Raw genomic sequence first — 55,617 nt, forward strand, 5'->3', positions numbered from 1 at the left:
CGCCACCCTCCGCCGCGCCGCCGCCAAGAACCACGACTACAGCGCCGCCACCGACGCCAACGTCCTCCTCCGCCGCCACCACACCGAGGCCCACCGCCCGTGATCCGACCCCAGCCCCACCAGATCACCGAGGCCCTCCCGACCTACGTGACCCCACCCCCACGACTCCCCCAACCCCCGGCCCCCACCCCCAAGTTCACCCTGTGGACCGTCCTCCTCACCACCACGAGCGTCCTCAGCCTCGCCGCAGCGGTCGTCCACACCCTCCCCCTGTAAGCACAGCAAAAACAGCAAGGCCGCCGAAGAACCCCTCGGCGGCCAACTGCCCTACCCAATACCTCAGTCGGAGATCAGACCGTCCCGCAACTGCGCCAACGTCCGCGTGAGCAGACGAGAGACGTGCATCTGCGAGATCCCGACCTCTTCCCCGATCTGCGACTGCGTCATGTTCGCGAAGAAGCGAAGCATGATGATCCGCCGCTCACGAGGCGGCAGCTTCGCGAGAAGCGGCTTCAGGGACTCCCGGTACTCGACGCCCTCAAGGGCCGTGTCCTCGTACCCGAGCCGATCCGCCAACGACCCTTCGCCGCCGTCGTCCTCGGGCGCCGGGGAGTCCAGCGAGGACGCCGTGTACGCGTTGCCGACGGCGAGCCCGTCGACGACGTCCTCCTCGGACACCCCGAGGACGGCGGCGAGTTCGGGAACCGTGGGCGAGCGGTCGAGCCGCTGGGAGAGTTCGTCGCTGGCCTTGGTGAGGGCGAGACGCAGCTCCTGGAGGCGCCGGGGCACCCGGACGGACCAGGACGTGTCGCGGAAGAACCGCTTGATCTCACCGACGACGGTCGGCATGGCGAACGTTGGGAACTCGACCCCGCGCTCGCAGTCGAAGCGGTCGATCGCCTTGATCAGCCCGATCGTGCCGACCTGGACGATGTCCTCCATCGGCTCGTTGCGCGAGCGGAAGCGCGCCGCCGCGTACCGCACGAGCGGGAGGTTGAGCTCGATGAGCGTGTCCCGGACGTACGGACGCTCGGGGCTGTCCTCGTCGAGTGCGGCGAGCCGCAGGAACAGGGAGCGGGACAGGGTGCGGGTGTCGATGGCCTCCGTGGGGGCGGGAAGCGCCGGTGACGGCCCGGTGTTGAGCGCTGCCGGGACGTCGGCCGTGACGTCGTCGAGCGGGTCCGGCTCGGCGGGCACGACAGGCGCGGACTCGCTCTTCGTGAGCGTGAGCACCTTCGAGCTGCCCTGGTCTACGGACATGCCACCCCCTTTGGGTCGCGGGACGGTCGCGGCGGACGCTCCGGACGGAACGCCAGCCTTCACCTGAATACCGGAGCCTGAGCCCCGGCAAACGCGCTTCCGGCAGAATGTCACATGTCGGCAACACGCTGTAGTGACATGTCGACATGTGACTAACGAAACAGCCCTGCACAGAAGGGGTATGACGAGGTCTCAGCCCGAAACGGCCCCAAAAGAGCCGTTGAGCCGATTCGCCCGCGCCGGTGACGTATCGATCCTGCTTACGATTCCCGCCGGACCCGGCGAAAAAACACCACTGGCCTACGCCGCCGGCCTACGCCTCGATGCGGTTCGCGGAGCGCAGCCGCTGGAACGAACGCGCCAGCAGCCGCGACACGTGCATCTGCGAGACCCCCAGCTCCGCGCTGATCTGCGACTGGGTCAGGTTGCTGTAGTACCGCAGCAGCAAGATGCGCTGCTCGCGCTCCGGCAGCTGCACAAGCAGGTGGCGGACCAGGTCGCGGTGCTCGACGCCGTCCAGCGCGGGGTCCTCGTACCCGATCCTGTCCAGCAGCCCCGGCAGCCCGTCGCCCTCCTGGGCGGCCTCCAGGGACGTCGCGTGGTACGAGCGGCCCGCCTCGATGCAGGACAGCACCTCGTCCTCGCCGATCCGCAGCCGCTCGGCGATCTCGGCGGTCGTGGGGGTCCGGCCGAACGCCGTCGTCAGATCCTCCGTCGCGCCGTTGACCTGCACCCACAGCTCGTGCAGCCGGCGCGGGACGTGGACCGTGCGGACGTTGTCGCGGAAGTAGCGCTTGATCTCGCCGACGACGGTCGGCATCGCGAACGTCGGGAACTGGACGCCCCGGTCGGGGTCGAAGCGGTCGATCGCGTTGATCAGACCGATCGTCCCGACCTGGACGACGTCCTCCATCGGTTCGTTGCGGGAGCGAAACCGCGCGGCGGCGTAGCGCACGAGCGGGAGGTTCGCCTCGATGAGCGCCGTACGCACCCGGCGGTGCTCCGGCGTACCCGGCATGAGGCCCTTGAGCTGACCGAAGAGGACGGTCGTCAGGGCCCGGGTGTCCGCGCCCCGGCGCTGCCTCTCCGAGAGCTCCGGAACCGTTTCCTCAACCTGTTGGGGTGGCGCAGTACTGGCCGACACGGTCAACGCCACCTCTTCATCCGTCGTTCATCCGTCAAAAGCGGTCATAGCATCACAAGACATCACCACTGTGTGCAAGCACCGCATTACGCCGTGTTGAGGGATGATCAGGGAGAGTTGGCGTTCAGAACGCGTAGTCCGCCACGATCCAGGTCGCGAACTCACGCCACAGCGCCGCCGCCGCTTGGTGCTCGGGGTGCTCGACGTACCGCTTCAGCGCCTCCGCGTCCTCGAACGCCGAGTTGATCGCGAAGTCGTACGCGATGGGCCGGTCGGAGACGTTCCAGCCCTGCTCCCAGAACTTCACGTCGTCGATCCGGCCGGCGAGCGCGGCGAACGCGGCCTCCCCGGCCTCGACCCGGGCGTCGTCCGGCTTGACGCCTTCGTTGAGCTTGAAGAGGACCAGGTGGCGGAACATCGGGCGCTCCTACGGGTGCGGGGCGGCTACTTGGCCCCGTCGGCGAGCCAGGTGAAGAAGTCGCCGACCGCCTTCGCCGCGTTGGATATGCCCTCGAACCCTAGCTGGACGTAGTCGGCCGCCCGGGCCGGGTCCGTGATGATCACGTACAGCACGAACACGACGAGCACGTAGACGGCGATCTTCTTGGCGTTCACCGCCACCGCGCCTCCCCTGCGACTTGAGCCCCCTGTTGCCGGGCGTGAGTGTAGCTTTCGCGCCGAGCATTTCATCGTATTGACTGCCCACGAGTTGGCTGCCTACGAGTTGACCGCGTGTGCACAAACTCGAAGGGCCCCGCCGCAATCGGCGAGGCCCTTCATTCGTGAGCGGTAGCGGAGGGATTTGAACCCTCGGTGACTTGCGCCACACTCGCTTTCGAGGCGAGCTCCTTCGGCCGCTCGGACACGCTACCGAGAGAGACCTTACAGCACAGGTCCGGCTGCCCGGAAATCCGTATCCGCACCCGCCTCAGGAACCACGGAAGAAGCTGGTCAGGAGGGTCGCGCAGGCATCGGAGAGCACCTCACCGATGACCTCGGGACGGTGGTTGAGGCGCCGGTCGCGGACGAGGTCCCAGACCGAACCGACGGCCCCCGCCTTCTCGTCCCGCGCGCCGTACACCACCCGGTCGACCCGGGACTGCACGAGCGCGCCGGCGCACATCACGCACGGTTCGAGGGTGACGACGAGCGTGCAGTCGACGAGCCGCCACTCGCCCAGCGCGGCGGCGGCCCGGCGCAGCGCCAGCACCTCCGCGTGGGCGGTCGGATCGCCCGACGCCTCCCGCTCGTTGTGCGCCGCCGCCAGCACCGTCGTACCGTCCGGAGCCAGGACGACGGCGCCGACGGGGACGTCCGGACCGGCTCGCTCCGCCTCGGCGAGGGCGAGCCGCATCGCGGGCTGCCAGGGGTCGCGTACGGGGTCGGGGGTCAGCGGACGGCTTCCAGCATCTCCGTCGCGCCGAGGGCCTCCGCGATCTCCGTGAGGGCGTCGCTGTCGAAGGTCTTCAGCTGCTTCTCGGAGATGCCGAGGTCGTCGAGGAGGCGGGGGTCGCCCACGGGGCCGTGCGGGACGGCCTCGGCGGACGGGTCGTCCTCCTCGTCCTCCTCGCCGTCCTCGGTGCCGTCCAGATCGAGGGCGTCCAGGTCGTCGTCGTCGGAATCCTTGGCGAGCAGGTCGGCGAGCAGCAGCTCGCCGTACGAGCTGCGGGAGGCCACCGCGGCGTCCGAGACGTAGACGCGCGGGTCGTCCTCACCGTCGACGCGGACGACGCTGAACCAGGCGTCCTCCTGCTCGATGAGGACGAGGACCGTGTCGTCCTCGACGGACGACTCGCGGGCCAGGTCGGCCAGATCCGACAGTGTTTCCACGTCGTCGAGCTCTGTGTCGCTCGCTTCCCACCCGTCTTCGGTGCGCGCGAGCAGTGCGGCGAAGTACACCGTGACTCTCCCAGATGGTCAAAGGTGTGCCGGTTGGGGGTCCCCCCGGCGGAGGTCTTCGGGTGGGTCGAGAGCGCTGGCTCCGAGCCCCACCCACTCGGAATCGTGGCAGAAACCAGCGCTCCAGGGGACGTCTTCGGCACCCTGTGTCCGGCATTTTGATCGCGGATGTCCGCGACCCACCAGCACACTCGCTCCTGCCACCTGCGGATCGTACGCGGCTTTGCCATCGGCCCACGCACGGGCGGGGCTTGAGGACGGTGAGACAGCGGTGATCTTCACCTCAGGGGGTTGCGGCCGGTCACCAGCGGAACGTCCGCATGCGCATCGCGTGCCGCAGGCGGGCCGCCTTCGCGCGGCGCGGCTGGACGCGGTCGCGCAGCTCACGGGCCTCGGCGAGCTCGCGCAGGAAGCGGGCGCGGCGCCTGCGGCGGTCGGCCGGGCTCTCGGTGGCCGTTTCTTCGCGTTCCGGGTTGTCCGGCACAGTTCACACCACCCCGGTTCAAGTCGGTCATGACCACTGTCCCTCTGTTCGGGGGTCCGACGCCAGAGCGAACGGGGTGTCGCCCCGGTTAATCTGGGGGTATGCGTCTCCACGTCGTCGACCACCCTCTGGTCGCCCACAAGCTCACCACGCTGCGCGACCAGCGCACGGACTCCGCGACCTTCCGCCGCCTCGCCGACGAGCTGGTCACCCTCCTCGCCTACGAGGCGACCCGGGACGTACGCACCGAACAGGTCGACATCGTCACCCCGGTCACCGAGACGACCGGCGTGAAGCTGTCGTACCCGCGGCCCCTCGTCGTCCCGATCCTGCGCGCCGGTCTCGGCATGCTCGACGGCATGGTCCGCCTCCTGCCCACCGCCGAGGTCGGCTTCCTCGGCATGATCCGCAACGAGGAGACCCTGGAGGCGTCCACGTACGCCACCCGCATGCCGGAGGACCTCTCCGGCCGCCAGGTCTACGTCCTCGACCCCATGCTGGCCACCGGCGGCACCCTGGTCGCCGCGATCCGCGAACTGATCCGGCGCGGCGCGGACGACGTCACGGCGGTCGTCCTGCTGGCCGCCCCCGAGGGCGTCGAGGTCATGGAACGCGAGCTGGCGGGGACGCCGGTCACGGTCGTGACGGCGGCGGTGGACGACCACCTGAACGAGCACGGGTACATCGTGCCGGGGCTGGGTGACGCGGGGGACCGTCTGTACGGCGCGGCCGAGTAAGTCCTCTACGACGGACTCCCGGGCCTCAGCAGCCCTTCTTCGTCACCTCTGTCGCCGTCTTCGGCGCACTCAACGCGGCAAGGGCCTTGGTCACGTCAGCCGGCGCGGCCAGGCTCTTGAACGCGTTCCCGATGATCAGGTCCACGGACGCGTCCTTGCGCGCGGCGTCCATCTTGCGCTCGGCGCCGGGCAGTTGGACCCCGACGACCGACAGGGACGTACCGGACGCGGCGGGTACCCCCACCAACACCCCGGCTCCGGGCACCTTCTTGTCGAACTGGGCCGGCGCGTTCCCGACCTGCCCCACCTTGAACCCGCGCTTCTTCAGCTCGTCCGCGGTCGTCTTGGCGAGCCCGCTGCGGGTCGTCGCGTTGAAGACGTTGACGGTGATCTGCGCGGGCTGCGGAAGGACGACCGCCGGCGCGCTGGGACCGGCCTTCTTCGGCGCGCACTCCCCGGCGGACGCGGCGGAAGCCGTCCCGCCCCCGCCCGTGAAGACGTCGACGAGTTGCAGAGTCCCCCACCCGGCGACCCCGAGAACGGCTCCGCAGGCGACGACGACCACAACGAGCCGCCCACGCCGCCGAGATGGCCGCATACGCGGGTACTTGTCGCCTGTGATGCGGTACTTGCCGCCCATGCCGGGGGGAGTCAGCATGCTCATGGGCGCAGCGTAGTGCTCCGACGGGCCCGTGACTAATAAACGATCATCCGACACCGCGCGGTCACGCGGATTGCACCCGAAAGGGGCAACGGCGTCACTGATCGAGTTCGAGGACGCGCGCGTGCAGCACCTGGCGCTGCTGCAACGCCGCCCGTACCGCCCGGTGCAGCCCGTCCTCCAGATACAGATCGCCCTGCCACTTCACGACATGCGCGAAGAGGTCGCCGTAGAACGTCGAGTCCTCGGCGAGCAACGTCTCCAGATCGAGCTGCTGCTTCGTCGTCACGAGCTGATCGAGGCGGACCGGGCGCGGTGCGACGTCCGCCCACTGCCGGGTGCTCTCCCGGCCGTGGTCGGGGTACGGCCGGCCGTTTCCGATGCGCTTGAAGATCACACGGAAAGCCTACCGGCCCAGACCTTCCGGGCGCAGCCACGGCGGCGGAGTGCGACGCTGCAAATAACGTCATGTAACGAGGCAAACCGGGAACGAGGGGCAGTCGATGGGTACGAGCGAACCGACCCCGGACGCGGTCACGGAGATCGCGGCCGGTTACGCCTTCTCGGGCCAGGCGCTCGACCTGGGCGCCCTTCTCTGGGACGGCACGGCCCACCCGGACGCGGCCGTCCGCATCCCGCTGCCCGTGCTCAACCGCCATGGCCTGGTCGCCGGCGCGACCGGGACGGGCAAGACGAAGACGCTCCAGCTGATCGCCGAGCAGCTCTCGGCGCAGGGCGTCCCGGTCTTCCTCGCGGATGTGAAGGGCGACCTCTCCGGTATTTCGGCGCCGGGTGAGGCGGGGGAGAAAGTACAGGCCAGGGCCGCGGAAGTAGGCCAGAAATGGACCCCCGCCGGATTCCCCGCGGAGTTCTACGCCCTCGGCGGCATCGGCCACGGCATCCCCGTCCGCGCGACGGTCACCAGCTTCGGCCCGGTCCTGCTCGCCAAGGTGCTCCAGCTGAACCCCACCCAGGAGCAGTCCCTCGGCCTGATCTTCCACTACGCCGACACGAAGGGCCTCGAACTCCTCGACCTCAAGGACCTCCGCGCGGTCGTCGCCTTCCTCACCTCGGAGGAGGGAAAGGCGGAACTCACGGGCATCGGCGGCCTCTCCACGGCCACCGCGGGCGTGATCCTGCGTTCCCTGACGGCTTTCGAGGCGCAGGGCATGTCGGACTTCTTCGGCGAACCCGAATTCGACACGGCCGATTTCCTCCGGGCCTCCCCGGACGGCCGGGGGATCGTCTCCGTCCTCGAACTCCCGGCGGTCCAGGACAAACCCCAACTTTTCTCCACATTCCTGATGTGGCTGCTGGCCGATCTCTTCCACGACCTCCCCGAGATCGGTGACGCCGAGAAACCGAAACTCGTCTTCTTCTTCGACGAGGCGCACCTCCTCTTCAACGGCGCCTCGAAAGCGTTCCTCGACTCCATCACCCAGACCGTCCGCCTCATCCGCTCCAAGGGCGTCGGCGTCTTCTTCGTCACCCAGACCCCGAAGGACGTCCCCTCCGACGTCCTCGCCCAGCTCGGCAACCGCGTCCAGCACGCACTGCGCGCCTTCACGCCGGACGACCAGAAAGCGCTGAAGGCGACGGTCAAGACGTTCCCGAATTCCGCGTACGACCTTGAGGAACTCCTCACGTCACTGGGAACGGGAGAGGCGGTCGTCACCGTCCTCAGCGAGAAAGGGGCGCCGACTCCGGTCGCGGCGACGCGGCTGCGGGCGCCGGAGTCGTTGATGGGGCCGATCGACGCGGGCGTTCTCGACCGGGCGGTCGCCGCTTCTCCGCTCCACGAACGTTATGCACAGGCTGTGGACAGAGAATCGGCGTACGAGAAACTCCAGGGGCGTCCGGAGCCGAAGTCCGAGTCGGTGCCGGAGGGGGGTCGGCGCCGGGAGGAGAAGGAAGCTCCGTCGATGGTGGAGCAGGTCGTCGGGAGCGGCATGTTCAAATCGCTGGCCCGCTCGATCGGTACGCAACTGGGCCGGGAGATCACGCGTTCGCTCTTCGGCACGGCGAAAAGGCGGCGCTGAAAAGGCGGCGCTTAAAAGGGGCGGGCCGGCCCGGGATTCCCGAGCGGCCCGCCCCTCGAATTCAGCGGCTCTGCTCAGCCTGCGACTGGGCCCGCTTCTCGCTCTCCGTCCGCTTCTCCCGGATCACCGACTCCGTGGCCTCCGGCGCCGTACGCCGGGCCTCCGCGCGCAGCAAAGCGCGCAGTACCGCATAAGGGTCTGTGGGCATGAAGGTGTTTCCTCGCTCTGCGTGAATTCTGCGGATGGGGCCGTTTCACGACGCCCTCGTCAGCACCGCAGAACCACACATCGCAGAGCGGAAAGGCCATGGGGGACGCGAATCTCCGGGGCCTTCGCGGGCACCCACTCCGGCACCTCCGCCGGGCCGCCCGGGAGCGCCGCCGGCCGCAGCACCGTCACGGCGCGCTCGACCGGCGCCGCCGACGGCCTGAGTCCGCTGTCGACGACGTCGTACTCGACGCTCTCGACGGCCATCGCCACGCACGGGACCGTGCACGCCTCTCCCGGCACCAGCAACGCGAGCACCACAACCAGAGCCCGCAGCCAGACCCGGCCGCGCGAAAGAAGTCGTGTACTACTCACACAACGGACATGCCCACGGCGCGCGGGGGAAAAGTCATCGGGGGAACGGAATCAACCCGTTCGGAGCAGCGCACAAGAAGCAGGGCGGAGCGCTTTTCTCTTTGCGTGAACGCTACCCCTTGGCGGCTTTCTTCTTCTCCTGTTTATATGCCCGAACCTTGGCCAAGGAGTCCTCCCCCGTGATATCCGCCACCGACCGGTAAACCTTGGCCTCTCCATAACTCCCCGCAGCCTCCCGCCACCCCTTCGGCCGGACCCCCAACTGCTTACCCAGCAGCGCCAGGAAAATCTGCGCCTTCTGCTTTCCGAACCCGGGGAGGGCCTCAAGGCGCTTCAGCAGTTCGGCCCCGCTGCCGACCCCGGCCCACACCTTCTCCGCGTCGCCGTCGTGGTGTTCGACGAGGTACTGGCAGAGCTGCTGGACGCGCTTGGCCATGGACCCGGGGTAGCGATGCACCGCAGGCTTCTCGGAGAGGAGGGCGGCGAACCGCTCGGGGTCCGCCTCGGCGATCTCCCGCGCGTCGAGGTCCTCGGTCCCGAGGCGGTCCGCGATCGTCCGGGGGCCTTTGAAGGCCCACTCCATCGGCACCTGCTGGTCCAGCAGCATGCCGATCAGCGCGGCGAGGGCGGAGCGTCCGAGGAGTTCGTCGGCCTCGGGGTCCTGGGCGAGGTGCAGGGTGACGTCCATGCCCCGATGATCCCGCCGAAGGGGTCAGCCCGCGCGCCAGTACCCCAGCGCGTGCAGCCGGTCCCGGGCGACGCCGAGGTCCTTGCGGACGTACGACGCCAGCGTCCGGGTCGTCTTCGTGTCGCAGGCGATCCAGACGTACGGGGCGGGCGTCGCCGCGAGGACGTCGGGGAGTTCGGCCCGGACACGGTCGACCAACTCGCCGCGCGGGACGTGCCGTACGCCGTGGCGGAACGGCAACTCCGGGGCGCCGCCCTCGAACCACACCGTCGAGGGGAGCGGACCGAGCGCGTCCAGCAGGGAGTTGATGGCGGGCAGCGACGCGGGGTCGCCGATCGCGAGGACGTGCGTGGGGGCGGGGACGGGGCTCTCGAAGCCGGTGCCCTGGACGGTCGCCTCGATGGTGTCCCCCGGCGCCGCGCCGCGCGCCCAGTCGCTGGCGGCGCCTTCGTGGAGCGCGAACTCCAGGGCGAACGTCCCGTTCTCGGGGTCGGGATCGACCAGCGTGTAGGCGCGCTGGTGGGGGCGGCCGGCGTTCTGGAACCAGAGCCGTACCCACATGGTCGGGTGCACGGGGTTCGCCGCGAGGAGTCCGCCGTCCGTCAGCCGGAGTCGGAGGTACCCCTCGCTGACCTGCTCCTTCGCCGTGACGGTGAGCGTGAAGTCCTTGGCTCGCATGAGTTTGAGGACCGCGCCCTCCCATCCTCGCCCCTGCGCCATGACCTCTCCACCCCTCACGTACGCTTCCTTCACGACCAAGTTAGGCAAGGCTAACCTAAAAACCGGGGAGTGCCCAGAATGACCACCGAGATCTACCGCGACGCCTGGGGCGTCCCCCACCTCCGCGCCACCACCCCGCTCGCCCTCGCCCACGCCCAGGGCCTTGTCACGGCCCGCGACCGGGCGTGGCAGCTGGAGGTCGAACGCCATCGCGCGCAGGGGACGTCGGCGGGGTTCCTGGGGGCGGACGCGCTGTCGTGGGACGTGTTCGCGCGGCGGGTACGGCTGGTGGACACGGCGCGAAGATGCTTCGAGCGGTTGGAGGAGGGGGAGCCGGAGGCGGCGGGGTGGGTGCGGGCTTATGTGGCGGGGGTGAACGAGGGGTTGGGGGTGGGGACTTCGGGGGGCGCCGGGGGCGGAGGGGGTGCCAGGGGCGGGGCGGATGTTCGGGGCGGGGTGGGGGTTTCGGGCGAGGCCGAGGGTGGAGCGGATGCCGGAGGCGGGGTGGGGCTGTCCGGTGAACCCCCTTGCCTCGCCCCCGAGTTCGCCCGCACCGGTCTCGTCCCCGGCGCCTGGTCGCCCTGGACCCCCCTCGCGGTCTGGCTCTCCGTGCACATCCTGTTCGCCGGGTTCCCCGCCAAGCTCTGGAGGGAGGAGGCGGTGCGGCAACTCGGGCCGGAGGCGGTCGGGTTGTTCGCGACGGACGGTCCGGGGAGCTCGGGGAGCAACGGGTGGCTGCTGGACGGGGATCGGAGCGTCGACGGGGGCGCGCTGATCGCGGGCGATCCGCACCGGTTCATCGAGGACCCCGGTATCTATCAGCAGATCCGGCTCGCGTGCGAGGAGTACGACGTCGTCGGGCTCGCCGTCCCCGGTGTCCCCGGGATCGCGCACTTCGGGCACACGGGGACGGTCGCGTGGGCGATCACCAACGCGATGGCCGACTACCAGGACCTGTACCGGGAGAAGCTGCGACGGACCGGCGCCGGGGTGGAGGCGCTGGACCCGGACGGGGTGTGGCGGCGGATCTCCCGGCACACGGAGCTGATCGAGGTCGCGGGCGAACTCCCCGTCGAGGTCGAGGTGTTGGAGACACCCCGGGGGCCGGTCGTCGCCGGGGGACCCGAAGGGCTGGACGACGGGACGCCGTTGGCGGTGAGCCTGCGGTATCCGCCGCGTGTCACCGGCGAGTTGGGGTTCGGCGCGCTGCTCAAGCTGCTCCGGGCGCGCGAAGTGGGGGACGTGGACGCCGCGTTGGACGACTGGTGCGAGCCGGTGAACGTCGTCCAGGCGGCCGACACCGCCGGAGGCACCCTGCACCGGGTCGCCGGCCGCGTCCCGGTCCGCGCGGAGGCCAACCGCACCCGGCTGGTCCCGGCCTGGGAACCCGGCCACGACTGGACCGGCTGGCACGACATGCCCCGCGCCGGACTGACCGACGGCATCGCGGTGATGGCCAACCAGCGCGGCCCCGCAGCCGAGTTGGGCGTGGAGTTCGCGCCCCCGCACCGGGCGGACCGTATCCGCCACCTCCTCCAGGAACGCCCCCGCTGGACCCCGGAGGACCTCGGGACGATCCACACGGACACCCAACTGGCCTCGGCCACACCCCTGTTGGACCTGGTCTCGGCGCTGACGGACCTCACCCCGGCCGCCGAGAGGCTGCGGGACCGTCTCCTGAGCTGGGACCGGCGGATGGACGCCGCGAGCACGGAGGCGGCGGCGTACGCGGCCCTGCGCGGCGAGGTCGTCCGGCGGCTCGCCGCCCACCCGGAGTTCGCCGCCCTCGCCACGCCGCCCGCCTACCCGGACGTCCTCCTCCCCTGGCTCGCCCTCACACCCCGGATCGGCTTCGCCCTCGAACACCTGCTGCGCGCCGAGAAGTTGTACGGGATCGACCGGGAGTCCGTCGTCCGCGAAGCCCTGGAGGACGTCGCCGGACGGCCCGTCGCGAGGTGGGGGGACACGCACCGGCTGACCCGCTGGCGGGCGCTGCCGGACGACACGGACGAGCCGCCGGAGCTGTCCGGGGACCACGACTGCGTGCTGTGCACCTCGGCGGTCCCCGGGGTCACGGACCGCGCGGCGCGGGGACCGGCGGCACGGTACGTGTGGGACGTGGCCGACCGGGAGCGCAGCCGCTGGATCGTCCCTGACGGCGCTCAACTCCCCTTGTGGCTCAGGGGAGATCTGGTCCCCGTGACCACCGACTGGAACCTTCTGCACAAGGAGCGGCAGCACGATGTACGTCCATGAACAGCCCGTCCCCGGCTTCGGCACCGTCCGTATCCGCCCCCTCGACCCCGAGGGCGACGCCCGTACGGTCCACGCCTGGGTCGGGGCCGAACGCGCCGCGTTCTGGGGGATGAACGGCCTCACCGAGTCCCAAGTCACCGAGATCTACGCCCACATGGCGACCCTGGACACCCATCACGCCTTCCTGGCCGAGCTGGAGGGCGTCCCGGTGGCCCTCCTCCAGCTGTACGACCCGGCGGCGGACCGGGTCTCCGAGTGCTACGACGTCGAGGAGGGGGACGCGGGCGTGCACGTCCTGCTGGCGCCGGGCGAGCGGCGGCCGGGGTGGTCGTCGGCGCTGCTGGGGGCGTACGCGGCGTACGTGTTCCTCGGGCTCGGGCACCGGCGGGTCGTCGTCGATCCGGACCCGCGCAACGAGAAGGCGATCGCCCGGTTCCTGCGCCAGGGATTCACGGCGGGGCCGGTCGTCACCCTCCCGGAGATCGACCTCCCGGACGTGCGTCTGCCCGAGAAGAAGGCCCGACTGGCGTTCCTGACCCGGGAGGTAGCCTTCCCCGGGTGACTCCGGAAGACCTCATCTCCCACTACTCTCTGCAACCGATCCCGCGCGAGGGCGGCCTCTTCCACCGGACCTGGACCGGCCCGCCGACCCCGGACGGCCGCCCCTCCGGCACGGCGATCGTCGCCCTCCTGCGGGCCGACGAGTTCTCCGCCCTCCACCGCCTCCCCCACGACGAGACCTGGCACCACTACCTCGGCGCGCCCCTGGAGATGCTCCTCCTCGCCGAGGGCGGCACCTCCCGTACGGCCGTCCTCGGCCCGGACGTCCTCACCGGACAGGCCGTCCAGCTCACCGTCCCCGCCCGCACCTGGATGGGTGCGCGACCGGTCGGCGGGTGGACGCTGTTCGGCTGCACGATGTCCCCGGGATTCACCTATGAGGAGTACGAGCACGGGGAACTCGGCCCGCTCACGGAGCGTTACAAATCACAAGCGGAGCGTATCGAGGAGTTGTGCGGGCGGTAAGGGGAGGTTGCCGGTGGGGCAAGCGGTGAGCGGAGGTGGGACCGGAGCCGTACGTACAGGGAGATATGGACGCAGGGGGCCGTACGGAGGCGGAGTGAACGACGTGGGTGAGATACGCCGGTCGGCGTTGCGACGCGGTGCGGTGCTGGTGGGCGCGCTGCTGGTGCTGCTGCTCTTCGGCGGCGCGGGGACGGCGTCGGCGCACGCGGCGCTGGCGGGCACCGGCCCGGCCGACGGGAGCGTCGTCCCGACCGTCCCTGCCGAGGTCACCCTCAGATTCACCGAGTCGGTGGGCCTCCTGGACGACTCGATCCGCGTCCTGAACCCCGACAACCGACGGGTGAAGACGGGCAAGGCGAGCCATGTGCCCGGCCGTTCGGACGCCGTGCGGGTCTCGATGCCGAAGGACGCGGGGACCGGTACGTTCACCGTCGCCTGGCGCGTCGTCTCCGCCGACAGCCACCCCGTCTCCGGCGCCTTCACGTTCTCCATCGGCAAGCCGTCCCCGACTCTGGCGCCGCTCTCGGCGGGCCCGACGGAGAACCCGACCACCAACAGCGTCTACACGCTGACCCGTTACGCCGCGTACGTCGCCGCCGCGCTCCTCATCGGCACGGCCGTCTTCATCGCCGTCTGCCGTCCGCCGGACACGCGCGCGCTGCGCCGTCCGCTGAAGGTCGGCGGGTGGACGCTGGCGGGGACGTCCGTCTTCCTCCTCCTGCTGCGCGGGCCCTACGAGACCGGCACGGGCCTCTCCGAGATCTTCGATCCGTCCTCGCTGTCGCGGACGATGACCACGCGCCCGGGGCTGGCGCTGGTGGCCCGCCTGCTGCTCCTCGGCGTCCTCGCGCTGCTCATGTGGCAGAAGTGGTGGTCCAAGAAGGTCACGCTCGCGGCGGGGGCCGTCACCATCGTCGGTCTCGCGCTGACCTGGGCCGCCGCCGAGCACGCCTCCGCGGGTATCCAGGTGCCGGTCGCGATGACCTCCACGGTCCTTCATCTCCTGTCCATGGCCGTATGGTTGGGGGGTCTCACCTCCCTGTTCTCCGTGCTGAACCGGAGTTCTGTTCCGGTGCCCGCGCGGGTGATCATTGCCTTCTCCCGTACCGCCGCGACCTGTGTCGTCGTCCTCGTCGTGACGGGTGTGTACCAGTCCTGGCGAGGTCTTGGTTCGCTCTCCGCGCTCACCGGCTCCGCCTACGGCCGCATCCTGCTCGCGAAGCTGGTGGCCGTGGTGATGCTGCTGGCGGTGGGGGCGTGGTCGCGGGGGGTCGTGAGGCGGTTGAAGGTGGCCGAGAGCGAGAGTGACACGAGGGGAAGTGGTGCGGTGAGTTCTGCACTTGAGGTGCGGGAGCGGGTTGTGGAGACGGTGGGGGTCTCCGGGGGGAGTGGGGGGGCCGGGGGGTCTGCCGGGGCTGTGGGGTCTGTCGGGGTCGTGGAGAAGGAGACGGCGGAGGGGGGTTCGAGGGAATCGGACGTGCCGGACGCGGCTGGGCCGGACTCGGCCGGCTCCTCCTCGGACATACCTGAGGTGCCGGACTCCCCCGCGCCGCTCAAGTCCCGTCTTGATCCTGAGGAGTTGACCCCCGCGGAGGACGCGCAGCGGCGGGCGTTGCGGCGGTCCGTCCTGCTTGAGGTCATCGTCTCCGTCGTCGTCCTCGTCATCACGACCGTCCTCACGGGGACCCTGCCGGGGCGGGCCGAGGCGGAGGCGGCGACCTCCTCCAGCTCGGAGGTCGGCATCCTCACGACCTCCGTCTCCCGGGTTCCCTTCAGCGTCGCCGTTCCCGGCACGAAGGCCCAGGGCACCGTCCAGATCACCCTCAATCCCGGGCGGGTTGGGCCCAACTCCCTCGAAGCGGTCGTCTACGCCGCCGACGGGGGTTTCGCCACCGTCCCCGAACTCCGTATCTCCTTCAGCCTCGACAGCCAGGACATCGGGCCGCTGGCGACGAAACTGGTCAATCGCGGCGGGTACTGGGCCGCTGACTCCGTCAGCCTTCCTATCGCCGGGGAGTGGACCATGCGGGTCACTGTTCGGGTGTCCGAGGTGGATCAGGTGTCTGTGGAACAGAAGGTGTGGATTCAGAAGTAGGGGTTGTGGGGGGGATGGCCGACGCCCGGTCCGGGGTGGGGGGTTGCGGGGATCGGGCGGGGTCGGTCTAGGGGCGGTACGGGGGTGGGGTTCGATGCGGAGGTGGGGCGGGTGCGGGTGGTGGGGGGCTGGTCGCGCAGTTCCCCGCGCCCCTGGAAAGACGTGGTGCGGGTTGGGGGCGGGCGGTTCGGGTGGGGGGCTGGTGTGGGATGTTGCCGTCAGCTGTGGAGTAGGGCCGCGCGGTGTCATATGGGCTCGTCCGCTGAGGCCGTGATGATGGGCTCGGGGTCCGTGGGCAGGAGTTCGAGGAGTACGGCGATGGCCGCTTCGGCGGTCTCGACTTCGTCGATCACGGTGAAAAGGGTGCGTCGGTAGACCCTGAACCGTCCGTTGCGCAGGGGCTCGATCGGTCCGGCCCGCACGGTCCAGGGGTAGCTGGTGGAGCTGCTGAAGAGGAGGGCGAAGTGGCTGGTGAACGGGTACAGGCGGCGGAGTCGTGGTTGAGCGGCGGCGGCGTCCAGAAGCGGGACTATGTCCGGGTAGGGGCGTTCGGGCGAGCGGATCTCGTGTACCGCTTGTCGCCACTGCCAGCTGAGTCGTAGGGACTGCCAGTGGGCCTCGACGATGTCGGCCGGCCCGCGACCGCGTGCGGCAAGCATGTCCGGCAGGACCGGCTTCGGCGGCAACTGTTGATCGCGTGTCTCGTCATTCGCGTCCACGGTCATAGTGTCGCGGGCGGTGTCGCGTTGATATCAGGGTGCGGGGTGGCTCGGGGTGATGCGACAGTCGGCGGTGTGACCTTGATGGACGTACTTGTCGGCTTCTCACGGACCGGTCGGCTCGGGCCCCTGGAGTGTGGGATGAGCCTGGATGAGGCTGAGAGCATCATCGGCCCGGGGCATCCACACCCCGCCCACATTTTGAAGGGGTTCGATATCGACGGCTACCCGTATGCCTGGGGCGGGCTGGAGTTGGCGATCACCCGGCGGGCCGTCAGCGGGATCTCCATCCGTCTCCGGCCCGGTTCGACCGTGAGGCTTCCGGCGGTCGTCCTGCCCGATTCCGAGTCGTTCGGCTCCACCGTTCTCCGTGAGGAGCTGATCGCGGCCCTGGACGAGGCGGGGTGTCGGCATGCGGTCAACGACGGCCTGACCTTTGGCGGGCAGTCGAGCATCGTCACCTACCAGCCCGTCGGCGTCTGTTCGGTCTTCTTCCTGCCGGGACAGGGCGATCATGTACCGCACCGTGATCGGCATTACCTCGGGGCGATGTACAAGCACTCGGCTTGACACGGGGCTGCTCTCGCGGGCGGAGAGGGCAGCGCCGTGGTTGGGGGCAGGGCGAATCAGGCCCACCCGCCTCGTCAAGTGATGGGCGGTGTGGGCCTGTTGTGTGGTGGGCGCGGTGTGGTCCCGGCCCGGGCTACTTGAAGGCCAGCCAGGCCACCGCGGCGATGATCGCGGCGACCGCGACGATGCCGATGATCAGGCCGGTGCGGGGGCCGGAGGGGGTGTTGGGGGTGGCGGCCGGGGAGGATGCCTGGGGGGCGCCCTCGTCGACGAACGCGCGGAACATCTGGGTGCTGCCGGCGGGGTCGTAATTGCCCTGCGGGTTCTGGTTGTTAGCCATGCGTCGAGAGATTAGCGAAGAGGGGGGTGGGGACCCAAGCCGGGGCCTCCGGCGGGGGGCCGGGAGGGGGGTGCGGGTGGGGGGTGGGTGCGGGTCGGTGGGGGTTTTGCGCAGTTCCCCGCGCCCCTAAAGAAAGAAGGCCGTGGGGGTATGGGTGGGTTCCATGTGGCGGCCCCTCGGCACTGGGAAGGTCGCGGGGGTGTGGGTTCGTGGGTGGGGATCGGTGGGTGGGGGGATGAGGGGTTTACTTTTGTGATGCTTGTCTTTGCCAAGTTTTGGGGGGCATGGGGGGTCGTTTTGTTTGCCTGTGGCAACCAAGTGGTTTTATGGTTGCTTCAGGCAATTGTTGCGGGAGGTGGAGTGGTGGCTGGGCAGGGGCAGTTCGAGGAGTTGGCTCGTCAGCTCGGTGCCATCGGGTCGGTGAAGAGGGATCTGGAGCGGATTCTGCCGCCGGACTGCCCTGGGGGTTCCGCGACGGTGCTGGGGCTGCTCGGGCGGTACGGGGAGATGCGGATGACGCATCTCGCGGAGCTGCTCGCCGTGGACATGTCGGTCAGCAGCCGGCACGTCGCGCACCTCGTCGAGCACGGGTGGATCGAGCGCGCCGCCGACCCCGCGGACAAGCGGTCCCGGATTCTGCGGCTCACGCCGGCCGGGCGGCAGAAGCTCGCGGAGTTGTCACGCCGGAGCGTGGAGCTGCTCGCCGAACGGCTCGGGGACTGGTCCGAGGCGGACGTCGAACAGCTCACCCTCCTGTTGACGCGGCTGCGGGACGGGTTCGGGGAGTGCAGGCAGGGGAGGCCGCAGCACGCCGTACGCGCCGAACAGGGTGAGCGTGGCTCACGGCCCGACCCCCTCGTACGGCCCCAGAGTCTCGTACCGGTCGACAGCCCCGTGCCGCCCCAGCCGCCGCCACCCCCGCCCCCCTCCGGGGCCCCGCAGTTCACCCGTACACCCACGACGATCACCTAAGAGAAGGAACCCCATGGCTACCATCACACCGGACGGTGTGCGGGCGCGCGGTAAGCACGGGGGCGGGAGCCCCGTCTCTCATGCGCACGCGCCGATGTCGCACCGGCAGATCCTGGAAGCGCTGTCCGGGCTGTTGCTCGGGATGTTCGCGGCGATCCTGTCGTCGACGATCGTGTCGAACGCGCTGCCCGAGATCATCAAGGACCTCGGCGGAGGGCAGTCCGCGTACACGTGGGTCGTCACCGCCTCGCTGCTCGCGATGACCGCGTCCACCCCGATCTGGGGGAAGCTCGCGGACCTGGTCAGCAAGAAGTTGCTGGTCCAGATAGGGCTGGTCATCTACATTCTCGGGTCCGTCGTCGCCGGGCTCGCCCCCAACTCCGGTGTGCTGATCGGCGCGCGCGTCGTGCAGGGGCTCGGTGCGGGCGGGCTGACGGCGCTCGCGCAGATCATCATGGCCGCGATGATCTCGCCGAGGGAGCGGGGCCGGTACTCCGGGTACCTCGGGGCGACGTTCGCGGTAGCGACCGTCGGCGGTCCGCTGATCGGCGGCGTCATCACCGACACGAGCTGGCTCGGCTGGCGCTGGTGCCTCTACGTCGGCGTGCCGTTCGCGCTGATCGCGCTGGTCGTCCTCCAGAAGACCCTGCACCTGCCCGAGACCAAGCGGAAGGTGAAGGTCGACTGGACCGGCGCCTTCTTCATCACCGCCGCCGTCAGCCTGCTGCTCGTCTGGGTCACCTTCGCGGACGACAAGTACGACTGGCTGTCGTGGCAGACGTACACGATGGTCGGCGGGTCCCTGCTGCTGGCCGGGCTGTTCGTGTTCACGGAGACGAAGGCCAGCGAGCCGATCATCCCGCTGCACCTGTTCCGCAACCGGACCATCACCCTCGCCTCGATCGCGTCCCTCTTCGTCGGCATCGCGATGTTCTCCGGCACGGTCTTCTTCAGCCAGTACTTCCAGCTCGCCCGCGACAAGTCCCCGACGATGTCCGGGGTGATGACGATCCCGATGATCGCCGGCCTCTTCGTCGCCTCGACCGTCTCCGGCCAGATCATCACCAAGACCGGCCGGTGGAAGGCGTGGCTCGTCGCGGGCGGCGCGCTGCTGACCGCCGGGCTCGGGCTGCTCGGGACGATGCGGTACGACACCGACTACTGGAAGATCGCCCTGTTCATGGCGGTCATGGGCCTCGGCATCGGCATGATGATGCAGAACCTGGTCCTCTCCACGCAGAACCAGGTCGCCCCGCACGAACTCGGCGCCGCCAGCTCCGTCGTCACCTTCTTCCGCTCCCTCGGCGGCGCGGTCGGCGTCGCGGCGCTCGGCTCGGTCATGTCGACGCGGATCGCGCACTACGCCAAGGACACGGTCTCCTCCCTCGACCCGCAGTCGCAACTCGCCGCCGCCAAGGCGAGCGGGTCCGGCGCGATCCCCGACATGGGCGCGCTGCCGGCCCCCGTCCGCAACTGGCTGGAGAGCGCGTACGGGCACGGCATCGCCGACATCTTCCTGTACGTCGCCCCGATCGCCCTCCTCGCGTTCTTCGTGACGCTGTTCATCAAGGAGGTGCCGCTGCGGACGACCGGGGCGATCGCGCAGGCCGCCGGGCAGACGCAGGCTCCGGTCCTGCCGACTGCCCCCGTGGCGACGGCAGTTGAGGTGCCGGAGACGGTGACGACGCCGTCGTGGGCCGAGGTCGAGGAGAGGGTGCCCGCGCTCGTCGGCGCAACCGCCGTACAGGCGACGCCCGTTGCCTCTCTCGGCAGCGGCTCGGACGACACCCCCAGCGCCCCCGGCACCCCCGTCCACGGGCATGTCCGAGGCGCCGAGAACGCCCCCGTCCCGCACGCCGCCGTCACCCTCATCTCCCTCGCCGGGCGTCAACTCGGCCGCGCGGTGGCCCAGTCGGACGGTTCCTACGGGCTCGACGCGCCCGGCTCCGGGTCGTACGTCCTGATCGCCTCCGCCGACGGGTTCCAGCCGCAGGCGTCCACGGTCGTCGTGAACGGCGAGCCGGTCGCGTACGACATCCTGCTCAGCGGGACCAGCGGGCTCGCCGGCGTCGTCCGCGCCGCCGTGGGCGGGGACGGGGTGAAGGACGCGATGGTCGTCGTCACCGATGTGCGCGGGGAGCTGCTGGCCACCGGGACGACCGGGGAGCAAGGCGAGTTCTCCTTCGGGGAGTTGGTGCCGGGTGCGGTGACCGTCGCCGTCAACGCGAGCGGGTTCCGGCCGCGGGCGCTGCCCGTCGAGATCGGGGGTGCGGGGGTGACCCGTACGGAGGTCGTCCTCGACGCGGGCGCCCACCTCCAGGGCGTCGTCCGCGCCCCGCACGGTCCGCTCGCCGACGCGCGCGTGACGCTGGTGGACGCGGCCGGGAACGTCGTCGGGACCTCGACGACCGGGGTGGACGGGGCGTACGCCTTCTCCGACCTCGACAGCGGGGAGTACACCGTCATCGCGACGGGCTATCCGCCGGTCGCCGCCGGGCTGTCGGTCGCCGGGGGCGGGGTCGACGGGCACGACATCGAGCTCGACCACCCGGGCGAGTGAACGAGCGGTGAGCGAGGGCCCGTGGCGGGGTAGCCATCCCCCGCCGCGGGCCCCCTTATTTCACGAGGAGTTGTGACATGGCGCTGAGCGCGAGGATTCGGACGAAGGACGGGTGGGCGGTGTCCCACGCGGTCGTGACCGTGACCGATATGACGGGTACGCAGGTGCTGCGGGCCGAGGCCGACGACGAGGGGGTCGTCCGGGACGGGACGCCGCTCGCGCCCGGGGCGCACACCGTCATCATCACGGCCGTGGGGTACGCGCCTGTCGCGTCGACGGCGTTGGTGACGGCGAGTGGGCGGGCCGAGGTGGGGAGCGTGACGCTCGCGCGGCAGGGTGGGGCCGAGTTGCCGCCGCCCGGGGTGTGGACGGTCGATCCCGTGCACTCCGGGGTGGGGGCCGTCGCCCAGCATCTCGGGATCTCCAGTGTGCGGGGGCGGTTCACCGAGTTCAGCGCGTCGATCGAGGTCGCGGCCGATGATGTGGCCAAGTCGCGGGTGGAGGCGGTGATTCGGGCCGGGTCCATCGATACGGGGAACGCTCTGCGGGACGAGCATCTGCGGTCGGCGGACTTCCTCGATGTCGAGAACTACCCCGAGATCACCTATCGCTCCAGCGGGTTGAGTGTCGCCGGGGAGGATCGGTGGGTCGTGCACGGGGAGTTGAGCATGCGGGGGGTCGTGCGAGCCGTCGATCTCGACCTCGCCTATCTCGGGACCGGGGCGGACCCCTGGGGTGGGACTCGGGCCGCGTTCCGGGCCGGCGGGGAGTTGCGGCGGGAGGATTTCGCGATGAACTACAACCAGGTCGTGGCCGCGGGGATCGCGGCGATCGGGACGACGTTGCGGGTGGAGCTGGAAGTTCAGGCTGTTCAAGGGGAGTTGGTGGGTGGGGTGTGAGGGGTCTTCGGTGGGGGGCCGGGAGGGGGTGCGGGTGGGGTGGTGACTGCGGGTCGGTGGGTGGTTTTGCGCAGTTCCCCGCGCCCCTAAAGGAAGGCCGTGGGGGGTGCGGGTCCGGCAGTGGCTGCGGGTCGGTGGGGGGATTTGCGCAGTTCCCCGCGCCCCTAAGGGTGCGGGGGCTTCCGGGATCGTGCAGGGGTGGCTTCCGGGGTTGGGGAAGGGTGGCTTCTAAGGTGGGGGTATGGCTTCCAACATCGCTAGCAATACCCAGGTGTCCCTTGAGGAACTGCTGGAGTTCGTCCGGCCACGGCATCGTGCGCTGTTGCTGACGCGGCGGGGCGATGGGGGGCCGCAAGCCTCGCCGTTGACCTGTGGGGTCGATGATTCGGGGCGGATCGTCATGTCCACGTATCCCGAACGGGCCAAGACGCGGAACGCGCGGCGGGACGAGCGGGTGAGTGTCGTGGTGCTGAGCGACGAGTGGAACGGGCCCTGGGTTCAGGTCGACGGGGTCGCCGAGGTGATCGATTCACCCGAGTCCGTCGAGCCGTTGGTGGAGTACTTCCGGAACATCTCCGGGGAGCACCCCGATTGGGACGAGTACCGGGAGGCGATGGTCCGGCAGGGGAAGTCGATCATCCGGGTGACGCCGGAGAGGTGGGGGCCGGTGGCGACGGGGGGATTCCCGGCTCGGCTGGCTTCGCCGGGCGCCTGAAAGACTCGCGGCCCCCTGCGTTCTCAGGCTCGCCCCTGAGGGCGGTTCATCATTTCCCTGATGCCTGCCAGGAGTAGGTTCAGGGCGAAGTCGAAGTCCCTGTTGTGCATTTCGACGATCGTCGCCGCGCCCCTCGCCTCGACCAAGTCCCTTGTTTCCTCGGCCATTTCGGACATGCCGGCGGTCTCGTTGAAGAGTTCGAGGGAGTGGCGGTAGTAGGCGTCAGGGGTGAGGCCGGAGGATTTGGTCTGGGCGAGGAAGTGGGCCTCCATGGTGCCGAAGCCGTAGACGAACTGGAAGACGGCGGCGATGACGCCGGTGATGTCCTCGGCGGGCAAGTCGGTCTTGCGGACGGCTTGTTGGACGGCTCGGGCGAAGGTGAGGGAGTGGGGGCCGATGTTGAGGTAACGGCCGCCGAGGGGGGAGGCCCAGGGGTGGCGGACGAGCAACGTGCGGTACCAGGTGGCGAGTTGACGGAGGTCGGTCTGCCAGTCGTCGGCCTGGGGGAGGGGGACCTCGCCGTAGACGTCGTCCAGGGCCAGCTCCAGGAGCTCGTCCTTGGTCTCGACGTACCAGTAGACGGACATCGCGGTGACGTTCAGCTCCGCCGCCAGCCTCCGCATGGAGAACTTGTCGAGCCCCTCGGCATCGAGAAGGCGGACGGTGGCGGAGGTGATGCGGGGACGGTCGAGGCCGGTGGGTTGAGTGGACCTACGGCGGCGCTCGTCACCGGCCAGCCACACACTTTGCCTGGTCACAGGGCCACCTCCTGAATTTACGCCAACTACGACACCCTAAAGGGGCGCGATCAACCACATACTCGCCGCGCCCGCCCTACACAGAAACCTCCTCCCCCTTGGGCGTCTTGTCACCAGCCGCCCGCCGCAACAGAACCCCCGCCACCACCCCACCGGCCACCACAGCCACCGCCCCCACCAACTGCCCCTCCCGCAACCCCTGTTCAAGACTCCCCGCAGACGTCAGCACCGCCCCCAGCACCGCGACCCCCAACCCCGTCCCGAACTCCGCCAGCATCCCGTTGATCCCCGCCCCCACCCCCGCCTTGGCCGGCGGTATGGAACTCATGATCGCGTGAGCCATCGCAGGGCTGGCGGTGGCCGTCCCCGCCCCGATCAGCACGAGCCCGAGCAGCGTCCCCGCGTACCCCCGCTCCCCCAGCACCCCGATGGACACGAGCCCGCACGCCATGACGGCCATCCCGGAGAGGATCGTCACCGGCCCGCCCAGCCTCGCGGTGATCCGCGCGGCGACCCCCGTGAAGTTGAGCAGCACGACGGTCACAGCGAGCGGCACCGTGCGGAGCCCGGCCTCCAACGGCCCGTACCCGAGGACGAGTTGGAGATGCTGGGTCAGCAGGAACAGCGCCCCGCCCATCCCGAAGGTCACCAGCACCGCCCCGGCGACGGCCCCCGTGAACTGGCGGTTGCGGAAGAAGGACAGGTCGAGCATGGGGTGGGGAATCCGGCTCTCCCACCACCCGAACACCCCGAGGACGACGACGGCGACGAGCCCGCTCCCCAGCACCCGCGCCGACGACCACCCGTGCTCGGGGCCCGAGATGATCGTAAGGACGAGGGTCGACATCCCGACCGTCGAGAGCAGGGCACCGAGGAGGTCGGGCCGGTCCCCCTGGGGGTTCTTGGACTCGGGGACGAGCAGGACGACCGCCACCAGCGCGAGCGCGGCGACGGGGAGGTTGATCAGGAAGATCGCGCCCCACCAGAAGTGCCCCAGCATGAACCCGCCGACCAGCGGGCCCGTCGCGAACCCGAGGGAGTTCACCGCCGCCCAGATCCCGATCGCGCGGGGCTGCTCGGCGGGCGGAAAGATCTGCATCGCCACGGCGAGGGTCGTGGTGACGAGGAGGGCCCCGCCCACGCCCATCCCCGCGCGGGCGGCGATGAGTTGGCCGGTGGAGGAGGCGAGCGTGGCGACGAGGGAGCCGGCGCCGAAGAGGACGAGGCCGGCGATGAGCATCCGCTTGCGCCCGTACCGGTCCGCCGCGCTGCCCGCCGTGAGGAGGAGGCCCGCCTGGACGAGCGAGTACGCGTTGATCATCCACTGGATGTCCGCGGTGCTCGCGCCCAACTCCTCCTTGAGGGAGGGGATCGCGACGTTCAGGACGGTGTTGTCGAGGAGGACGGTGAGCTGGGCTAGGGCGATGACGCCGAGGATCAGCCAGCGCTGGGGGTGACCCTCGACGGGCGGGGCGGGGGGTGTGGGGGGTGCGGGGGACGTCGTCGGCATGTCGTACACCGTATAGGGGTCATCGTACGGTGTACAGGATCGATGTACGTCGTACAAGAAAGGGCCGACGAGAGGGCGGCGACCCGGAGGTCACCGCCCTCACCAGCGAACCGGCGTCTTCGTCGTCTAGCTGCTCGCCTTCTGCGTGAGGTCGTAGAAGGTGGCCGAACCCACCGTCACCTTCTTGAAGTTGGCCTCGACCCAGGAGGTGATCTGGGACGACGTGCCGGTGGAGGAGCCGCCCATCATCCCGCCGCCGCTGGAGCCGCTGGAGATGAAGTAGTGGATCTTCCCGTCCTCGACGTACTGCTTGAACTGGGCCAGCGTCGGCGAGGGGTCGGTGCCGTTGAAGCCGCCGATCGCCATCACCGGGTCACCGGTGGCCAGTTGGTAGCTCGCCGCGTTCTGCGCGCCGATGGCCGCCGCGACCCAGGTGTACTTGGAGCTGTCGGTGTCGAGGAGCTTCTTGGCCTCGGAGGTGACGCTGGCGCCGTTGAGCAGACCGCCCGCACCGCCACCGCCGCCCATGCCGCCGCCCATCCCGCCTTCGCCGGTGGTGGTGCCGCCGGGGAAGCCCTGGCCCTGCTGGCTCTGGCCGTTCTGGCCCTGAGCGTTGCCGCCCTGCGAATTGCCCTGGCCACCCTGCGAGTTGCCACCGCCGAAGCCGTTGCCGCCGGTCCCATTGCCCTGCTGACCGGTCCCGTTGCCCTGCTGCCCCTGCCCCTGGCCGCCCTGCGTCGTGCCGTTGCCGCCCTGCTGGTTCTGGCCGGGCATCCCGCCACCCATGCCGCCCCGCATACCGCCACCGCCACCGCCGGGACCGCCGCCGCGTCCACCCATCATCGACGCCCCCGCGGGACCCGCCGTGACGATCGACCCGGTGTGCCCTTCCTGAAGCGTGCTGATGGTGTACGCCGTCGGCCCGGCCAGCGCCGCGACCAGGCTCACCGAGGCCGCTGCCAGGGCGAGTTGGCGGTTGATGCGGCCCGCGAAGATCAGCCCCAGCGCCCCGGCGAGCCCGCCGACGAGCACGAACCACTTCAGCCAGGGGAGGTAGTCGGACGTCCGGTTGAGGAGGACGTACCCCCAGGCCGCCGCCGAGACGACCGCCGCCGCGAGGGTGATCGACGCCCAGAACTCGGACCGCTTCTCCCACAGGAGACCGGCGCCCATGCCGACCACGGCCGCGATGTACGGCGCGAGGGCGACGGTGTAGTACTGGTGGAAGATGCCCGCCATGTAGCTGAAGACGATCGTGGTCATCACCAGCGAGCCGCCCCAGACGAGGAACGAACTCCGCGTGACGGACGTCCTCTTGAGCTTCCGGGTCGCGACCAGCCCGGCGACGAGCAGGATCAGCGCGGCCGGCAGCAGCCAGGAGATCTGGCCGCCGATCTCGGAGTTGAACATCCGGTCCCAGCCGGTCTCACCCCACTGCCCGGTGCCACCGCCCCCGCCGCCCCCGCCGACGGACCCGGTCTCCTCGCCGTTCAGCCGGCCGAGTCCGTTGTAACCGAAGGTGAGTTCCAGGAAGGAGTTGTTCTGGGAGCCGCCGATGTACGGCCGCGAGGACGCGGGCCACAGTTCGACGATCGCCACCCACCAGCCACCGGAGACGATCAACGCCCCCGTCGCGGCGGCGAGTTGACCCAGCCGCTTCTTCAAAGAGACCGGCGCGCAGACCCCGTACACGGCGGCCAGCGCCGGCAGGATCAGGAACGCCTGGAGGGTCTTCGCGAGGAACGCGAAGCCGATCGCGGCACCCGCCCACAGCAGCCACTTGGTGCGGCCGTCCTCCAGGGCGCGGACGACGAGGTAGCAGGCCACCGCCATGAGCAGGGCGAGCATCGCGTCCGGGTTGTTGAACCGGAACATCAGCGCGGCGACCGGGGTGAGCGCCATGACGGCGCCCGCGATCAGGCCCGCCGCCGGGGAGAACCGGCGCCGTACCGCCGCGTAGACGACGGCGACCGTGCCGACGCCCATCAGGACCTCGGGGATCAGGATCGCCCACGAGTTGAGGCCGAAGATCCGCACGGAGAGGGCCATCGGCCACAGCGCGGCCGGGGGCTTGTCGACGGTGATGGCGTTGGCCGCGTCGAGCGAGCCGAAGAAGAAGGCTTTCCAGGACTGGGAGCCCGCCTGAACCGCCGCCGAGTAGAAGGAGTTGGCGTACCCGGAGGAGTTCAGGTTGTAGAGGTAGAGGAAGAAGGTCGCGACGAGGAGGCCGAAGAAGGCCGGGCGGACCCAGGCCGGATCTTCCGGACGGCCTCGCCAAAGTCTCTTGCCACGCGGGGGGTTGGCCTCGGCTTCGCCGAGCGAGCCGCCGTCGGAGGGGGGCGGGGCCCAGGTGCGTTCGTCCTGAAGAGTCGTCATCGCTGGTTCCCCCGCGGGTCGTTGTCGTAGCCGGACCCGTACGGCGGCTGGCCGGGCTGGTCGTACGGCGGGCGGATCGGCTGGAGGCGCATCGTCGCGTCCTGCCAGTCGGCGTCCGGGGTCTCGCGCTTGTCCGGGAAGACCCAGGCGCGGAAGAGCAGGAACCGGATCACGGTCGCCGCGAGGTTGGCGGCGACGAGCACCGTGAGCTCGGTGAAGTGCGAGGGACTCGACGTCGCCGCGTTCAGCGCGGCCAGCGAGCCGCTGGTCAGCGCGAGGCCGATACCGAAGACGACGAGGCCCTGCGCCTGGTGCTTGACCGCGCTGCCCGAACCGCGCACCCCGAATGTGAGCCGGCGGTTCGCGGCGGTGTTGGCGACCGCCGAGACCAGCAGCGCGAGCGCGTTGGCGATCTGCGAGCCGCTGAACGTCCTAAAGCCGCTGTACAGCAGCAGGTAGAAGAGCGTCGACAGACCGCCGACCACACAGAAGCCGACGAGCTGCCGGGCCAGTCCCTTGGGTACGTCCATGATGTCTCGGTCGCGGGGGTCGTCACCGAACGGCCTGGTCAGCCGGTCCAGGGGCAGCGAACCGGTGGCCAGGGCCTTCCCAACGCGCCATACCCCCTTCAGGTCGTCGGTCGCCGTCTTGACGATGTGCACCGTGGAGTCCGGGTCGTCGACCCAGTCGACCGGCACCTCGTGGATGCGCAGGCCGGCCCGCTCCGCGAGCACCAGCATCTCAGTGTCGAAGAACCAGCCGGTGTCCTCCACCAGCGGCAGCAGCACCTGCGCCACATCGCGCCGGATCGCCTTGAACCCGCACTGCGCGTCCGAGAAGCGCGCCTGGAGCGAGCCCCGCAGGATCATGTTGTACGAGCGGCTGATGAACTCCCGCTTGGCACCCCGTACGACCCGGGAACTACGGGCCAGCCGGGAGCCGATCGCCAGGTCGGAGTGGCCCGAGATCAGCGGGGCCACCAGCGGGAGCAGGGCGTTGAGGTCGGTGGAGAGGTCCACGTCCATGTAGGCGAGGATCGGCGCGTCGGAGGCGGACCAGACGGTCCGCAGCGCGCGCCCCCGGCCCTTCTGCTCAAGGCGGAAGGACTTCACCCCCGGGAGGTTCGCCTCCAGGTTCTTCGCCACCACCGGGGTGGCGTCGATCGAGGCGTTGTCCGCGATGGTGATCCGGAAGGGGTAGGGGAACGTCTTGACGAGGTGCGCGTGCAGTCGCTCGACACACGGGCCGAGGTCCTTCTCCTCGTTGTACACGGGGATCACGACGTCCAGGACAGGCGTTCCGGCAGCGCCGGCCGGGAGGTGCTCCCGCGCCGGCAGCGTGCCGGGAGAAGAGTCGGTTCGCATGACAACGACTCTCGTCAGACGCCCTGTTGCACCCATGTGGTGGCACTGTGCTGACCCTGTGAGTCGAGTTGCCAGTTCGTTTCGGGCGACGGCTGCGGAACGGCCGGGGCAAGTGCCGGCAGATGCACCGTAAAAACGGTCTGCCCGGGGACGCTGTCGACGGTCACCGCGCCGCCGTGGGCGGTCGCGACGGCCTGGACGATCGCCAGCCCGAGGCCGGTGGACCCGGTGGTCCGCGAACGCGCCGTATCGCCGCGCGCGAACCGTTCGAAGACGTGCGGGAGCAGGTCCTCGGGGATGCCCTGGCCGTTGTCCTGGACGTCCACGCAGAGCCAGGGGCCGCGCCGCTGGACGCGCGCGGTGACGGTCGTCCCCGGGGGTGTGTGCGTACGGGCGTTGGCGAGGAGGTTGACCAGCACCTGTTGCAGTCGCGCCGCGTCGGCGCTCACGAGCGCCGGTTCGTCCGGCAGCTCCAGCCGCCAGACGTGGTCCCGCCCGGCCGCGCGCGCGTCGCTCACCGTGTCGATGACGAGGGGTACGAGGTCGGTCTGCTCGAACTGGAGGGGTCGTCCGGCGTCGAGGCGGGCGAGCAGGAGGAGGTCCTCGACGAGGAACGTCATCCGGCCGGCCTCGGACTCGATACGGCCCAGCGCGTGCCGGGTGTCGGGGCCGACCTCCTCCCGCCCGCGCCGGGTCAGCTCCGCGTACCCGCGGATCGAGGCGAGGGGGGTGCGCAGCTCGTGGCTGGCGTCGGCGACGAACTGCCGGACGCGCATCTCGCTCTGCTGGCGCGCGTGCAGGGCTCCGTGGATGTGGTCCAGCATCCGGTTGAGCGCGGCGCCGACCTGGCCGACCTCGGTGTGCGGGTCGGTCTCGGACTCCGGGACGCGCTCGCTCAGGTTCACCTCGCCGGTGTGCAGGGGGAGTTCGGAGACCCGGGTGGCGGTGGCGGCGACCTTGCGGAGGGGGCGGGTGGCGACGCCCACGAGGACGTAGCCGGCGATACCGGCGGCGACCAGGCCGGCGGCGGTGACGCTCAGCTCGACGAGGATGAGGGTGGTGATGGTGTTGTCGGGGTCGCTGGTGGGGATGGCGACGTAGAAGGTGCCGTTGACGCCGTCCGTGTACTTGACGCGGTAGCTGCCGAGGCCCGGGATGTCGACGGTGTGCGGCTTCTCGTCCTGGGCTGTCGCGTTGACTGCCTTGAGCTGTGCCTCCGTGAGCGTCTCCGCCTTCATCTCGAAGGTGCTGCCGGACTTCTCACCGACCGTGCCGGCCGTGACCGAGCCGTTCTCGACCTTCGCGATCAGGGTGGAGCCGCCGGGCTGCGGACCCCGGGTAACGAAGTCCGTCAGGTTGACGACCTTGGACTCCTGCTGGGGGCCCGAGTCGCGGTCGTCCGCACCGGGGGGACGGCCGCCGGGGCCGCCCGAGGCCCGCACCGAGACCTCCATCAGCTGACGGTCCAGCTGGTCGTACAGGTGCTGGCGCAGCGCCAGCGTCGTCACCGTACCGATCACCGCGCAGACCACGGCGATCAGCGCGACCGACGCGACGACGAGCCTGGCCCGCAGTGTGCGCGGCTTCCCCGCTCGTCTCTTCTGCGGACGCGGCCGTCGTCGCCCGCTCATGACTGGGCGGGCTTGATCAGGTATCCGGCGCCGCGCCGGGTGTGGATCATCGGCTCGCGGCCGGCGTCGATCTTGCGGCGCAGGTAGGAGATGTACAGCTCGACGACGTTCGCCTGGCCGCCGAAGTCGTACGACCACACGCGGTCGAGGATCTGCGCCTTGCTGAGCACCCGGCGCGGGTTGCGCATCAGGAACCTGAGCAGCTCGAACTCGGTCGCGGTGAGGTGGATGTTGTCACCGGCGCGGGAGACCTCGTGGCTGTCCTCGTCGAGGGTCAGATCACCGACGACCAGCACGGAGTCCGACCGCCGATCCGCCGCGCCCGAACGCCGGATCAGTCCGCGCAGCCGGGCGACGACCTCTTCGAGGCTGAACGGCTTGGTGACGTAGTCGTCGCCGCCGGCGGTGAGTCCCGCGATCCTGTCCTCGACGGCGTCCTTGGCGGTGAGGAACAGCACCGGCACGTCCGGCAGCTCCCTGCGCAGCCGTCCCAGCACGGTCAGCCCGTCCATGTCCGGCAGCATCATGTCCAGCACGACGGCGTCCGGCCGGAACTCCCGCGCGGTCTGTATGGCGCCGGTGCCGTCCCCGGCGCTCCGGATCTGCCAGCCCTCATACCTGAGAGCCATGGACAGCAGCTCGGTGATCGACAGCTCGTCGTCCACCACAAGCACTCGGACGGGGCTCCCGTCCGGCCTCAGCAGTTCGGTGCGCCCCTGGGGCGAGGTCGTGGTCATGTTGGACACCATGTCGACGTCCTCTGAGAGCACGCTTTCGCTTCCCTGTGATTTCCCTGAGAAACGCACAGGGAGTTCCCAGGGAGTGGGATCTTGGTGAGCGGATTGGCCTGTTCTGACCTTGTATGGGTGGCTGCGGTGAGGGCGGAGTGACAGGTTCCGCTGATGAAAGACCTTGAGAAACCTTTACGGGGGCTGTAGCTGGGGGGAGGTGGGATGGGGGGTTGGGGTGGGGGGGTTGGTGAGGGCGGGTGGGTGTCGATCGGAGCGGAGGGCGGACGCCGGTGGAGGCGGGCGGAGGCCGGTCGAGGCGGTGGGCGGAGGCCGGTCGGGGTGGCGGGCGATCGCAGGTGGGGGCGGGCGGGCGCCGGTCGGGGCGGTGGACGGAGGCCGATGCATGTGGGCGGGCGCCGGTTTCGGGGCAGGTTGGCGGCGATCGGCCCGGCCCGCTCAGAACAGCTCCGCCTGCGCGTCCTCCGGCTCCTTCGGGAACGGCCGTACCGGGAACACCCCGCCACCCCCGCCACCCCCGCCACCCTCGCCGGCCGGCGTCAGCTCCCAGCCGGTCATCAGCCGCGTGTCCAGTACGACGATCCCCTGCGCGGACGTGTCGAGGTGGAGGTCGGGGCCGGCCGCGGCGACCAGTTCCCCGGCGATGCCGGCGCCGGGGACCAGTTCGGTGATCTCGCCGGTCGCGGGAGGGGCGGCGTCCAGGCCGAACGCGGCGAGGTGGTCGACGGGACGGAAGGGCTCGGGGACGAGTGTTTCCGGCCACCCGGCGAGGGCGTGCGCACGCCGGTGCAGTACGCCCAGCTCATCGACCCCGGCGTCGACGGAACGCGCCGCGGTGGCTCGTACCGCCCGCTTCACCCCGTACGGAACCCGGTCCCCCACCCCCAGCGCGACCCGCAACACCTCCTCGGACCGCCGGGCGGCCATCAACGGCCCGCTCCCGAGCCACGTGAAACACAGGGCCCCCTGCTCCAGCAGCCGATCGCTCCCACGCTCGACGGCGGTGATCCCCACCTTGAGCAACCCGCCCCCGAACCAGGCGAGATAGACCCGATAGGCCCGAGGATCATCGGCCCGCCCGTCCGCGGCCACGGACCCCACCCGATCCAGCCGCCCACACTCCTCGCACCGCCCCCCGGTACTCCGCCCGGACACCTCCCGCCGGCCCGCACACGCATTCCCCCGAGCCCCGACACACCCCCTCCCGCCTCCCTCGACCACCCCGAACCCGACCCGCTTCCCCCACCCCAGCCCACTCCCGGCACCCCCCTCCCACCGCAGCACGGGCCCACTCCCCGCACTCCACCTCAGCCCCGCGCACTTCCACGTCCGCCCCATCCCCCGACCCTAGTTCCCCCCACTGACACTCCCCCTCACCCCAACACCTTCCTCCACCTCTCCCGAGCCTCCCCGACCCACCCCTCCCCGAGATCGACCGGCACCCGCACACAGATCCCGGTCCCGGCGGCATCCACCACCTCCACGACCAACGGCTCCTCCGCGACGACGGTCAGATACGCGGAGTCCCCCTCCCGGGGCCAGTTCCCCGCGAACACCTCGCCGTCCTCGTCCTCGTACGCCTCCTCGTCCTCCAGCACATCGAGCAGCGCCCCCCAGTCCTCAAGATCCTCCTCCCCGACCACGACGCGCACACTCCCCTCGACGAACCCGCTCCGCACGACGATCTCCCCGTCGTACCACCCGTCCTCCCGCCTCTCCACCCGCACCACAACCCCGACCCCGCCCTCGACCAGCCTCGCCAGCTCCACGCCCACTCCGATCCCGGTCAACGCGACAGAACCCCCACAGCATCAGATACGGACCTCAGCGGGACGGCAGTCACGGAAGCATCACTACTTCCACCATTCCTCCACATCATCCCGCGTCGGGCACTACGGTCACTCCACCTGAACCGCCCAGGGGGGACGAGATGACCAGCCCGTACACCACACCCATGCCACCCACACCCCGCCCACCGGACATGCGCCCGCTCCGCAGACGCAAGCGCGTGTGGCTCGGCGGCGCGGGACTGCTCCTGGCGGGTGCCCTGATAGCCGCCCCGGCCGACGACGGCCGGCAGTCGGTCGACGCGAAGACGAAAGCCGCGGCGACGGTCACCGCGACGGTGACGACAACCCCGTCCCCCGGCCCCACCATCACCGAAACGGCCACCCCCGAACCGGCCCCCACGGTCACGGTCACGGAGACGACCACCGCCGAGGCCGCCGACACCACCACCGACCTCACCGACAACACCACCGACGACGCCCCCAGCACCTGCTCGATCGTCTCCAGCTCCGGCAACTGCTACTCGGCGGGCCAGTTCTGCCGCAAGTCGGACCACGGCGCGACGACAACGAACGCGAGCGGCACCCCCATCAAGTGCGCGTACCGCTCGAACGCGTGGCGCTGGACGTACAGCTGACGGCACGTCGGACACGTCGACGCCCGGCCGACCGCCGGTCTCAGCCCTCCATCAGATCCGGATAGGGGCAGAGCTCCAACTCGGCGGCAGGCCGGTCGGCCCACTTCCACCAGATGTGCCGGTTCGAACACCCCCAGACCATCCGACAGGTACGCCGGTCGTCGTCCTCACGGCGGCAGAGCACCATCGACCCGGCTTTCAACGGGCCACCGCACTGGGGACAGATCGGTACGGAGTCGGTAGGCATCCCCACAACGTACCGCCCGCGCAAGGCGACAGTGGGGGCGGTCAGCCGCTCTGCGTGCCGTCCGGGACCGGGGCCGTGTCCTCGGCCGGCGGGGCGGTGACGGTCACCGGCCGGTCGATGTCGAGGAAGGTGACGGTGAGGTCGAGCGGACCGGTACCGGCGAACGCGTCATTGTGCTCGGCGCGCAGACGGAACCGCCTGGTGCGGTCGTCGCCGTCGGTCCACAGGTCCGTGGTGAGCGGATCGGCGATCTCCAGTTGCATGAAGCCGGCTGGGCAGCACGCCGTACGACTGGTTGTACGCCCCGCCGCTGCCCCACACGGCCGGCGCGGCACTGAACCAGCCCTTGCCGTTCAGCTTCTCGGCACTGAGCACGCTGCCGCCGACGTACATGACCTTGTCGACGAACCGAACCTCCAGCAGCCGCTCCCCCGGCACGGTCCCGGCGATCCGATAGCGAAGCGACCTCATCGCCCCGGCCTTCTCCGCGGCCTTCGCCACAGCCGCCGCGGGCGTCACCTTCGGCGGGTCCTCCCCCACGGAACCACTCTCGGCACCACCCCCACAGCCGGCCGATCCCCCTCCATGAACACGAAGAAGCCCCCTCCAGAATTCCGGAGGGGGCCTCGACTGCTGTGCACTCGGCAGGATTCGAACCTGCAACCTTCTGATCCGTAGTCAGATGCTCTATCCGTTAAGCTACGAGTGCTTGTTTTGTTGTTTCTCGTGTCTTCCGTTCCTGGCCTTCCGGCCGCTCCTGGCGACAGGAAGAACATTACATGACCGGCGGCGGCATGTGAAATCCGATTGGCGTAGCCCTTGTGACCTGCGGAAACGGGGGTGGAACGGCGAAACCCCGGTCGGGAGGACCGGGGCTTCGGGTGGGGCGGAGGCGGAGGGATTTGAACCCTCGATGGGCTTTAAGGCCCAAACCGCATTAGCAGTGCGGCGCCATAGACCGGACTAGGCGACGCCTCCAGCACAACCGCTCGCGTGGGTGCGAGTGGTGCGTGCAGATGATGACACAGGTGAGTGCCGTGTCACCAATCGATGCCCACCGTACTAGGCGGTCGGGGGCCAGGGCAAAGGGGTTGGGGCGAGAGGCCCGAGGCGGGCGGCGGCGCTCCTCCCGCGTGGACGCCGTGCACCCGCACCCCACCGAAACCCCCAACCCCGTAAAGGTCCCGCGCAGTTCCCGCGAACCCCGTTCGTACCCGCGTTCGCAAGGGCACGTGGTTCGTGCGAGGTGGCTCTCATACGGCGCCGGAGGTGAGGGCCCTGCCCTTAGACTCCCTCGCGTGACACCCCGCGGGCCGGTTGGCAAGATGGCCGGAGCGGGCGGCAGGATGCGCAAGGTGCGGTGACAGGGAGGAAGCGTCTCGTGAGCAGCAGGCCATCCCGAGGCGCTGCTCGCCTCGCGGCGATACTGGACGCCCTGCCGGACGCGTTGGTGCTGGTCAACGCGAACGGGACAGTCGTCAACGCGAACACGATCGCGCTGGAGGCGTTCGAGTCGCCGGGGACCGCGCTGGTCGGGCGGGGGCTGCTCGATCTGCTGCCCGAGTTCGACTCCAAGCTGATCCCCGGGTCCATGCGCAGGCCCGACCACATCGATCCGCGCGGCCGGACCAAGCCCGCCCGCATGATCGCCCGCCGCACCGACGGCCACGAGTTCCCCGTCGAGGTCACCAGCGCGAACCTGGAGAACGGCCAGCAGGCGTACGACGGATACGGCTACGCCCCGGACGAACTGCTGATGCTGGTCGTACGCGATCTGTCCGGCACCGTGGACACCGAGGCGGAACTCGCCCGCTCCCAGCGCCAGACGGAGATGATCCTGCGCGCGGCGTCCGAGGGCGTCGTGGGCACGGACACCGACGGGCGGATCGTCCTCGTCAACCCGGCCGCCGCCCAGATACTGGGGTATCGGGCCAGCGACCTGGGCGGCAAGGAGCTGCACACCCTCGTCCTGCACTCCCGCCCGGACGGCGCCCCCTTCCCGTACGACGAGTCGCCGCTCGCCGACACCCTCCGCTCCGGCCGCAAGCACCGCGTCCGCGGCCAGGTGCTGTTCGCGAAGAACGGCGACAAGGTCTCCGTCGACCTGACGACCGCGCCGGTGCGGGACGGCGACCAGCTCGTCGGCGCCGTCATGACCTTCACCGACCGGCGGCCGTACGACGCGCTCGCCAAGGAGAAGGAGACCTCCGAGGAGGCGCATGCCGAGGAGTTGGAGCGGCTCTCCGAGGAGCACGCCTCCGACCTGACCGCCCTGCGCCAGCGGCACGTCACGGAGATCGAGGAGCTCACCGAACAGCACGCGGAGGAACTCGCGGCCGGCGACGACCGGTACGCGGCCCTCGGCGAACGCGAGAAGGACCGGTACGAGGCCCTCGCCGGCCGGCACGACCAGCTCCTCACCCTCCTCGGCCGCTCCCTGCGCGGCCCCCTCGACGAACTCCGCCGCGAACTCGCGACCCTCGCCGCCGACGACGCCGGCCAGCTCTGGCCCGAGGCCAACCAGGTCCTGCACCACCTCTCCGCCGGGTACTCCCGGATCACCACCCTCATCGACAACGTCCTCGGCTACCAGCTCCTCGACACGGGAGAAGCGCAGGTCAGCCGTACGAAGGTGATGCTGGACGCGGTCGTCGCGGCAGGTGTCGACGGCGCCGTAGAACTGATCGGGCCCGGCCGCGTGCAGTTCGCCGTCCACGCGCCGCCGATCGAGGCCGAGGTCGACGCCCGCCTCCTCGCGACCGCGCTGGCCCACCTCGTCGCGGACGTCGCCGGCGTCGACGCGACCGGGAACGCGCCCGTCTCGGCGGGCGGCTACATGGACAACACGGTCGTCGTGGCCGCCGCCCAGCGCGGCGAGGTCGTCCGGATCGAGGTCCGGGGCCCGTACAGCGGCGGCGACCCGGTGCACGAGCCGATCGTCCGGGGCATCGTCCGCGCGCACGGCGGGGTGCTCCAGACGGTCGAGGTGCCGGGGATGAGCGGCAGCGCGTACGTCCTTGAGGTGCCGCTCGGCGGTGGCGCCGGGGTCGTGCCCGCGCAGGAGATCGCGCTGGTCCAGGAGGCCGCCGCGCCGCAGGAGGACGCGGGGCGCAGGCGGGCCCGGCGCAGCTCCGTGGACGCGTTCCTCGAAGGGGACGACGGTGAGGGCGCCGTTCCGCCCACCGGGCGCCGGCGCCGGCGTGGGCCCGCCGCCGAGGAGGACGAGGTCGTCGTCGAGGCGGGCGGGGGGTCCGGGCGTCGGCGCGGACGGCCCGCGGCGGGCGGGGACGAGCCGGCCGAGGGCGCGGTCGTGACCGCCGCCGAGCACGCGGCGGGGACGGCGGCTGCCGGGGCGGGGCTGGGGGCTGTGCCTCCGCAGGGGGTTCCGGTGCCGCCCGGTGGGGTGCCGGTGCCGGTCGGGGTGGGAAGTGAGCAGCACGCGTTGCCGCCGGCGTTGCCTGCGGCGGGGGCGGCTTCGGGTGCGGGTGCCGGTTCCGGTGAGGGCGGCGATGAGCAGGGGCAGCCGACCGGGCGTCGGCGTCGGGCGTTGGCGGCGGCGGGGGAGCGGGCCGCCGCGCAGGAGGCGGGGCCTCGGGCGGTGTTCGCGTTGCCGCCGGCTGAGGCGGATCGGGATGTGGAGGGGGCCGGGGTGGCGCCGGTTCCCGTGCCGGCGCAGGGGGTTGCTCCCGGGGTGGTGCCCGGGGCGGGGGCGGTTCCGGGGCAGGTCGCCGTTCCGGGGCAAGGGGTTGCTCCTGGGCAAGGGGTCGTCCCGGCTCAGGTCCCCGTGCCCGCTCAAGGTTCGATTCCGGCTCAGGGGCCGGTTCCCGCTCAGGGTGCCGTTCCCGCTCAAGCGCCGGTTCCGGCCCAGGGCGCCGTTCCCGTACAGAGTCCCGTTCCCGTGCAGGGTGCCGTTCCGGTCCAGGGGCAGATTCCCGCGCAGGGTCCAGTTCCCGGGCAAGTTCCGGTCCCCGCTCAGGCGCCGGTCCCCGCTCAGATGCCGGTTCCCGGGCAGGCGCCGGTTCCAGGGCAGGCGCCCGTTCCAGGGGCGCTTCCCGCGCAGGGGGCCGTACCGGTGGCGGGTGCCGTTCCCGTCCAGGGGCCCGCCGGCGTCGTACCGCCTCAAGGCGTCGCCGTACCCCCGCAGGCCGGAGTCGAATCCGGTGGGGTCGATCATTCCGGGCGCAACGACGTGGGCCCGCACGAGCAGGCGGACGATCACACCCCGCCGCAGCCGCATCCGGCGAGCGCGCCCACGGGACGCCGTCGCCGGGCCGTCGCGATGCCGTCCGGGGCGGACGTGGACGAGGCGGGCCCGGAGGCCGCGGGCCACCCGCAGGCCCAGGCCCACCCGCAGGTCCCGGCCCAACTGCCCCCGCAGGCGGTCCAACTACCCGCTCAGGCGCCCGCACCCGGTGCCGTTGCGCCCGACGGGGTCGTACCCGGCGCGCCCGCGCAGGCGCAGCCGCACCCCGTGCTCCCGCAGCCCGGCCACACCGGGCACATCCCGCTGCCCCTGCCGGCGGAGGTCCCGGCGCCGCAGCCGTTGCCGGCCGAGGCCGTGGACCCGAACTCCACGCAGGGCAGGGCGATCAGCGTGCGGACGCTCGGGCAGGGCGTGCCGTTCACGCGGCAGGCCGCGCAGGTGCAGCAGCCGACGGCGACCCCGCCCGGGGGCACGCCGAGCGCCGGGCGGCGCCGCAAGCTCGGGACGCCGCCCGGGCCGGAGGCGCGCCCGCATCCGCCGGCCGAGCAGCCCGTCGTCCCCGCGCAGTCGCTGCCGCACCCGTCGATGGCGGGGCAGACACGGCTCGCGCCCGGGACGGACGGGGCCGGGCGGTCGTACGCCATAGGGGCGCCCGACTCGAACGCGGCCGAGGGGCCTGAGCCGCTGGACGGGCCCGGCGGGGCCGTCGAGGTCGCCGACCCGCCGCGCCCGCAGCCGATGGACGACGAACTGCCCCCCGAGCCGCTCGACAACCCGCGCCGGCTGCTGGTCTGGCCCGCGCCGGACGTCACGACGCAGCAGGCGCTGAGCGACCGCGGCTACCGGCCGGTGATCGTCAACTCCCGCGAGGAGGTCGACGCGCAGATCGCGGCCTTCCCGGCGGCCCTGTTCGTCGACCCGCTGACCGGCCCGATCACCCGTACGGCGCTCCAGTCGCTGCGCACGGCGGCCGTCGCGGCGGACGTCCCGGTGCTGGTCACGGCCGGTCTCGGGCAGGCGACCCGGGAGGCGGCGTACGGCGCCGATCCGGCCGTCCTGCTGAAGGCGCTCGCGCCCCGGGACAGCGAGCAGCATCCGCCGCGCGTCCTGCTGATCGAGGAGCACGCCGAGATCGCGCTCGCGCTGACGTCGACGCTGGAGCGGCGGGGGATGCAGGTCGCGCGGGCGGCGAGCGACGCGGACGCGGTGATGCTGGCGGGGCAGTTCCGGCCGAACCTCGTCGTCATGGACCTCATGCAGGTCGACCGGCGGCAGGCGGGGATTCTGGACTGGCTGCGGGCGAACGGGCAGCTCACGCGGACGCCGCTGGTCGTGTACACGGCCGCTGTGGACCAGCCTGATCTGCCTCGGCTGGCTTCGGGGGAGACGGTGTTGTTCCTGGCGGAGCGGTCGACCAGTGCGGAGGTTCAGTCGCGGATCGTGGATCTGTTGGCGCGGATCGGGACGAACTAGGGGCGGTGGGGGCGGGTTGGGGGCCCGGGCGTGGGGTTGGGCCCGGGCGTGGGGCCCGTCGGCGTTACTTCGCGGCCAGTCTTCTCGCCGCCTCGCGGATCGACGCTCGGAGGCGGTCGCGGTCGGTGTCCTCGGAGCCGGCGAGGATGCGGCTCATCTGGGGGACGACGGTCATCCAGTTGGCGAGGGCGAGCAGGAGGATGAGGAGGTCGGCCGGGGGGATCGCGTCGGTGATGACGCCGCGTTCCTGGCCGTCGCGCATCGCGGTGACCTTGTGGGCGTAGTGCTCGCGGCGGGCCGTCTCGTCGGGGAGTTCGCCGGTGCCGTACTCGATGCCCTCCCAGTAGAGGAGGCGCAGGAGTTCGGGGTGCGCGGCGTGGTAGTCCATGAGGCGGTCCATCCAGCCGTCGATGTCGTCCGGATCGACGGGGACGGCGGCGGCGAGCTCGACCATACGGCGGCTGAGGACCTGCGTGAACAGCTCCGCCTTGTTGCCGTAGTAGACGTAGATGAGCTGTTTGTTGGCCTTCGCCTCGGTGGCGATGCGGTCGATGCGGGCGCCCGCGATGCCGTACCGGGCGAACTCGGTGACGGCGGCGTCGAAGATACGCGCCTTGGTCGCCTCGGGGTCTCTGACTGCCATGGGTTCAGGGTAGCGGGAACCAATTCATAACCAACTGGTTGGTTGACAAGGAATGCGGCGGGGCTTCAGACTGTTGGGAGTCAGGTAAGCAACCAACTGGTTGGTTGTACGTTCGGGGAGGGGTCATGTCTGCTGTGTCACCGGTGTCCGCGCGGGCCGTCCGGGCCGGTTCCGGGGAGCCTTCTCCCGGCGCGCGGTTCCTGCTGCCGCTGATCGCCCTCTGTACGGCCGTCACCGCCGCGAACATCTATCTCGCGGCGCCGCTGCTGCCGCTCATCGCGCGGGACTTCGGGACGACCGCCTCCTCGGTCGCCTGGATCGCGTCGGTCGCCCAATTCGGTTACGCCGCCGGGCTGTTGCTGTTCGCGCCGCTGGGGGACCGGGTCGACCGGCGGCGAATAGTGGCGGTGCTGTCGGTCGTGACGGCCGTGGCGATGGGCGGGGGCGCGCTCGCCGGGGGCGCCGGGGTGCTCGCGATCGCCGTGTTCCTCGCGTCCGCGGCGACCGTCGTACCGCAACTCCTCGTGCCGTTCGTCGCCCAGCGGGCGCCCGCGGATCGCCGGGCCCGGCATGTCGCCGCCGTCATCGCCGGGCTCTTCACCGGGATCGTCGCGGCCCGGGTGCTCGGGGGGCTCGCCGGGCAGGCGTTCGGGTGGCGGTGGGCGTTCGCGGGGGCGGCCGTACTGACGGCCGTGCTGGGGGTGGTGACCGCCTGGGCGCTGCCTCGGGAGCGGGTCGCGCGGGGGGAGGGGTCGCTGTTCGCCGGGTTGTTCGGGATGCCGGGGTTGGTGCGGAGGTCGCCGGAGCTTTGGCGGGCTTGTGTGCGGCAGGCGGGGATGTACGGGGCTTGGTCGGCTTTGTGGACGTCGTTGGCGTTGCTGTTGACGGGGACGGGGACAGGTTCGGGATCGGGATCAGGGTCGGGCTGGGGCTGGATTTCGGGCGGGGCGTCGGGTTACGGCATGTCCACGGCGACTGCGGGGCTGTTCGGGTTGTTCGGGCTCGCGGCGAGCGTGGTCGCTCCGCTGGCGGGGGGCCTGGTCGACCGTTTCGGCGCCGGACATGTGGTGCGGGGCGCGTACGCGGTGGCCGCGGTCTCGGTCCCCTTGTTCTGGTGGGGCGGGTCGGCGTTGCCCGCGCTGTTCGTGGCGGCGGTGCTGATCCACGCGGCGCTGGTCACGTCCCACGTCGCCAACCAGACACTCGCCCTGACGACAACCTCCTCACCTTCCGTGGCGAACAGCGCGTACGTCGTCGCGGGGTTCGCGGGCGGAGCGACGGCGTCCGCTCTGGCGGGGGCGGCGTTCGGGGGGTTCGGGTGGGGCGGGGTGGTTGTGGTGGCGGGGGTTTGGCTGGGGGTGGGGTGGGGGGTGACGGCGGGGGGACGGCGGTGAGGGGCTTGGGGCGCGGAGGGGTGACGCCGGTGAGGCTCTTTAGGGGTGCCTCTGATACGCCGGTCAGGCGCGAGTCTTCAGGGGCGCGGGACCGTGTTCAATTTGCGGCTACCGCCGCGCGGGCGCGACCAGCCCTCCACCACCCGCACCTGCCGACGCAACACAAGCCCCCCCTCCGCCACCGCCCTTAAATCTCCGTGACCTCCAGCTCCCCCTCCGCATACCTCCGCCGCAACACCTTCTTGTCGAACTTGCCCACACTCGTCTTCGGCACAGCCTCGATCACCGTCCACCGCTCAGGCAGCTGCCACTTGGCGATACCCCCCTCACCCGCGAGGAAGGCCCGCAGCTCGGCGAAGTCGGCGGCAGCCCCCTCCTTCAACACGACCGTGGCCAACGGCCGTTCCCCCCACTTCGTGTCGGGGACGGCGACGACGGCGGCCTCGGCGACAGCCGGATGCGCCATCAACGCGTTCTCCAGGTCCACGGACGAGATCCACTCACCCCCGGACTTGATGACGTCCTTGGCCCGGTCGGTGAGCGTCAGGAACCCGTCCGCGGAGATCGTCCCGACATCCCCGGTCTTCAACCACCCGTCCGCACTGAACTTGTCCTCGGGCCGCAGAAGTTCCGCGTCGGCGCCGTTGTAGTACGCCCCGGCGATCCAGGGCCCGCGCACCTCCAGCTCCCCCGCCGACTCCCCGTCCCACGGCAGCCGCTCACCCCCGGGCCCGGTGAGCCGCGCCTCGACGCCGGCCGGGAACCGCCCCTGCGTGAGGCGGTACGCGAACTCCTCGTCCGTACCGACGACATGGGCGGGCGGCCGGGCGATCGTCCCCAGCGGAGACGTCTCGGTCATGCCCCACGCGTGACAGACCCGCATACCGAGCTCGTCGAACGCGGCCATCAGCGAGGGCGGACAGGCGGACCCCCCGATGGTGACCTGCTGAAGGCTGGAGACGTCACGCGGCTTGGCGGTGAGCTCGGCGAGGAGCCCCTGCCAGATCGTCGGGACCGCCGCCGCGTGGCTGGGCCGCTCGGAAGCGATCATCTCGGCGAGCGGGCCGGGCTGGAGGAAGCGGTCCGGCATCAGCATGTTGACGCCGGTCATGAAGGTGGCGTGCGGGAGCCCCCAGGCGTTCACGTGGAACTGGGGGACGACGATCAGCGAGAGGTCCTCGTCCGTGAGGCCCATCGACTGCGCCATGTTGACCTGCATGGAGTGCAGGTAGATGGACCGGTGGCTGTAGACGACCCCCTTGGGGTCACCCGTGGTACCGGAGGTGTAGCACATCGCCGCCGCACTGCGCTCGTCCAGCTCGGGCCAGTCGTACGACGTCGGACGCCCCGCGATCAGCTCCTCGTACTCATGCACCCGGACGGCGGCGTCCGCGAGGCCGGAGCGGTCGCCGGGCCCGGAGACGACGACGTGCTCGACGGTCTTGAGGTGCGGCAGGAGCGGAACCAGCAGCGGCAGGAGCGAGCCGTTGACGATGACGACCTTGTCCTGCGCGTGGTTCGCGACCCAGACCAACTGCTCAGGGGGCAGCCGGAGGTTGAGGGTGTGGAGGACGGCCCCCATGGAGGGGATCGCGAAGTACGCCTCGACGTGCTCGGCGTTGTTCCACATGAGCGTCGCTATCCGCTCGTCCCCGCTCACCCCCAGCTCGTCCCGCAGCGCGTGCGCCAACTGCGCGGCCCGCCCGGCGACCTCCGCATAACTCCGCCGCTGCGGCTCCGCCTCACCCGTCCAGGTCGTGACCTGCGAGGACCCGTGAATCGCGGCTCCGTGGGTCAAGATCCTCGAAATCAGCAGCGGTACGTCCTGCATCGTGCTCTGCACGGCGTCCTCCCGGGCGACATTGCCTGCGGCGGCGGAACTGGTTGAGCCTGATTCTGCGCACATACCATTCGGTATGTCACTAGGAAGGGCCCGATCGATCGGCTCACATTAAAGCGAAGGTCAAATCGGCAGGTGAAGGCGGCACGGGCCGCACCCCCCACACAACCTCACGCACTCTCCCGCATCGCGTTGGCAAACGCTTCCGCGCCGAACGGAGCGCCTTCGTAGGTGTACGGGTAATCCACCCCCGCCGCCGCGTACGCAGCCGCCCGCCGCCGCTCGCGCTGGAGGTGGAGCTCCGCGACCTCGGCCCACAGCCGGGCCTCCTCCTGCCGCCGGAAGATCTCGGCGGCCTCCGCCTTGGAGGGTGACGTCCAGGGACGCGACCAGGGGCTTACGGGGATGACAGGGGTGACGGGCTCAGGGGTGGCCGGGGCTGCGGGGGTTTTCACACAGCACTTCCGACGCCTGCCCGTCGCGGGCAGGAGAAGCGCGATCAGGGTACGCAGGCACGCCGAGATGGCATGCGCGATAGAGTGGCGCATGGCGACAGGTCCTTTAGCGAGAAGTTGTCGTCAGGCCCCTTCAGCAGAGTGTTGATCGCACTCTGAGTCCTGAGGGGGCCACTTTTTGTTGTTGTTGAGGAGCACCGTAGCACCGAGATCAGCGAGTTGAAGCAAATCTCTGCGAACTCGGCAACTTTTTCGGCGGGTTGGATGCGCCCGGGCTCCCGTCTCAGTTGAGGACTTCGGCGGCCTCCTGGAGCGTGGGCCGGTCTTTCGGATCGTGGCTGAGCATGGCGTCGATGAGTTCACCAAGTCTGCCGGGTGCCTTGACGGGACGTCGTCTGCCGTCGGCGACGGCTTCCCTCTGCACGGAGCGCGGAGCGTCGTCGGGGTACTCGACGGCTCGCCACCCGGTGGCCGAGATCAACAGCGAGGCACCGAGGGCGTAGACGTCGGCTTCCGGGGTGGGTTCGGCTCGGCCTGTGGCCAGGACGCTACGGGAGATCTCCGGCGCTTCGTAGTGGACGAGACATCCCCGGTACGGGAAGTCGTACACCTCGGGAACGTCCCCGCCTCGCGCGAGGGCGAGGTCGATGAGGTGAACGTGATCCGGGCCGACGATGAAGTGGGCGGGCTGCACATCACCGTGCGCCCAGCCTCGCGCGTGAACCTCGGCCAGCGCCTCGACGCAGCCCGGTGCGACGCTGACATGCGGTTCGACCGGCGCCTCCCGTCGGCGACGAGGTTCCCACAGCCGGTACAAGTCCGGTCCCGAACGCCAGGGTTGGACGTTCCACGTCCCGTGCTCCCACTCGCCGTACACGACATCCCTTCGGCCGAGGTGATGCAGCACGGCTCCCTCACGGGCGGGGGCGAGCGCGGTCCACGGCTGGGCGTCCCACTCGGCGGTGGCCTCGACCGGGCGGCCGAGCTTCACGGCGTAATGACCCTGTGGGCTCTCCACTTCCCAGACCGTGGAGCCTCGGCGATCTGCGACCAGGCGCCTGCTCGTGGGGGTGAGTGCGTCGAGCACCGGGGTCGGCAGGTCAAGGATCGGGCCGGACAACGTGACTTCTCCATCCTGAGTTTCCAAGCGGGCGCGGCGGGTTGTGAGTTGAGGCCGGCCGCACCCGCTGGGTCCATGCGCTATGCCTGACCGTAAGGCCGTCCGCAGTCCGAGTCGCAGTTCGCGAGGTTCGTGCCGTCCACGGTCCACAGGTCGTCGAGAACCATGAACCCGGCCGCCTTCATGGCGCGTGCCGAGGCGGCGATGTGCTCGGGGTCGCGGGGTCCGCCGCCGGGCTTGGGGTTGTGGTGCAGGAAGCGGCCCGCGTACCGCTCGCAGAGGTCCGTGTACTCCTTGGTGTGCAGGATCAGCGCGTGCAGGCCGAGGTCCACGTCGTCCGACGGGACCATGGGGACGGTGGCGGTGGCCGCCGTGACCACGAAGGCCACGGCCTGGTCCGCGATCCGCTCGGCCCGCTCGGGAGACTGGCCGTCGTGGATCACCACGAAGCGGGCGAGGCTCTCGAACAACTCCTCACCGGCCACCGCTCGTCCGGTCTTCTGGTCGTTCGCCGTCGCTGTCATGGGGAAACTCCTCCTGTGTGGCGGTACGGCACCCGCGCTGACCGTTGACAGGCGTCACAGCCCGACGCGGTTGCTGCCGTTCCTGATGGCCAGGCGCGCGCTCAGTCCCTTCCGGGCGCTCAGCGTCACGAGGTCGTCCGCAGGGCGTCCCACTCCGTGTCGCCGTTGCCGATTGCTCGCCATGGACAGGAGCATCGCGAGCCGGGGAACTCCGCCAAAAGGTCAGGCTGATTACCCAACTTGGGTAACCGCGCCGCGAGTAGAGTCACCATGACGCTGAGTAGTCTTCGTACCGGGAGCCTGCCGATGCCTGACGCCGACCGGCCGCGGGAGCTGCCCACCAGGCTGCTCACAGATCCCGAGATGATCGAGGCATGCCGGGTACGGGACTTCGCCCGGGTCTTCCGGCTGCTGAGGACCCGGGCGGGCATCTACCCGTCGATGATCGCCCGGCGATGCGAGCTGACTCCGAGCCGGGTCGGCGAAGTGATCGCGGGACGGCGGCAGTTGTTGCACATGGACGTCATCGAGCGCATCGCGGACGGCTTACGCATCCCCGGACACATGCTCGGCCTCGCGCGTCGGGAGTGGGAGACGCCCCAGGCTCTTGTGGTCGTACAGCGTGGGACACCCCAGGTACTGGAGCCCGACCAGCCGGAGGCTGCCTCACTGCCGAGTCCCGAGGTGGACGGCATCCTGTCCCTGGCTACACGAACGACCTTCAGCGCAGCCACACTTGACGCCTTCCGCTCCTCCATCGAGGACTACTGGCGGCGCGACGACCAGCACGGCGGCGAGGCGTTGCGGCCGGCGGTCGTCGGCCAACTCCGCCACGTCGTAGGGCTCCTGAAGGAGAACCGGCCCACCTCGATCCGGAACGGTCTGTACGGCATCGCGGCCGAACTGACACGCCTCACCGGCTGGACCCACTTCGACGCCCGCCAGTACAGCCAGGCTCGCGCGTACTTCACGGAGTCGCTGAACCTGGCCAAGGAGATCGACGACCGCCAGTTCATGGCCAACGTCCTGGCCTGCATGAGCTTGCAGGCCACCTACCAGGACAAACCCGCGGACTCACTCGCCCTCGTGAGCGCCGCCCAGGACCAGGCTCGCTCGTCCCTCGGTACGACCCCGCGTGTCCTGTCCATGCTCTCGATGCGTGAAGCCTTCGCCCACGCCACCCTCGGCAACCGGTACGCGACCCACCGGGCGATCGGTGAAGCTCAAGGCCACTTCGAGCGAATTCGGACGGGCGATCCGGACCCGCCATGGGTGGTGTACTTCGACGAACCGAAGCTCATCGTGGACACCGGCATCGCCCACGGCCAACTGGGCGAAGCGGCGACAGCCGAACCCCTGATCGCGGACGCCTTGCGGCGGGAAGCCGAGTCGAACCAACGGAGCCGCGCGTTCCACGCGTTCTGGCTGGCGCGTACGCGACTCGACCAGGGCAAGCTCGATCTGGCGTGCCACACGGCTACGTGGGCCCTGGAATCCGCTTCGGTCGTGTCGTCCGAGCGGGTGACCGGCCATCTCAGGGAGTTCTACGATCGGTTGGCCCCGTACAGGCAGGAGCCCGTGGCGCTCGCCTTCGAGGCGCGGCTGCGGGCGGTCCTTCAGCCGGTCAGCGGATCGCTTCGTCCATGAGCAGGTAGAGGAGCCCGACGAGGGACCCGCTGCTGACGACTTCGCGGCGGTCGATCATCCCGCGCACCTCGCTGAGGGGAATCCACTCGATGCGGTCGGACTCGTTCTTCTCGGTGGGTGGTCCGACGTAGGTGGCGCCGTCGGCGCGGAAGACGTGGTGCTGGGAGTCGGTGATCCCGTTCGCCGGCTCGGCGTAGATCAGGGGCTTGATGGGTCCGGGGCGCCAGCCGGTCTCTTCGAGGACTTCGCGGGCCGCCGCCTCCTCGGGCGTCTCGCCTTCCTCGACCAGGCCCATGGGCAGCTCCCAGGCCCACGAGTCGGTGATGAAACGGTGCCGCCACATCATCAGCACCTCCCGGCGGTCATTCACCACGGCGGCCACAGCCAGGTGGCGCAGCCGGACGACGTGGTACTCCCACCGGCGCCCGTCAGGCTGCTGGACGTCGACCAGACAGAGGTTCACCCACTTGTTCGTGTAGATCTGTCGCTCACCGTGGGTCTTCCACTCCATAACCTGCGGCCCTTCTCCCGATCGATCCCCAGGGTCTCAGACCGCCAGGAGAGCCGAGCCCAGGTCGAGGGTCTTTTTACGTCACTCTGACGAGATACTCCTCTGGAAGGACAAGACCCACACCGGCAGTCCCGGCGGAGCAGGTCGGCCCTCGCCCGCCTCAGTCCCGCGCCAACCCCAGCTCCGGGTCCTCCCGGAGTTTGCCCAGGGCTCGGGAGACCGCTGACTTGACCGTGCCGATCGAGACGCCGAGGACTTCGGCGGTCTGGGACTCGCTGAGGTCCTCGTAGTACCTGAGGACGACCATGGCGCGCTGGCGGGCGGGGAGTTTCAGGATGGCTCGCCACATGGCGTCGTGGAGGGCCTGGTGTTCGGCGGGGTCGCCGAGGCCGGGGGTGGGGTCCGGTTCGGGGAGTTCGTCGCACGTGAACTCGTCGACCTTGCGCTTGCGCCACTGGGACGTGCGCGTGTTGAGCAGGGCGCGGCGGACGTAGCCGTCGAGGGCGCGGTGGTCCTCGATGCGGTCCCAGGCGACGTACGTTTTCGTGAGGGCGGTCTGGAGCAGGTCCTCGGCGTCGCACGGGTTCGCGGTCAGCGAGCGGGCGGTACGCAGGAGCACCGGCTGGCGGTCCCGGACGTAGGACGCGAACGACGGGTATCCGGGGCGGACGGTGGTCCGCGCCGGGCCGATCGAAGCGCTGGTGCAGACGGGTGTGGTCATGGCTCCACGCTAGGAGGGAGGGCGCGTGGTCCGGATCGCCCGCAGGTCCCGAAGAAATGTCCCCCTCAGGTTGTAGGGGTGGGGCGGGCCCCACCTCCTGAAGGTGGAGCGGGAGGACCCAGGTACTACGGGATGACCCCTGGGGGATCATCTGTCCGTCGTAAGGACCAGGCCGGAGGTGGGTACTCCGGTACCGGCCGTCACGAGCGCGGTCCCGGCGCCGGGGACCTGGTTCACCGCTGTTCCGCGCAGCTGTCGTACGGCTTCGGCGATGCCGTTCATGCCGTGCAGGTACGCCTCGCCGAGCTGGCCGCCGTGGGTGTTGAGGGGGAGGGTGTCCGCGGCGACGAACCCTGAGGCGTCTCCGGGTCGGCAGAAGCCGAACGCCTCCAGTTGCATGAGGACGTACGGGGTGAAGTGGTCGTACAGGATCGCCACGTCGATGTCGTCCGGGGTGAGGGACGAAGCCGTCCAGAGGCGGTCCGCGACCGCCGCCATCTCGGGGAGGGCCGTCAGGTCGCCCCGGTAGAAGCCCGTCATCTGCTCCTGGCCCTTCGCCGCGCCCTGCGCCGCCGCCGCGACCAGCACGGGCGGGTTCGGCAGGTCCCGGGCGCGTTCCGGGGTCGTCACGATCAGGGCCTGGCCGCCGTCCGTCTCCTGGCAGCAGTCCAGAAGTCTTAGGGGTTCGACGATCCACCGTGACGCGGCGTGGTCCTCAAGGGTGATGGGGCGACCGTAGAAGTACGCCGCCGGGTTCGTCGCGGCGTATCTCCTGCCGACCACCGCCACCTCCCCGAACGCGTCCGGGGTGAGGCCGTACGTGTGCAGGTACCTCTGCGCCGTCATCGCCACCCACGAGGCGGGGGTCAGCAGTCCGAACGGGAGCGTCCAGCCGAGCGCGACGCCCTCCGCGGACGGCTCGCGCCGCGTCACACCGGCGCCGAACCGCCTTCCCGAGCGCTCATTGAAAGCGCGGTAGCAGACGACGGTCTCGGCGATGCCCGTCGCGACGGCCATCGCGGCTTGGAGCACCGTCCCGCAGGCGGCTCCGCCGCCGTAGTGCACACGGGAGAAATAGGCCAACTCCCCTATTCCGCACGCCTGCGCGACGCTCACCTCGGGGTTGGTGTCCATGGTGAACGTGACCATCCCGTCCACGTCCGTCGGCTTCAGCCCCGCATCCTCGATCGCCGCACGCACCGCCTCCGCAGCCAGCCGCAACTCACTCCGTCCCGAGTCCTTCGAGAACTCGGTGGCACCGATGCCGGTGACGGCGGCGCGGTTGGTGAGGGGGTGGGGGGGTGGCATGGGGGCTCCTTGGGGTGGGTGGGGTTTGGGGAGTGAGGGGTGGAGTGGGAGGGGTGGGTGTGAGGCGGTGAGGGGCTGGGGTTCGGGGGTGGGTGCGGGCCGGTGGGTGGGGTGCGGCCGGTGGTGGGTTGGGGTGGGGTGGGGTGGGTCGCTTGCCCGCGCGGCGGGGTGCCTCCCCCGAGCTCTTCGAGCAGGGGACCCCCAGCCCACCCGTGCCCTGGCGGCACGACTGCCCGCAGCTAGGTGGCGGGAGAAGACGTGGGTGCGGGTGGGTGGGAGGCGGCGCGGCCGGCCGGAGCGTGGGTGCGCGTGGGTGGGGGCGGCGCGGATGGCCGCGGTTGGGTGGCGGCAGGAGCGTGCCGGTGGGTGGTGAGGGGCATGGCGCGGCCAGCCGCGGCTGGGCGGCGGCCGGAGCGTGGGGCGGGTGGGCGCAGACGCATTTGGGGGCGGCAGGAGTTTGGATGCCGGTGGGTGGGGCGGCGCGACTGCCCGCAGCCAGGCGTGGGAGGAGACGTAGGTGCGGGTGGGTGGGAGAGGCGGCGCGGTTGGCCGTGGCTGGGGAGCGGTGGTGAAGCGGCTGCGGGACGGCTGGCCTCGTTGGGGGACGGCAGGAGCGTGAGAGCGGGTAGGGGGCATTCACACGGCGCCGTCCTCGTGGGCGTCCGACTTCGTGGTGGGGCGGTCCTCATCGGCTCCACCTACGTCTGGGCCCGCGCCTACCTCTGGGCCGACGCCCGCCTCTGGGCCGACGCCCACTTTCCCGCCCGGGGCCTCCCCTCCAGCCGCACTCGCGCCTGTGCCCGCGCCCGCGTCCCCGTCCGCGCCTGCTCCTCCAGCCGTGGCCGTTTCTCCGCCCAGGTCCTCCCCTTCGCCCCCGTTCACCACCAGCGTCGCCGTTCCCGTTACGTGGCGGCCCAGGCTGTTGGTGCCGGTTATTCGGACTGTCAGTTCGGGGCCGTCGGTGTGTTGGATGTGGCCGGTCAACTTGAGGGTGTCGCCGGGGTAGTTGGGGGCGCCCAGGCGGATGGTCAGGGTGCGGAGGCGGGAGCTGGGGCCGAAGTGGTCGGTGAGGTAGCGGCTGACGAGGCCGTTGGTGGTGAGGATGTTCATGAAGATGTCGGGGGAGCCTTTGGCGCGGGCGGCGTCGGGGTCGTGGTGGACGTCCTGGAAGTCGCGGGAGGCGATGGCGCCGGCGACGATCAGGATGCGGGTGATGTCGATGTGGAGAGGGGGGAGTTGGGTGGCGGCGGTGGGTTTCGTCATGCCGGTTCCTCTCCGGCCCGGAACACCGGGAGCGTCAACTCCTCGTCGTACTCGTGGAATTCGAGGGTGACCGGGGTTCCGATGCGAACCTTGTCGTAGGGGACGCCGATCACGTTGCTCACCAGCCTCACGCCTTCGGCGAGTTGGATCAGGGCGACGGCGTACGGGGGGTCGAAGGCGGGGAACGGGGGGTGGTGCATGACGACGTACGAGTAGACCGTGCCCTCGCCGTCCGCCTCGACGGTGTCCCAGTCGGGCGAGCCGCATTCGACGCAGCCGGGAATCCAGGGGAGGCGGAGGGTGGTGCAGCGGGTGCAGCGCTGGATGAGGAGGCGGTGGTCTCGAATCCCCTGCCAGAAGGGGGAGTTGTCGCGGTTGACGACGGGACGGGGGCGGCGCGGGGTGTCCACGGCCTGGCTATCCGCGGCCGGGGTGTCCGCGGGCCGGCTCTCCACCGGCGTGTACTTGAGGATGCGAAAGCGATGCGTCCCGGCCAACTCCCCGTCCTCGCCCCGCACATCGGTCCGCGTCGTGACGAAGTACCCCCACCCCAGCTTCGTCGACTTACGCCCCGACACCGACTCGATCACGGAGTCGAAGGCGACCCGCTCACCGAGCCGCAGCGGACGGACGTACTCCTGCTCGGAGTCGGTCGCGACGACGGCCGTACAGCCCAACTCGTCCAGCAGCGAGAGGAGTTGCTCGTACGCATCGGTGCGGGCCGAGTTCCCGGAGAGCCCGCCCATCGTCCAGACCTGGAGCATCGCGGGCGGGACGATCGCGTCGGGCCCGGCGTACGCGGGGTTCGTGTCGCCGAGCGCCTCGCACCAGTGGCGGATCATGGCCGCGTCGACGGGGTCCTTGGCGAGCCCGGCGACGGCGGCGGGCCGGCCCTCGTACGCCTTGAGACGCTGCTCGACGTCCTCCTCCGGCATGGCGCCCTCCCCTCCCGAGACGGTTTCTGACTGTCCGTCAGATGACGTGGACTGTCAAGAACGGCCCGGCAGTTGACCACCCGGCGAGGCACCCGGCAGGACACTCGGCGAGACATCCACGGCCTCAGCCACGCCCCCGCGCTCACGCCCACCCACGCCCCCCTGCACCCGCCCACACACCCGCACCGGCACCCGCACGAACCCGAAAACGCCTGCGCGGCGAAGCCCGAGAGCCTCGCCGCGCAGGCGCTTCACCACCCCGGTGAGCACACCCCACACCCGGTCGGGGGCCGGTACCGGCCCCCTTCGGTCAGCGGATCACCACCACAGCGGCGCGAAGGTGACCTGGACGTTGTGGTTGCCCTGGTTGATGGACGTGAACGCGGACCCGTTCACCTGGGCGGTGTTGCTCTGGTTGCTCGCGCCGGAGCCCACGGCGTTCTGCTGCGTGGTGGACGAGTTGCCGTTGTTGTCGTGCCCGACACCGCTGCCGATGATGCTGGCCACGCCCGCGTTCGATCCGTCGTCCGCGAAGCCGCCGTTGTCCGCCGCCGCGACGCCGGTGAAGAGAGCGGCGGCGAGCGGGAGGGCGGAGACGGCGGCGACGATGCGGGCGGTACGGATGCTTGCCATGTTGTTCCTCCAGAGAACCCGGCTTGTGGCCGGGATTGCATGAACTACGGCTTTTACCGGGCCAGTTGGCCGACCGTCCCGGCGGTTGTGACGACGTCGCGAGATCAGAGTTGCCCACCGGACAGCCGCGGAACCACCCCCTACGGCCCGATTAGCACGCAAGCGTGATGACCAGTCGATAAACCCCTTTCACTACCGTTCTTCGCGAAGGTCCGCGTCCCGGGCGCGTCGGGACCGCCGTATCCCGTACGCCGCATGAGGCGAAGCGTTCCGGCACGGGCCCCGGCGTCCGCCGCCCCGAGGGCCCGTCGGGTCTGCGCCCCCTCCCGTTCTTCGAACAGGTGTGCGAAACTGGACCCATGGCCACCACCGACCGGCAGGCCACCACGCTGGCCCTGGCACACGCGCTCTCGGCCGCCGAGCGCGGCCTGGCCGTCATCCCCCTGTCCCGTACGAAGCTCCCGGCCCTCCGCTCCCCCCACCGCCTCGACCCGCCCGGCACCCCGCAGTGCCACGGCGAATGCGGCCGTCCCGGCCACGGCGTCTACGACGCGACGACCGACCCCGCCCGTATCCGCGCGCTGTTCGCCCTGGCCCCCTGGTCGACGGGGTACGGCATCGCCTGCGGCCTGGCCCCGCACCACCTGATCGGCATCGACCTCGACACGAAGGGCGACACCGACTCCACCGCCGCGCTACGGGAGTTGGCGCTGCGCCACCTCTTCACGATCCCGCCGACGGTCGTCGTCCTCACCCCCTCCGGCGGCCGTCACCTCTGGCTCACCGGCCCGGCGGACGTCGTCGTCCCCAACTCCGCGGGTCGCCTCGCGCCCGGGATCGACATCCGGGGCGCCGGCGGGTACCTGGTCGGTCCGGGTTCCCGTACGGACCACGGCGTCTACGCGACGGCCCCCGGTACGACCCACCTCGCCCCCGCGCCCTGCCCCCGCACCCTCCTCCACCTCCTCGTCCCCCCACCCCGCGCCGCACACCCCCACCACCCCAACTCCCCTTCTCCGCACGGCCAGGGCCTCATCGCGTTCGTCCTCGCGGCGCACGAGGGCCAGCGCAACACCCGTCTCTTCTGGGCGGCTTGTCGCGCGTACGAGAACAACCTGGGCCTGTCATCGGCCCTGTTGGAGGCGGCGATCCGAACGGGTCTGACAGAACGGGAGGCGCGCTCGACGCTGGCATCGGCGGCGCGGCTGACGGGGAGGCGCTAGGGGCAGGTCGGCGGAGGCGGTGCGTGTCAGTGGCCCTGCTTACGCTTCCCGCATGACCGAGAACCTCTCCCCCCTGACCGAAGCCCCCTTCCCGGCCCCGCTCGCCGCGGCGCTGGCCACCCCCTTCGAGTACGACGACGGCGACGGCGTCGACTTCATGCCCTTCGACGCGTTCCTGTCGGCCGAGGAGACGACGGAGTGGTTCCAGGCATGGACCGGGAACCCCGAGGTCGACGGAGACGGGTTCCGGGTCTTCGGGCAGGACGGCACGGGCGGCTACGCGGCGTTCTGGCTGACGCACGCCGATCGCGAACTCGCCGCCCAGCCGGTCGTGTTCCTCGGTTCCGAGGGGGAGACCGGGGTCGTCGCGCGTGATCTCGCCGAGTTCCTCTGGGTGTTGGCGGACGGGCTGGGTCCGCTGGAGGCGGTCGACGCGTACGAAGCGGGCCTCGACCCGCGTCCGAACGCCGAACTGACCGCTGTGGCCGAGCGGTTCGCCCCCGGGCACAGGGAGTCCGCGCCGGCCCTCGTCGCCCTCGCCCGCGAGGCGTTCCCCGGCTTCGAGGAGGAGATCACGGCCCTCTGCCGCTGAACCCGCTCCGCCCCCGAACGCCCTCCGAAACGGCGCGAATCGGAGCGTCCGGTAGCGAAAAGGAGCGCATTCGTGGGCGAATCAGAGGACTTCGGCGTACGACGCGCCTAAGGTTTCCGTCCATGTCCCTGACCCACGTCGTTCTCCTGTCCGGCCGTTCGATCGAGCTCTCCGACATCCGGCTCTCCTCGACGTACGGCGGCATGCTGGAGGGGTACCCCTGCGCCCGCGTCAACGACATGAAGATCAACGGGCTGCTGCGGGGCGCCGAGCACGACTCCCCTCGTACCCCGGTCCACCTGGTCGAACCGCCGCGCGAATACCGCGACGACGGCGTGAAGGGCCCCTTCGGCCCCGTCGAGATCCTCCCTCCGGTCGCCTGCGTGGCCTTCTTCCGCTCCGCCCCCGTCTCCCCCTCCCTCGACCCTCTCCTCCACCACTCCACCCTCACGGTCATCTGGTTCCAGCCGACCCCCCACGTCCCCTCCGGCACCGACGCCGACACCCGCCTCCGCGCCCTGGACTGGGAGAAACTGGCCCGCGACGCCGAACGCTGACCCGCAAAAAAGGGGTGCCCCTCTCCCGAGGAGCACCCCTTCGACCTGCGGTGGGTGTGGGATTTGAACCCACGGTGACATCGCTGCCACGACGGTTTTCAAGACCGTTCCCTTAGGCCGCTCGGGCAACCCACCTCGCCCCGTTCCCACCTGGGGTGGAGCGGGTACAGAGTACCGGCAGTGGGGGTTTCGTGGAGCGGGTGGTCCGGAGTGCGGGGGTCGGGTTCGCGGTGCCGCCTGCCGGGGTGGTCATGGCCGTTGGGGGCGGGTTGAGCGAGTTTCGGCGGAATCTGGTCGTCGGGGTGCTGGGGACGGTCGCGATCGAGCGGGAGATGAGGGTGGCGCGGCGGCCGGAGCTGGAGCAGGACCGCGAACACGTCCCAGCCTTCTTCACACCGACGTTCATGCTGATCGGCGCCGTCCCGCACATCGCCTCCGCCGCGACCACCAACCGCTCACCGAGCCGACGTACGCAGCCACATCCGCGCGGTGTGCGCGACCAGGTACGTGATCCCGACGGTGTACAGCCAGAACATCGGTGAGGAGAGGTCGGCCGTGCGGAGGTTGTCGAGTGACAGGAGGGCCAGCAGGGCGGTGAAGGCGGTCGTCGCGCGGAGCTTGCGGCGGGCCAGGCGGGCGGCGCGGTGGGGGCCGTCGGCGAGGTGGAGGGCGTAGAGGTCGGCGGGGCCGAAGGTGTCCAGGGCGGGGGTGCCGGAGGAGTTCAGGTGCTGGCGGGCCTCCTCGACGTGGGCGCGGGCCTCCCGGCGGGGGAGGGCGTGGCGGGTGCGGAGCAGGGCGCCGAGGTGGGTGAGCCAGCGGTCGTCGTCCGACTGATGGCGGGGGACGAACCAGCGGTCGAAAGCGGAACTCCGTACGGATACGGCGATCAGCGCCACGCCCGCGACGATCAGCGTCGGCGCGGGGAGCGTCAGGGCGCGGTCCTCGGGGAGCAGGCCGGCCGCCGCCCCGCCCGCCACGAAGACGGCCGGCACCGCTCCGGCGAAGGCCCACATCCCCGCCGGCCGGCCCGCGGCACGGTTCACCAGGGCGAGGATCACGAGGACGGAGATGAGGACCACCGCCGTGAACGCCGCGAGGGCGGACCAGCTCGGGCGCAGCCACAGGCCGTCCGTGATCCAGGTCAGCCC

The 55,617-nt window shown here is 70.6% G+C and carries 55 protein-coding genes, 4 tRNA genes and 1 pseudogene (1 of these 60 only partly in view); 19 read left to right on the plus strand and 41 right to left on the minus strand.

What is annotated here, in order from left to right; all coding sequences use genetic code 11:
• Positions 1-99 precede the first annotated feature (99 nt).
• Complete coding sequence (locus ABZX85_RS38485; RefSeq protein WP_355879791.1) at positions 100-276, plus strand: hypothetical protein; 177 nt, start codon at positions 100-102, stop codon at positions 274-276.
• 63 nt (positions 277-339) lie between these two features.
• On the opposite strand, the gene ABZX85_RS38490 is transcribed toward ABZX85_RS38485, so the two are convergent.
• The 8 genes from ABZX85_RS38490 to ABZX85_RS38525 form a co-directional block, all read right to left on the minus strand.
• Positions 340-1,260: an RNA polymerase sigma factor SigF gene (locus ABZX85_RS38490; protein ID WP_355879794.1), complete on the minus strand. Its 921-nt coding sequence runs from the start codon at positions 1,258-1,260 to the stop codon at positions 340-342.
• Between the two features lie 313 nt (positions 1,261-1,573).
• On the minus strand, positions 1,574-2,416 hold the full coding sequence (locus tag ABZX85_RS38495) for an RNA polymerase sigma factor SigF (RefSeq protein ID WP_355879797.1): 843 nt from the start codon (positions 2,414-2,416) through the stop codon (positions 1,574-1,576).
• Positions 2,417-2,528: 112 nt separating this feature from the next.
• The gene (locus ABZX85_RS38500; RefSeq protein ID WP_355879800.1) at positions 2,529-2,822 is read right to left on the minus strand and encodes a Dabb family protein; all 294 of its coding nucleotides are present in this window, start codon (positions 2,820-2,822) and stop codon (positions 2,529-2,531) included.
• A gap of 26 nt (positions 2,823-2,848) precedes the next feature.
• On the minus strand, positions 2,849-3,025 hold the full coding sequence (locus ABZX85_RS38505; protein ID WP_355879802.1) for a hypothetical protein: 177 nt from the start codon (positions 3,023-3,025) through the stop codon (positions 2,849-2,851).
• A gap of 166 nt (positions 3,026-3,191) precedes the next feature.
• Positions 3,192-3,276: transfer RNA gene (locus tag ABZX85_RS38510), tRNA-Ser, on the minus strand.
• A gap of 56 nt (positions 3,277-3,332) precedes the next feature.
• Positions 3,333-3,758, minus strand: coding sequence for a tRNA adenosine(34) deaminase TadA (tadA, locus tag ABZX85_RS38515; RefSeq protein WP_355879805.1), 426 nt, complete (start codon positions 3,756-3,758; stop codon positions 3,333-3,335).
• 35 nt (positions 3,759-3,793) lie between these two features.
• A complete protein-coding gene (locus tag ABZX85_RS38520) occupies positions 3,794-4,303 on the minus strand; it encodes a hypothetical protein (RefSeq protein ID WP_355879808.1) in 510 nt (169 codons plus the stop codon).
• Between the two features lie 301 nt (positions 4,304-4,604).
• Complete coding sequence (locus ABZX85_RS38525; RefSeq protein WP_355879811.1) at positions 4,605-4,787, minus strand: hypothetical protein; 183 nt, start codon at positions 4,785-4,787, stop codon at positions 4,605-4,607.
• A gap of 101 nt (positions 4,788-4,888) precedes the next feature.
• Here ABZX85_RS38525 and upp point away from each other — a divergent pair, with 101 nt between their 5' ends.
• Positions 4,889-5,524, plus strand: coding sequence for a uracil phosphoribosyltransferase (gene upp / locus ABZX85_RS38530; protein WP_355879814.1), 636 nt, complete (start codon positions 4,889-4,891; stop codon positions 5,522-5,524).
• Between the two features lie 25 nt (positions 5,525-5,549).
• On the opposite strand, the gene ABZX85_RS38535 is transcribed toward upp, so the two are convergent.
• Positions 5,550-6,164 (minus strand): LytR C-terminal domain-containing protein, encoded by a 615-nt coding sequence (locus ABZX85_RS38535; protein ID WP_355880164.1) that lies wholly within the window; start codon positions 6,162-6,164, stop codon positions 5,550-5,552.
• A gap of 118 nt (positions 6,165-6,282) precedes the next feature.
• Positions 6,283-6,582, minus strand: a complete 300-nt coding sequence (locus tag ABZX85_RS38540) for a type II toxin-antitoxin system VapB family antitoxin (RefSeq protein ID WP_319734721.1) — start codon at positions 6,580-6,582, stop codon at positions 6,283-6,285.
• Between the two features lie 106 nt (positions 6,583-6,688).
• Between ABZX85_RS38540 and ABZX85_RS38545 the strand changes: the two genes are divergently transcribed.
• Entirely contained in the window at positions 6,689-8,224 is a 1,536-nt protein-coding gene (locus ABZX85_RS38545; RefSeq protein ID WP_355879817.1) for a helicase HerA-like domain-containing protein, read from the plus strand.
• A gap of 61 nt (positions 8,225-8,285) precedes the next feature.
• Here ABZX85_RS38545 and ABZX85_RS38550 read toward each other — a convergent pair whose 3' ends face one another.
• The 4 genes from ABZX85_RS38550 to ABZX85_RS38565 all read right to left on the minus strand — a co-directional run bounded on the left by ABZX85_RS38550 (position 8,286) and on the right by ABZX85_RS38565 (position 10,214).
• Positions 8,286-8,432, minus strand: coding sequence for a hypothetical protein (locus ABZX85_RS38550; protein ID WP_355879820.1), 147 nt, complete (start codon positions 8,430-8,432; stop codon positions 8,286-8,288).
• A gap of 59 nt (positions 8,433-8,491) precedes the next feature.
• Positions 8,492-8,806, minus strand: a complete 315-nt coding sequence (locus ABZX85_RS38555; protein WP_355879822.1) for a hypothetical protein — start codon at positions 8,804-8,806, stop codon at positions 8,492-8,494.
• A 112-nt stretch (positions 8,807-8,918) separates the two neighbouring features.
• Positions 8,919-9,494 carry an HhH-GPD-type base excision DNA repair protein gene (locus tag ABZX85_RS38560; RefSeq protein WP_355879825.1) on the minus strand — a complete coding sequence of 192 codons (576 nt, stop codon included), beginning with the start codon at positions 9,492-9,494 and terminating at the stop codon, positions 8,919-8,921.
• 24 nt (positions 9,495-9,518) lie between these two features.
• A complete protein-coding gene (locus ABZX85_RS38565; protein WP_355879828.1) occupies positions 9,519-10,214 on the minus strand; it encodes a siderophore-interacting protein in 696 nt (231 codons plus the stop codon).
• Between the two features lie 78 nt (positions 10,215-10,292).
• Between ABZX85_RS38565 and ABZX85_RS38570 the strand changes: the two genes are divergently transcribed.
• The 4 genes from ABZX85_RS38570 (at position 10,293) to ABZX85_RS38585 (ending at position 15,591) form a co-directional block, all read left to right on the plus strand.
• A complete protein-coding gene (locus tag ABZX85_RS38570) occupies positions 10,293-12,470 on the plus strand; it encodes a penicillin acylase family protein (RefSeq protein WP_355879831.1) in 2,178 nt (725 codons plus the stop codon).
• Positions 12,457-13,032 (plus strand): GNAT family N-acetyltransferase, encoded by a 576-nt coding sequence (locus tag ABZX85_RS38575; protein WP_355879834.1) that lies wholly within the window; start codon positions 12,457-12,459, stop codon positions 13,030-13,032. The genes ABZX85_RS38570 and ABZX85_RS38575 overlap by 14 nt, the downstream gene beginning before the upstream one ends.
• Positions 13,029-13,496, plus strand: coding sequence for a cupin domain-containing protein (locus ABZX85_RS38580; protein ID WP_355879837.1), 468 nt, complete (start codon positions 13,029-13,031; stop codon positions 13,494-13,496). Before ABZX85_RS38575 ends, ABZX85_RS38580 begins: the two co-directional genes overlap by 4 nt.
• 94 nt (positions 13,497-13,590) lie before the next feature.
• Positions 13,591-15,591: a copper resistance protein CopC gene (locus tag ABZX85_RS38585; protein ID WP_355879840.1), complete on the plus strand. Its 2,001-nt coding sequence runs from the start codon at positions 13,591-13,593 to the stop codon at positions 15,589-15,591.
• Between the two features lie 245 nt (positions 15,592-15,836).
• Here the strand turns inward: ABZX85_RS38585 and ABZX85_RS38590 are convergent, their stop codons facing one another.
• Positions 15,837-16,310 carry a DUF6193 family natural product biosynthesis protein gene (locus ABZX85_RS38590; protein ID WP_355879843.1) on the minus strand — a complete coding sequence of 158 codons (474 nt, stop codon included), beginning with the start codon at positions 16,308-16,310 and terminating at the stop codon, positions 15,837-15,839.
• A gap of 141 nt (positions 16,311-16,451) precedes the next feature.
• On the opposite strand from ABZX85_RS38590, the gene ABZX85_RS38595 reads away from it, so the two are divergent.
• Positions 16,452-16,880 carry a hypothetical protein gene (locus ABZX85_RS38595; RefSeq protein ID WP_355879846.1) on the plus strand — a complete coding sequence of 143 codons (429 nt, stop codon included), beginning with the start codon at positions 16,452-16,454 and terminating at the stop codon, positions 16,878-16,880.
• 133 nt (positions 16,881-17,013) lie between these two features.
• Here the strand turns inward: ABZX85_RS38595 and ABZX85_RS38600 are convergent, their stop codons facing one another.
• Positions 17,014-17,220 carry a hypothetical protein gene (locus ABZX85_RS38600; protein ID WP_355879849.1) on the minus strand — a complete coding sequence of 69 codons (207 nt, stop codon included), beginning with the start codon at positions 17,218-17,220 and terminating at the stop codon, positions 17,014-17,016.
• A 363-nt stretch (positions 17,221-17,583) separates the two neighbouring features.
• Here ABZX85_RS38600 and ABZX85_RS38605 point away from each other — a divergent pair, with 363 nt between their 5' ends.
• From ABZX85_RS38605 to ABZX85_RS38620, 4 genes are all read left to right on the plus strand, one after another.
• Positions 17,584-18,192 (plus strand): MarR family transcriptional regulator, encoded by a 609-nt coding sequence (locus tag ABZX85_RS38605; RefSeq protein WP_355879852.1) that lies wholly within the window; start codon positions 17,584-17,586, stop codon positions 18,190-18,192.
• 13 nt (positions 18,193-18,205) lie between these two features.
• Positions 18,206-20,752 (plus strand): MFS transporter, encoded by a 2,547-nt coding sequence (locus ABZX85_RS38610; protein ID WP_355879854.1) that lies wholly within the window; start codon positions 18,206-18,208, stop codon positions 20,750-20,752.
• A gap of 77 nt (positions 20,753-20,829) precedes the next feature.
• The gene (locus ABZX85_RS38615; RefSeq protein WP_355879857.1) at positions 20,830-21,651 is read left to right on the plus strand and encodes a YceI family protein; all 822 of its coding nucleotides are present in this window, start codon (positions 20,830-20,832) and stop codon (positions 21,649-21,651) included.
• A 241-nt stretch (positions 21,652-21,892) separates the two neighbouring features.
• Complete coding sequence (locus tag ABZX85_RS38620; RefSeq protein ID WP_355879860.1) at positions 21,893-22,366, plus strand: PPOX class F420-dependent oxidoreductase; 474 nt, start codon at positions 21,893-21,895, stop codon at positions 22,364-22,366.
• A gap of 23 nt (positions 22,367-22,389) precedes the next feature.
• Here the strand turns inward: ABZX85_RS38620 and ABZX85_RS38625 are convergent, their stop codons facing one another.
• The 8 genes from ABZX85_RS38625 to ABZX85_RS38660 all read right to left on the minus strand — a co-directional run bounded on the left by ABZX85_RS38625 (position 22,390) and on the right by ABZX85_RS38660 (position 32,544).
• Positions 22,390-23,124 (minus strand): TetR/AcrR family transcriptional regulator, encoded by a 735-nt coding sequence (locus ABZX85_RS38625; RefSeq protein ID WP_355879863.1) that lies wholly within the window; start codon positions 23,122-23,124, stop codon positions 22,390-22,392.
• Positions 23,125-23,200: 76 nt separating this feature from the next.
• Positions 23,201-24,634, minus strand: coding sequence for an MFS transporter (locus ABZX85_RS38630; RefSeq protein WP_355879866.1), 1,434 nt, complete (start codon positions 24,632-24,634; stop codon positions 23,201-23,203).
• Between the two features lie 126 nt (positions 24,635-24,760).
• Entirely contained in the window at positions 24,761-27,010 is a 2,250-nt protein-coding gene (locus tag ABZX85_RS38635) for a glycosyltransferase family 39 protein (RefSeq protein ID WP_355879869.1), read from the minus strand.
• The gene (locus ABZX85_RS38640; RefSeq protein WP_355879872.1) at positions 27,007-28,374 is read right to left on the minus strand and encodes a bifunctional glycosyltransferase family 2/GtrA family protein; all 1,368 of its coding nucleotides are present in this window, start codon (positions 28,372-28,374) and stop codon (positions 27,007-27,009) included. The genes ABZX85_RS38635 and ABZX85_RS38640 overlap by 4 nt, the downstream gene beginning before the upstream one ends.
• A gap of 14 nt (positions 28,375-28,388) precedes the next feature.
• Complete coding sequence (locus ABZX85_RS38645; protein ID WP_355879875.1) at positions 28,389-30,005, minus strand: HAMP domain-containing sensor histidine kinase; 1,617 nt, start codon at positions 30,003-30,005, stop codon at positions 28,389-28,391.
• Positions 30,002-30,742, minus strand: a complete 741-nt coding sequence (locus tag ABZX85_RS38650; protein ID WP_355880167.1) for a response regulator transcription factor — start codon at positions 30,740-30,742, stop codon at positions 30,002-30,004. The genes ABZX85_RS38645 and ABZX85_RS38650 overlap by 4 nt, the downstream gene beginning before the upstream one ends.
• A gap of 450 nt (positions 30,743-31,192) precedes the next feature.
• Positions 31,193-32,092, minus strand: coding sequence for a DUF2797 domain-containing protein (locus tag ABZX85_RS38655; RefSeq protein WP_355879878.1), 900 nt, complete (start codon positions 32,090-32,092; stop codon positions 31,193-31,195).
• A gap of 35 nt (positions 32,093-32,127) precedes the next feature.
• Positions 32,128-32,544 carry a DUF5959 family protein gene (locus tag ABZX85_RS38660; RefSeq protein WP_355879881.1) on the minus strand — a complete coding sequence of 139 codons (417 nt, stop codon included), beginning with the start codon at positions 32,542-32,544 and terminating at the stop codon, positions 32,128-32,130.
• 140 nt (positions 32,545-32,684) lie between these two features.
• Here ABZX85_RS38660 and ABZX85_RS38665 point away from each other — a divergent pair, with 140 nt between their 5' ends.
• Positions 32,685-33,179, plus strand: coding sequence for a hypothetical protein (locus ABZX85_RS38665; protein ID WP_355879884.1), 495 nt, complete (start codon positions 32,685-32,687; stop codon positions 33,177-33,179).
• A gap of 40 nt (positions 33,180-33,219) precedes the next feature.
• Here ABZX85_RS38665 and ABZX85_RS38670 read toward each other — a convergent pair whose 3' ends face one another.
• From ABZX85_RS38670 to ABZX85_RS38685, 4 genes are all read right to left on the minus strand, one after another.
• Entirely contained in the window at positions 33,220-33,426 is a 207-nt protein-coding gene (locus tag ABZX85_RS38670) for a dehydrogenase (RefSeq protein WP_355879887.1), read from the minus strand.
• Positions 33,427-33,467: 41 nt separating this feature from the next.
• Positions 33,468-33,689, minus strand: a complete 222-nt coding sequence (locus ABZX85_RS38675; RefSeq protein WP_355879889.1) for a hypothetical protein — start codon at positions 33,687-33,689, stop codon at positions 33,468-33,470.
• Between the two features lie 373 nt (positions 33,690-34,062).
• Positions 34,063-34,135: transfer RNA gene (locus ABZX85_RS38680), tRNA-Arg, on the minus strand.
• A 178-nt stretch (positions 34,136-34,313) separates the two neighbouring features.
• Positions 34,314-34,404: transfer RNA gene (locus tag ABZX85_RS38685), tRNA-Ser, on the minus strand.
• A gap of 403 nt (positions 34,405-34,807) precedes the next feature.
• Between ABZX85_RS38685 and ABZX85_RS38690 the strand changes: the two genes are divergently transcribed.
• Positions 34,808-39,103, plus strand: a complete 4,296-nt coding sequence (locus ABZX85_RS38690; RefSeq protein ID WP_355879892.1) for a PAS domain-containing protein — start codon at positions 34,808-34,810, stop codon at positions 39,101-39,103.
• Positions 39,104-39,167: 64 nt separating this feature from the next.
• Here the strand turns inward: ABZX85_RS38690 and ABZX85_RS38695 are convergent, their stop codons facing one another.
• Complete coding sequence (locus ABZX85_RS38695) at positions 39,168-39,746, minus strand: TetR family transcriptional regulator (RefSeq protein ID WP_355879895.1); 579 nt, start codon at positions 39,744-39,746, stop codon at positions 39,168-39,170.
• Between the two features lie 125 nt (positions 39,747-39,871).
• Here ABZX85_RS38695 and ABZX85_RS38700 point away from each other — a divergent pair, with 125 nt between their 5' ends.
• Complete coding sequence (locus ABZX85_RS38700) at positions 39,872-41,140, plus strand: MFS transporter (protein WP_355879898.1); 1,269 nt, start codon at positions 39,872-39,874, stop codon at positions 41,138-41,140.
• 187 nt (positions 41,141-41,327) lie between these two features.
• On the opposite strand, the gene ABZX85_RS38705 is transcribed toward ABZX85_RS38700, so the two are convergent.
• From ABZX85_RS38705 to ABZX85_RS38720, 4 genes are all read right to left on the minus strand, one after another.
• A complete protein-coding gene (locus tag ABZX85_RS38705) occupies positions 41,328-42,983 on the minus strand; it encodes a long-chain fatty acid--CoA ligase (RefSeq protein WP_355879901.1) in 1,656 nt (551 codons plus the stop codon).
• A gap of 167 nt (positions 42,984-43,150) precedes the next feature.
• Positions 43,151-43,528, minus strand: coding sequence for a hypothetical protein (locus ABZX85_RS38710; RefSeq protein WP_355879904.1), 378 nt, complete (start codon positions 43,526-43,528; stop codon positions 43,151-43,153).
• Positions 43,529-43,718: 190 nt separating this feature from the next.
• Positions 43,719-44,555 carry a protein kinase gene (locus ABZX85_RS38715; protein ID WP_355879907.1) on the minus strand — a complete coding sequence of 279 codons (837 nt, stop codon included), beginning with the start codon at positions 44,553-44,555 and terminating at the stop codon, positions 43,719-43,721.
• Between the two features lie 80 nt (positions 44,556-44,635).
• Positions 44,636-45,079, minus strand: a complete 444-nt coding sequence (locus ABZX85_RS38720; RefSeq protein ID WP_355879910.1) for a hypothetical protein — start codon at positions 45,077-45,079, stop codon at positions 44,636-44,638.
• A 306-nt stretch (positions 45,080-45,385) separates the two neighbouring features.
• Here ABZX85_RS38720 and ABZX85_RS38725 point away from each other — a divergent pair, with 306 nt between their 5' ends.
• Complete coding sequence (locus ABZX85_RS38725) at positions 45,386-46,726, plus strand: helix-turn-helix transcriptional regulator (protein WP_355879913.1); 1,341 nt, start codon at positions 45,386-45,388, stop codon at positions 46,724-46,726.
• On the opposite strand, the gene ABZX85_RS38730 is transcribed toward ABZX85_RS38725, so the two are convergent.
• From ABZX85_RS38730 to ABZX85_RS38755, 6 genes and pseudogenes are all read right to left on the minus strand, one after another.
• Positions 46,704-47,237, minus strand: coding sequence for an NUDIX hydrolase (locus tag ABZX85_RS38730; RefSeq protein ID WP_355879915.1), 534 nt, complete (start codon positions 47,235-47,237; stop codon positions 46,704-46,706). The two genes, ABZX85_RS38725 and ABZX85_RS38730, sit on opposite strands and share 23 nt — an antisense overlap.
• A gap of 160 nt (positions 47,238-47,397) precedes the next feature.
• Positions 47,398-47,958, minus strand: coding sequence for a SigE family RNA polymerase sigma factor (locus ABZX85_RS38735; protein ID WP_355879917.1), 561 nt, complete (start codon positions 47,956-47,958; stop codon positions 47,398-47,400).
• Positions 47,959-48,105: 147 nt separating this feature from the next.
• On the minus strand, positions 48,106-49,266 hold the full coding sequence (locus ABZX85_RS38740; RefSeq protein WP_355879920.1) for a lipid-transfer protein: 1,161 nt from the start codon (positions 49,264-49,266) through the stop codon (positions 48,106-48,108).
• An 879-nt stretch (positions 49,267-50,145) separates the two neighbouring features.
• Positions 50,146-50,529, minus strand: a pseudogene (locus tag ABZX85_RS38745) (MaoC family dehydratase); the annotation flags it as partial.
• The gene (locus ABZX85_RS38750; RefSeq protein WP_355879923.1) at positions 50,526-51,464 is read right to left on the minus strand and encodes an OB-fold domain-containing protein; all 939 of its coding nucleotides are present in this window, start codon (positions 51,462-51,464) and stop codon (positions 50,526-50,528) included. The gene ABZX85_RS38750 and the pseudogene ABZX85_RS38745, both read right to left, overlap by 4 nt.
• A gap of 318 nt (positions 51,465-51,782) precedes the next feature.
• Complete coding sequence (locus ABZX85_RS38755; protein ID WP_355879926.1) at positions 51,783-52,097, minus strand: hypothetical protein; 315 nt, start codon at positions 52,095-52,097, stop codon at positions 51,783-51,785.
• A gap of 359 nt (positions 52,098-52,456) precedes the next feature.
• Between ABZX85_RS38755 and ABZX85_RS38760 the strand changes: the two genes are divergently transcribed.
• The 3 genes from ABZX85_RS38760 (at position 52,457) to ABZX85_RS38770 (ending at position 54,469) form a co-directional block, all read left to right on the plus strand.
• A complete protein-coding gene (locus ABZX85_RS38760) occupies positions 52,457-53,320 on the plus strand; it encodes a bifunctional DNA primase/polymerase (protein ID WP_355879929.1) in 864 nt (287 codons plus the stop codon).
• Positions 53,321-53,372: 52 nt separating this feature from the next.
• Entirely contained in the window at positions 53,373-53,912 is a 540-nt protein-coding gene (locus ABZX85_RS38765) for an SMI1/KNR4 family protein (RefSeq protein WP_355879932.1), read from the plus strand.
• Positions 53,913-54,034: 122 nt separating this feature from the next.
• Complete coding sequence (locus tag ABZX85_RS38770) at positions 54,035-54,469, plus strand: hypothetical protein (protein WP_355879935.1); 435 nt, start codon at positions 54,035-54,037, stop codon at positions 54,467-54,469.
• 48 nt (positions 54,470-54,517) lie between these two features.
• Here ABZX85_RS38770 and ABZX85_RS38775 read toward each other — a convergent pair.
• Positions 54,518-54,604 (minus strand) — tRNA-Ser (locus ABZX85_RS38775).
• A 320-nt stretch (positions 54,605-54,924) separates the two neighbouring features.
• Positions 54,925-55,617, minus strand: partial view of a hypothetical protein gene (locus tag ABZX85_RS38780; protein ID WP_355879938.1) — the 3' portion only. The gene runs 309 nt beyond the window's last position; the window shows 693 of its 1,002 coding nt (coding positions 310-1,002); its start codon lies off the right edge, out of view — the gene reads right to left on this strand; the stop codon is at positions 54,925-54,927.

This window comes from Streptomyces sp. NPDC004539 (assembly GCF_040610055.1).
Taxonomy (GTDB): domain Bacteria; phylum Actinomycetota; class Actinomycetes; order Streptomycetales; family Streptomycetaceae; genus Streptomyces.

Coding starts and splice junctions, on each gene's coding strand:
- ABZX85_RS38670 (WP_355879887.1), bottom strand. CDS start 33,426: ATGCCTACCGACTCCGTACCGATCTGTCCCCAGTGCGGTGGCCCGTTG.
- ABZX85_RS38740 (WP_355879920.1), bottom strand. CDS start 49,266: ATGCCACCCCCCCACCCCCTCACCAACCGCGCCGCCGTCACCGGCATC.
- ABZX85_RS38750 (WP_355879923.1), bottom strand. CDS start 51,464: ATGCCGGAGGAGGACGTCGAGCAGCGTCTCAAGGCGTACGAGGGCCGG.
- ABZX85_RS38635 (WP_355879869.1), bottom strand. CDS start 27,010: ATGACGACTCTTCAGGACGAACGCACCTGGGCCCCGCCCCCCTCCGAC.
- ABZX85_RS38615 (WP_355879857.1), top strand. CDS start 20,830: ATGGCGCTGAGCGCGAGGATTCGGACGAAGGACGGGTGGGCGGTGTCC.
- ABZX85_RS38700 (WP_355879898.1), top strand. CDS start 39,872: ATGTCTGCTGTGTCACCGGTGTCCGCGCGGGCCGTCCGGGCCGGTTCC.
- ABZX85_RS38595 (WP_355879846.1), top strand. CDS start 16,452: ATGAGCCTGGATGAGGCTGAGAGCATCATCGGCCCGGGGCATCCACAC.
- ABZX85_RS38765 (WP_355879932.1), top strand. CDS start 53,373: ATGACCGAGAACCTCTCCCCCCTGACCGAAGCCCCCTTCCCGGCCCCG.
- ABZX85_RS38770 (WP_355879935.1), top strand. CDS start 54,035: ATGTCCCTGACCCACGTCGTTCTCCTGTCCGGCCGTTCGATCGAGCTC.
- ABZX85_RS38600 (WP_355879849.1), bottom strand. CDS start 17,220: ATGGCTAACAACCAGAACCCGCAGGGCAATTACGACCCCGCCGGCAGC.
- ABZX85_RS38550 (WP_355879820.1), bottom strand. CDS start 8,432: ATGCCCACAGACCCTTATGCGGTACTGCGCGCTTTGCTGCGCGCGGAG.
- ABZX85_RS38720 (WP_355879910.1), bottom strand. CDS start 45,079: ATGACAGCGACGGCGAACGACCAGAAGACCGGACGAGCGGTGGCCGGT.
- ABZX85_RS38545 (WP_355879817.1), top strand. CDS start 6,689: ATGGGTACGAGCGAACCGACCCCGGACGCGGTCACGGAGATCGCGGCC.
- ABZX85_RS38675 (WP_355879889.1), bottom strand. CDS start 33,689: ATGCAACTGGAGATCGCCGATCCGCTCACCACGGACCTGTGGACCGAC.
- ABZX85_RS38710 (WP_355879904.1), bottom strand. CDS start 43,528: ATGCGCCACTCTATCGCGCATGCCATCTCGGCGTGCCTGCGTACCCTG.
- ABZX85_RS38695 (WP_355879895.1), bottom strand. CDS start 39,746: ATGGCAGTCAGAGACCCCGAGGCGACCAAGGCGCGTATCTTCGACGCC.
- ABZX85_RS38575 (WP_355879834.1), top strand. CDS start 12,457: ATGTACGTCCATGAACAGCCCGTCCCCGGCTTCGGCACCGTCCGTATC.
- ABZX85_RS38725 (WP_355879913.1), top strand. CDS start 45,386: ATGCCTGACGCCGACCGGCCGCGGGAGCTGCCCACCAGGCTGCTCACA.
- ABZX85_RS38735 (WP_355879917.1), bottom strand. CDS start 47,958: ATGACCACACCCGTCTGCACCAGCGCTTCGATCGGCCCGGCGCGGACC.
- ABZX85_RS38760 (WP_355879929.1), top strand. CDS start 52,457: ATGGCCACCACCGACCGGCAGGCCACCACGCTGGCCCTGGCACACGCG.
- ABZX85_RS38610 (WP_355879854.1), top strand. CDS start 18,206: ATGGCTACCATCACACCGGACGGTGTGCGGGCGCGCGGTAAGCACGGG.
- ABZX85_RS38565 (WP_355879828.1), bottom strand. CDS start 10,214: ATGGCGCAGGGGCGAGGATGGGAGGGCGCGGTCCTCAAACTCATGCGA.
- ABZX85_RS38630 (WP_355879866.1), bottom strand. CDS start 24,634: ATGCCGACGACGTCCCCCGCACCCCCCACACCCCCCGCCCCGCCCGTC.
- ABZX85_RS38490 (WP_355879794.1), bottom strand. CDS start 1,260: ATGTCCGTAGACCAGGGCAGCTCGAAGGTGCTCACGCTCACGAAGAGC.
- ABZX85_RS38640 (WP_355879872.1), bottom strand. CDS start 28,374: ATGCGAACCGACTCTTCTCCCGGCACGCTGCCGGCGCGGGAGCACCTC.
- upp (WP_355879814.1), top strand. CDS start 4,889: ATGCGTCTCCACGTCGTCGACCACCCTCTGGTCGCCCACAAGCTCACC.
- ABZX85_RS38570 (WP_355879831.1), top strand. CDS start 10,293: ATGACCACCGAGATCTACCGCGACGCCTGGGGCGTCCCCCACCTCCGC.
- ABZX85_RS38665 (WP_355879884.1), top strand. CDS start 32,685: ATGACCAGCCCGTACACCACACCCATGCCACCCACACCCCGCCCACCG.
- tadA (WP_355879805.1), bottom strand. CDS start 3,758: ATGCGGCTCGCCCTCGCCGAGGCGGAGCGAGCCGGTCCGGACGTCCCC.
- ABZX85_RS38650 (WP_355880167.1), bottom strand. CDS start 30,742: ATGACCACGACCTCGCCCCAGGGGCGCACCGAACTGCTGAGGCCGGAC.
- ABZX85_RS38560 (WP_355879825.1), bottom strand. CDS start 9,494: ATGGACGTCACCCTGCACCTCGCCCAGGACCCCGAGGCCGACGAACTC.
- ABZX85_RS38655 (WP_355879878.1), bottom strand. CDS start 32,092: ATGGGGCGGACGTGGAAGTGCGCGGGGCTGAGGTGGAGTGCGGGGAGT.
- ABZX85_RS38645 (WP_355879875.1), bottom strand. CDS start 30,005: ATGAGCGGGCGACGACGGCCGCGTCCGCAGAAGAGACGAGCGGGGAAG.
- ABZX85_RS38535 (WP_355880164.1), bottom strand. CDS start 6,164: ATGGGCGGCAAGTACCGCATCACAGGCGACAAGTACCCGCGTATGCGG.
- ABZX85_RS38730 (WP_355879915.1), bottom strand. CDS start 47,237: ATGGAGTGGAAGACCCACGGTGAGCGACAGATCTACACGAACAAGTGG.
- ABZX85_RS38755 (WP_355879926.1), bottom strand. CDS start 52,097: ATGGCAAGCATCCGTACCGCCCGCATCGTCGCCGCCGTCTCCGCCCTC.
- ABZX85_RS38620 (WP_355879860.1), top strand. CDS start 21,893: ATGGCTTCCAACATCGCTAGCAATACCCAGGTGTCCCTTGAGGAACTG.
- ABZX85_RS38500 (WP_355879800.1), bottom strand. CDS start 2,822: ATGTTCCGCCACCTGGTCCTCTTCAAGCTCAACGAAGGCGTCAAGCCG.